This is a genomic window from Streptomyces sp. NPDC016845, assembly GCF_044332585.1.
GTDB lineage: Bacteria > Actinomycetota > Actinomycetes > Streptomycetales > Streptomycetaceae > Streptomyces.
Genome location: NZ_JBIRPI010000017.1, coordinates 95337 through 151659 on the forward strand (window position 1 = coordinate 95337; position 56323 = coordinate 151659).

57 protein-coding genes and 4 tRNA genes (1 of these 61 running past the window's edge) are annotated in these 56323 nt (G+C 69.2%); 44 read left to right on the top strand and 17 right to left on the bottom strand.

The window, feature by feature from the left end:
* The first annotated feature begins 669 nt into the window (after positions 1 to 669).
* The 11 genes from ACH4RC_RS30400 (at position 670) to ACH4RC_RS30450 (ending at position 11076) form a co-directional block, all read left to right on the top strand.
* Positions 670 to 1638, top strand: coding sequence for an NADH-quinone oxidoreductase subunit H (locus ACH4RC_RS30400; protein ID WP_398206597.1), 969 nt, complete (start codon positions 670 to 672; stop codon positions 1636 to 1638).
* Complete coding sequence (locus ACH4RC_RS30405) at positions 1638 to 2297, top strand: NuoI/complex I 23 kDa subunit family protein (protein WP_398206598.1); 660 nt, start codon at positions 1638 to 1640, stop codon at positions 2295 to 2297. Before ACH4RC_RS30400 ends, ACH4RC_RS30405 begins: the two co-directional genes overlap by 1 nt.
* Complete coding sequence (locus tag ACH4RC_RS30410; RefSeq protein ID WP_398206600.1) at positions 2294 to 2917, top strand: NADH-quinone oxidoreductase subunit J; 624 nt, start codon at positions 2294 to 2296, stop codon at positions 2915 to 2917. Before ACH4RC_RS30405 ends, ACH4RC_RS30410 begins: the two co-directional genes overlap by 4 nt.
* Positions 2917 to 3363 (top strand): NADH-quinone oxidoreductase subunit NuoK, encoded by a 447-nt coding sequence (gene nuoK / locus ACH4RC_RS30415; RefSeq protein ID WP_398206601.1) that lies wholly within the window; start codon positions 2917 to 2919, stop codon positions 3361 to 3363. The genes ACH4RC_RS30410 and nuoK overlap by 1 nt, the downstream gene beginning before the upstream one ends.
* Positions 3360 to 5378, top strand: coding sequence for an NADH-quinone oxidoreductase subunit L (locus ACH4RC_RS30420; RefSeq protein WP_398206602.1), 2019 nt, complete (start codon positions 3360 to 3362; stop codon positions 5376 to 5378). Before nuoK ends, ACH4RC_RS30420 begins: the two co-directional genes overlap by 4 nt.
* A gap of 6 nt (positions 5379 to 5384) precedes the next feature.
* Positions 5385 to 7007 carry an NADH-quinone oxidoreductase subunit M gene (locus tag ACH4RC_RS30425; RefSeq protein ID WP_398206604.1) on the top strand — a complete coding sequence of 541 codons (1623 nt, stop codon included), beginning with the start codon at positions 5385 to 5387 and terminating at the stop codon, positions 7005 to 7007.
* The gene (locus ACH4RC_RS30430; RefSeq protein WP_398206605.1) at positions 7004 to 8539 is read left to right on the top strand and encodes an NADH-quinone oxidoreductase subunit N; all 1536 of its coding nucleotides are present in this window, start codon (positions 7004 to 7006) and stop codon (positions 8537 to 8539) included. The genes ACH4RC_RS30425 and ACH4RC_RS30430 overlap by 4 nt, the downstream gene beginning before the upstream one ends.
* Positions 8540 to 8686: 147 nt before the next feature.
* Positions 8687 to 9145, top strand: a complete 459-nt coding sequence (locus tag ACH4RC_RS30435; protein WP_398206607.1) for an MscL family protein — start codon at positions 8687 to 8689, stop codon at positions 9143 to 9145.
* Between the two features lie 299 nt (positions 9146 to 9444).
* Positions 9445 to 10308, top strand: a complete 864-nt coding sequence (htpX, locus tag ACH4RC_RS30440) for a zinc metalloprotease HtpX (RefSeq protein ID WP_398206608.1) — start codon at positions 9445 to 9447, stop codon at positions 10306 to 10308.
* Entirely contained in the window at positions 10305 to 10697 is a 393-nt protein-coding gene (locus ACH4RC_RS30445; protein WP_398206610.1) for a YccF domain-containing protein, read from the top strand. The genes htpX and ACH4RC_RS30445 overlap by 4 nt, the downstream gene beginning before the upstream one ends.
* A 106-nt stretch (positions 10698 to 10803) precedes the next feature.
* Positions 10804 to 11076, top strand: a complete 273-nt coding sequence (locus tag ACH4RC_RS30450) for a GlsB/YeaQ/YmgE family stress response membrane protein (protein WP_398206612.1) — start codon at positions 10804 to 10806, stop codon at positions 11074 to 11076.
* 85 nt (positions 11077 to 11161) lie between these two features.
* On the opposite strand, the gene ACH4RC_RS30455 is transcribed toward ACH4RC_RS30450, so the two are convergent.
* The gene (locus ACH4RC_RS30455) at positions 11162 to 11650 is read right to left on the bottom strand and encodes a YajQ family cyclic di-GMP-binding protein (protein WP_398206613.1); all 489 of its coding nucleotides are present in this window, start codon (positions 11648 to 11650) and stop codon (positions 11162 to 11164) included.
* A gap of 224 nt (positions 11651 to 11874) precedes the next feature.
* Here ACH4RC_RS30455 and ACH4RC_RS30460 point away from each other — a divergent pair.
* Positions 11875 to 11956, top strand: a tRNA-Tyr gene (locus tag ACH4RC_RS30460).
* Positions 11957 to 12018: 62 nt separating this feature from the next.
* Here the strand turns inward: ACH4RC_RS30460 and ACH4RC_RS30465 are convergent.
* Positions 12019 to 12603 carry a nucleotidyltransferase domain-containing protein gene (locus tag ACH4RC_RS30465; protein ID WP_398206615.1) on the bottom strand — a complete coding sequence of 195 codons (585 nt, stop codon included), beginning with the start codon at positions 12601 to 12603 and terminating at the stop codon, positions 12019 to 12021.
* Between the two features lie 443 nt (positions 12604 to 13046).
* Between ACH4RC_RS30465 and ACH4RC_RS30470 the strand changes: the two genes are divergently transcribed.
* Complete coding sequence (locus tag ACH4RC_RS30470) at positions 13047 to 13292, top strand: hypothetical protein (RefSeq protein ID WP_398206616.1); 246 nt, start codon at positions 13047 to 13049, stop codon at positions 13290 to 13292.
* Positions 13293 to 13320: 28 nt separating this feature from the next.
* Here the strand turns inward: ACH4RC_RS30470 and ACH4RC_RS30475 are convergent, their stop codons facing one another.
* Both ACH4RC_RS30475 and ACH4RC_RS30480 read right to left on the bottom strand, forming a co-directional pair.
* Complete coding sequence (locus ACH4RC_RS30475; RefSeq protein ID WP_398206618.1) at positions 13321 to 13977, bottom strand: SDR family oxidoreductase; 657 nt, start codon at positions 13975 to 13977, stop codon at positions 13321 to 13323.
* A 531-nt stretch (positions 13978 to 14508) separates the two neighbouring features.
* Positions 14509 to 15771, bottom strand: coding sequence for an amidohydrolase family protein (locus ACH4RC_RS30480; protein WP_398206620.1), 1263 nt, complete (start codon positions 15769 to 15771; stop codon positions 14509 to 14511).
* 192 nt (positions 15772 to 15963) lie between these two features.
* Between ACH4RC_RS30480 and ACH4RC_RS30485 the strand changes: the two genes are divergently transcribed.
* The 9 genes from ACH4RC_RS30485 to ACH4RC_RS30525 all read left to right on the top strand — a co-directional run bounded on the left by ACH4RC_RS30485 (position 15964) and on the right by ACH4RC_RS30525 (position 21202).
* Positions 15964 to 16036 (top strand) — tRNA-Thr (locus tag ACH4RC_RS30485).
* A 46-nt stretch (positions 16037 to 16082) separates the two neighbouring features.
* A tRNA-Met gene (locus ACH4RC_RS30490) sits at positions 16083 to 16155 on the top strand.
* A 90-nt stretch (positions 16156 to 16245) separates the two neighbouring features.
* Positions 16246 to 16410, top strand: a complete 165-nt coding sequence (gene rpmG / locus ACH4RC_RS30495) for a 50S ribosomal protein L33 (RefSeq protein WP_003948671.1) — start codon at positions 16246 to 16248, stop codon at positions 16408 to 16410.
* A gap of 76 nt (positions 16411 to 16486) precedes the next feature.
* Positions 16487 to 16939 (top strand): MaoC family dehydratase N-terminal domain-containing protein, encoded by a 453-nt coding sequence (locus tag ACH4RC_RS30500; protein WP_398206622.1) that lies wholly within the window; start codon positions 16487 to 16489, stop codon positions 16937 to 16939.
* Positions 16940 to 16941: 2 nt separating this feature from the next.
* Complete coding sequence (locus ACH4RC_RS30505) at positions 16942 to 17370, top strand: MaoC family dehydratase (RefSeq protein WP_398206623.1); 429 nt, start codon at positions 16942 to 16944, stop codon at positions 17368 to 17370.
* Positions 17371 to 17521: 151 nt separating this feature from the next.
* Positions 17522 to 18070, top strand: coding sequence for a TetR/AcrR family transcriptional regulator (locus tag ACH4RC_RS30510; protein WP_398206625.1), 549 nt, complete (start codon positions 17522 to 17524; stop codon positions 18068 to 18070).
* A gap of 138 nt (positions 18071 to 18208) precedes the next feature.
* Positions 18209 to 19654 carry a DHA2 family efflux MFS transporter permease subunit gene (locus ACH4RC_RS30515; RefSeq protein ID WP_398206626.1) on the top strand — a complete coding sequence of 482 codons (1446 nt, stop codon included), beginning with the start codon at positions 18209 to 18211 and terminating at the stop codon, positions 19652 to 19654.
* Positions 19655 to 19681: 27 nt separating this feature from the next.
* Complete coding sequence (locus tag ACH4RC_RS30520) at positions 19682 to 20062, top strand: DUF3291 domain-containing protein (protein WP_398206628.1); 381 nt, start codon at positions 19682 to 19684, stop codon at positions 20060 to 20062.
* Positions 20063 to 20146: 84 nt separating this feature from the next.
* The gene (locus tag ACH4RC_RS30525) at positions 20147 to 21202 is read left to right on the top strand and encodes a UDP-N-acetylmuramate dehydrogenase (RefSeq protein ID WP_398206630.1); all 1056 of its coding nucleotides are present in this window, start codon (positions 20147 to 20149) and stop codon (positions 21200 to 21202) included.
* On the opposite strand, the gene ACH4RC_RS30530 is transcribed toward ACH4RC_RS30525, so the two are convergent.
* On the bottom strand, positions 21168 to 21893 hold the full coding sequence (locus tag ACH4RC_RS30530) for a hypothetical protein (RefSeq protein ID WP_398206632.1): 726 nt from the start codon (positions 21891 to 21893) through the stop codon (positions 21168 to 21170). The two genes, ACH4RC_RS30525 and ACH4RC_RS30530, sit on opposite strands and share 35 nt — an antisense overlap.
* Between ACH4RC_RS30530 and ACH4RC_RS30535 the strand changes: the two genes are divergently transcribed.
* A complete protein-coding gene (locus ACH4RC_RS30535; RefSeq protein WP_398206634.1) occupies positions 21892 to 22710 on the top strand; it encodes a hypothetical protein in 819 nt (272 codons plus the stop codon). The genes ACH4RC_RS30530 and ACH4RC_RS30535 overlap by 2 nt on opposite strands.
* Here the strand turns inward: ACH4RC_RS30535 and ACH4RC_RS30540 are convergent.
* Positions 22707 to 23345, bottom strand: a complete 639-nt coding sequence (locus tag ACH4RC_RS30540) for an NAD(P)-dependent oxidoreductase (RefSeq protein ID WP_398206635.1) — start codon at positions 23343 to 23345, stop codon at positions 22707 to 22709. The two genes, ACH4RC_RS30535 and ACH4RC_RS30540, sit on opposite strands and share 4 nt — an antisense overlap.
* Positions 23346 to 23471: 126 nt before the next feature.
* On the opposite strand from ACH4RC_RS30540, the gene ACH4RC_RS30545 reads away from it, so the two are divergent.
* Together ACH4RC_RS30545 and ACH4RC_RS30550 are read left to right on the top strand one after the other, a co-directional pair.
* A complete protein-coding gene (locus ACH4RC_RS30545) occupies positions 23472 to 24077 on the top strand; it encodes a TetR/AcrR family transcriptional regulator (protein ID WP_398206637.1) in 606 nt (201 codons plus the stop codon).
* Between the two features lie 110 nt (positions 24078 to 24187).
* Positions 24188 to 24313 carry a hypothetical protein gene (locus ACH4RC_RS30550; protein WP_398206638.1) on the top strand — a complete coding sequence of 42 codons (126 nt, stop codon included), beginning with the start codon at positions 24188 to 24190 and terminating at the stop codon, positions 24311 to 24313.
* 3 nt (positions 24314 to 24316) lie between these two features.
* Here ACH4RC_RS30550 and ACH4RC_RS30555 read toward each other — a convergent pair whose 3' ends face one another.
* Positions 24317 to 25360, bottom strand: a complete 1044-nt coding sequence (locus ACH4RC_RS30555; protein WP_398206640.1) for an adenosine deaminase — start codon at positions 25358 to 25360, stop codon at positions 24317 to 24319.
* Positions 25361 to 25536: 176 nt separating this feature from the next.
* Positions 25537 to 26784 (bottom strand): pyridoxal phosphate-dependent aminotransferase, encoded by a 1248-nt coding sequence (locus ACH4RC_RS30560; protein ID WP_398206641.1) that lies wholly within the window; start codon positions 26782 to 26784, stop codon positions 25537 to 25539.
* Positions 26785 to 26998: 214 nt separating this feature from the next.
* Here ACH4RC_RS30560 and ACH4RC_RS30565 point away from each other — a divergent pair.
* From ACH4RC_RS30565 to tuf, 16 genes are all read left to right on the top strand, one after another.
* Positions 26999 to 27071: transfer RNA gene (locus ACH4RC_RS30565), tRNA-Trp, on the top strand.
* A 107-nt stretch (positions 27072 to 27178) separates the two neighbouring features.
* Complete coding sequence (gene secE, locus ACH4RC_RS30570; protein ID WP_394433386.1) at positions 27179 to 27466, top strand: preprotein translocase subunit SecE; 288 nt, start codon at positions 27179 to 27181, stop codon at positions 27464 to 27466.
* A 77-nt stretch (positions 27467 to 27543) separates the two neighbouring features.
* A complete protein-coding gene (gene nusG, locus ACH4RC_RS30575) occupies positions 27544 to 28479 on the top strand; it encodes a transcription termination/antitermination protein NusG (protein WP_398206643.1) in 936 nt (311 codons plus the stop codon).
* 286 nt (positions 28480 to 28765) lie between these two features.
* Entirely contained in the window at positions 28766 to 29200 is a 435-nt protein-coding gene (gene rplK / locus ACH4RC_RS30580; protein WP_398206645.1) for a 50S ribosomal protein L11, read from the top strand.
* A 76-nt stretch (positions 29201 to 29276) separates the two neighbouring features.
* Positions 29277 to 30008, top strand: a complete 732-nt coding sequence (rplA, locus tag ACH4RC_RS30585) for a 50S ribosomal protein L1 (RefSeq protein WP_398206647.1) — start codon at positions 29277 to 29279, stop codon at positions 30006 to 30008.
* Between the two features lie 139 nt (positions 30009 to 30147).
* Complete coding sequence (locus ACH4RC_RS30590) at positions 30148 to 30870, top strand: hypothetical protein (protein ID WP_398206649.1); 723 nt, start codon at positions 30148 to 30150, stop codon at positions 30868 to 30870.
* 128 nt (positions 30871 to 30998) lie between these two features.
* Positions 30999 to 31934: a hypothetical protein gene (locus tag ACH4RC_RS30595; protein WP_398206650.1), complete on the top strand. Its 936-nt coding sequence runs from the start codon at positions 30999 to 31001 to the stop codon at positions 31932 to 31934.
* A gap of 284 nt (positions 31935 to 32218) precedes the next feature.
* Positions 32219 to 32749 (top strand): 50S ribosomal protein L10, encoded by a 531-nt coding sequence (gene rplJ / locus ACH4RC_RS30600; RefSeq protein WP_398206652.1) that lies wholly within the window; start codon positions 32219 to 32221, stop codon positions 32747 to 32749.
* A 114-nt stretch (positions 32750 to 32863) separates the two neighbouring features.
* Positions 32864 to 33247 (top strand): 50S ribosomal protein L7/L12, encoded by a 384-nt coding sequence (gene rplL / locus ACH4RC_RS30605; protein ID WP_398206654.1) that lies wholly within the window; start codon positions 32864 to 32866, stop codon positions 33245 to 33247.
* A 584-nt stretch (positions 33248 to 33831) separates the two neighbouring features.
* Entirely contained in the window at positions 33832 to 37317 is a 3486-nt protein-coding gene (rpoB, locus tag ACH4RC_RS30610) for a DNA-directed RNA polymerase subunit beta (protein WP_398206656.1), read from the top strand.
* Positions 37318 to 37414: 97 nt separating this feature from the next.
* Positions 37415 to 41314 carry a DNA-directed RNA polymerase subunit beta' gene (locus ACH4RC_RS30615; RefSeq protein ID WP_398206658.1) on the top strand — a complete coding sequence of 1300 codons (3900 nt, stop codon included), beginning with the start codon at positions 37415 to 37417 and terminating at the stop codon, positions 41312 to 41314.
* Between the two features lie 179 nt (positions 41315 to 41493).
* On the top strand, positions 41494 to 41976 hold the full coding sequence (locus ACH4RC_RS30620) for a DUF1707 and DUF4190 domain-containing protein (protein WP_398206717.1): 483 nt from the start codon (positions 41494 to 41496) through the stop codon (positions 41974 to 41976).
* Positions 41977 to 42271: 295 nt separating this feature from the next.
* Complete coding sequence (rpsL, locus tag ACH4RC_RS30625; protein WP_003948652.1) at positions 42272 to 42643, top strand: 30S ribosomal protein S12; 372 nt, start codon at positions 42272 to 42274, stop codon at positions 42641 to 42643.
* A gap of 2 nt (positions 42644 to 42645) precedes the next feature.
* The gene (gene rpsG, locus ACH4RC_RS30630; protein WP_119286186.1) at positions 42646 to 43116 is read left to right on the top strand and encodes a 30S ribosomal protein S7; all 471 of its coding nucleotides are present in this window, start codon (positions 42646 to 42648) and stop codon (positions 43114 to 43116) included.
* Positions 43117 to 43155: 39 nt separating this feature from the next.
* Complete coding sequence (fusA, locus tag ACH4RC_RS30635) at positions 43156 to 45282, top strand: elongation factor G (protein WP_398206659.1); 2127 nt, start codon at positions 43156 to 43158, stop codon at positions 45280 to 45282.
* 144 nt (positions 45283 to 45426) lie between these two features.
* Positions 45427 to 46620, top strand: a complete 1194-nt coding sequence (gene tuf, locus ACH4RC_RS30640) for an elongation factor Tu (protein WP_398206661.1) — start codon at positions 45427 to 45429, stop codon at positions 46618 to 46620.
* Between the two features lie 169 nt (positions 46621 to 46789).
* Here the strand turns inward: tuf and ACH4RC_RS30645 are convergent, their stop codons facing one another.
* Together ACH4RC_RS30645 and ACH4RC_RS30650 are read right to left on the bottom strand one after the other, a co-directional pair.
* Complete coding sequence (locus ACH4RC_RS30645) at positions 46790 to 47722, bottom strand: helix-turn-helix domain-containing protein (RefSeq protein ID WP_398206663.1); 933 nt, start codon at positions 47720 to 47722, stop codon at positions 46790 to 46792.
* A gap of 328 nt (positions 47723 to 48050) precedes the next feature.
* Positions 48051 to 48524 carry an ATP-binding protein gene (locus tag ACH4RC_RS30650; RefSeq protein WP_398206664.1) on the bottom strand — a complete coding sequence of 158 codons (474 nt, stop codon included), beginning with the start codon at positions 48522 to 48524 and terminating at the stop codon, positions 48051 to 48053.
* Between the two features lie 159 nt (positions 48525 to 48683).
* Here ACH4RC_RS30650 and ACH4RC_RS30655 point away from each other — a divergent pair, with 159 nt between their 5' ends.
* Genes ACH4RC_RS30655 through ACH4RC_RS30665 form a run of 3 tightly spaced genes read left to right on the top strand, consistent with a single transcriptional unit; the run spans position 48684 to position 49953 of the window.
* Positions 48684 to 49550 (top strand): helix-turn-helix domain-containing protein, encoded by an 867-nt coding sequence (locus tag ACH4RC_RS30655; protein WP_398206718.1) that lies wholly within the window; start codon positions 48684 to 48686, stop codon positions 49548 to 49550.
* Positions 49547 to 49756, top strand: a complete 210-nt coding sequence (locus ACH4RC_RS30660) for a DUF397 domain-containing protein (protein ID WP_398206666.1) — start codon at positions 49547 to 49549, stop codon at positions 49754 to 49756. The genes ACH4RC_RS30655 and ACH4RC_RS30660 overlap by 4 nt, the downstream gene beginning before the upstream one ends.
* A 2-nt stretch (positions 49757 to 49758) precedes the next feature.
* Positions 49759 to 49953, top strand: a complete 195-nt coding sequence (locus ACH4RC_RS30665) for a DUF397 domain-containing protein (protein ID WP_398206667.1) — start codon at positions 49759 to 49761, stop codon at positions 49951 to 49953.
* A 5-nt stretch (positions 49954 to 49958) separates the two neighbouring features.
* On the opposite strand, the gene ACH4RC_RS30670 is transcribed toward ACH4RC_RS30665, so the two are convergent.
* From ACH4RC_RS30670 to ACH4RC_RS30700, 7 genes are all read right to left on the bottom strand, one after another.
* Entirely contained in the window at positions 49959 to 51950 is a 1992-nt protein-coding gene (locus tag ACH4RC_RS30670) for a PIG-L family deacetylase (RefSeq protein ID WP_398206720.1), read from the bottom strand.
* Positions 51951 to 52167: 217 nt separating this feature from the next.
* On the bottom strand, positions 52168 to 52806 hold the full coding sequence (locus tag ACH4RC_RS30675) for a hypothetical protein (RefSeq protein WP_398206669.1): 639 nt from the start codon (positions 52804 to 52806) through the stop codon (positions 52168 to 52170).
* Positions 52807 to 52811: 5 nt separating this feature from the next.
* Positions 52812 to 53276 carry a hypothetical protein gene (locus tag ACH4RC_RS30680; RefSeq protein WP_398206670.1) on the bottom strand — a complete coding sequence of 155 codons (465 nt, stop codon included), beginning with the start codon at positions 53274 to 53276 and terminating at the stop codon, positions 52812 to 52814.
* Positions 53273 to 53788 carry a hypothetical protein gene (locus tag ACH4RC_RS30685; RefSeq protein WP_398206672.1) on the bottom strand — a complete coding sequence of 172 codons (516 nt, stop codon included), beginning with the start codon at positions 53786 to 53788 and terminating at the stop codon, positions 53273 to 53275. The genes ACH4RC_RS30680 and ACH4RC_RS30685 overlap by 4 nt, the downstream gene beginning before the upstream one ends.
* Positions 53785 to 55218 (bottom strand): hypothetical protein, encoded by a 1434-nt coding sequence (locus tag ACH4RC_RS30690; protein ID WP_398206674.1) that lies wholly within the window; start codon positions 55216 to 55218, stop codon positions 53785 to 53787. The genes ACH4RC_RS30685 and ACH4RC_RS30690 overlap by 4 nt, the downstream gene beginning before the upstream one ends.
* 27 nt (positions 55219 to 55245) lie before the next feature.
* Positions 55246 to 56154, bottom strand: a complete 909-nt coding sequence (locus ACH4RC_RS30695) for a hypothetical protein (protein WP_398206676.1) — start codon at positions 56152 to 56154, stop codon at positions 55246 to 55248.
* Positions 56151 to 56323: the 3' portion of a hypothetical protein gene (locus ACH4RC_RS30700; protein WP_398206678.1), read on the bottom strand. The gene runs 154 nt beyond the window's last position; the window shows 173 of its 327 coding nt (coding positions 155-327); its start codon lies beyond the right edge, outside the window; its stop codon occupies positions 56151 to 56153. Before ACH4RC_RS30700 ends, ACH4RC_RS30695 begins: the two co-directional genes overlap by 4 nt.

Sequence of the window (56323 nt, forward strand, 5' to 3'; positions counted from 1 at the left end):
AGGGTTCGGCGAGCCAGGCGCCGGGTGCGGGTGCGGTTTCTCCGGAGGAGGCGAGCGGGGCGGCTCCGGCGCGGCCTGCGCGGCGTTCGCGGAGTGTCTCTGAGGGTTCGGCGAGCCAGCGGCCGGCCACGCCGGGGAGCGAGCCGGAGACAGCTGAGGCGGCTGGACCGCCGGCCAAGCCGCGCCCGTCCGACGCCCCCTGGCACAACGCCAAACCAGCCTTCGACGAGCCCCCGCAACCGCCCCAGGCACCGAGCGCAGGTCCGAGCGCAGGTCCGGGGGCCGGGCCGAGCTCCGGTTCGGAGACCGATCCGGAGGCCCGGCCGAAAACCGAGCCGGAGACCAAGTCGAACACGGAGGCTGAGGGCGAGAACGACTCGGCGGCGTCGGACCCGGCGGCGTCGGACCCGGCGGCGTCGGACTCGGCGGCGTCGGATCCGACTGGGGCAGACCCGACCAAGCCAGCCTCGAGCAGGCCGGAGTCGCCCGCGTCGGAGTCGCCCGCGTCGGACTCAACCGAGCCGGATACGACCGCGTCGGACTCGGCCACGCCGGACTCGGCCACGCCGGACTCTGCTGGGCCGGGCACGGCCGGGGCAGACTCGGCCGAGCCGGACCCCGCTGACGCGCCGGACACGACCAAGCCCGACACAACCGCCGGAGGCACGCGTGAATGACGTGCTCGACGTAGCCCTGCGCCTCGTCGTCGTCTTCGTCGCCTTCCTGGTGCTGCCGCTGATCGTCGGCCAGACCGAGCACAAGGTGATGGCCCACATGCAGGGCCGGCTCGGCCCCATGTACGCGGGCGGCTTCCACGGCTGGGCCCAACTGGTCGCCGACGGCGTCAAGTTCGCGCAGAAGGAGGACGTGGTCCCGGCGGACGCCGACCGCCGCGTCTTCCAGCTCGCCCCGGCCGTGGCCCTGCTCCCGTACCTCCTCGTCCTCCTCGCGATCCCGGTCGGCCCCGGCGACGGCGCGGTCGGCCAGGTCATCGACGCGGGCATCTTCTTCGTGCTCGCGGTGATGGGCGTCGGCGTGCTCGGCTCGCTGATGGCGGGCTGGGCGAGCGCCAACAAGTTCTCCCTGCTCGGCGGCTTGCGCACCGCCGCCCAACTCCTCGCCTACGAACTGCCGATGCTGCTCACGGCCGCGTCGGTGGCGATGGCGGCGGGCACGGTCTCGCTGCCCGGCATCCTCGACGCGTTCGAGTGGTGGTGGCTGCCCTGGCAGATCGTCGGTGCCCTGGTCTTCTTCGTGGCGGGCCTCGCCGAACTGCAACGCCCGCCGTTCGACATGCCCGTCGCCGACTCCGAGATCATCTTCGGCGCGTACACGGAGTACACGGGCCTGCGTTTCGCGCTCTTCCTCCTCGCCGAGTACGCGGGCATCGTCGTCCTGTGCGGCCTGACCACGGTCCTCTTCCTCGGCGGCTGGCACGGCCCGTGGGGCGCCGACGGCCTCGGCTGGGTCTGGACCCTGCTCAAGACGGCGGTCCTGGCCTTCGTCGTCATCTGGCTGCGCGTGTCCTACCCGCGCCTGCGCGAGGACCAGCTCCAGAAACTCGCCTGGACCACGCTCATCCCCCTCGCCCTCGCGCAGATCGCGCTCACCGGAATCGTGAAGGTGGCGATCAACTAGTGCCCCCGATCCCCGGGTCCGGCCTGGCCAAGGGCCTCGCCGTCACCCTCCGCACGATGACGCGGAAGACCGTCACCGAGCAGTACCCCGACGCCCAGCCCGAACTCCCGCCCCGTACGCGCGGCGTGATCGGCCTGTTCGAGGAGAACTGCACGGTCTGCATGCTCTGCGCCCGCGAGTGCCCCGACTGGTGCATCTACATCGACTCCCACAAGGAGACGGTCCCGGCCGCCGTCGAGGGCGGCCGCGAACGCAGCCGCAACGTCCTCGACCGCTTCGCCATCGACTTCTCCCTCTGCATGTACTGCGGCATCTGCATCGAGGTCTGCCCCTTCGACGCGCTCTTCTGGTCCCCGGAGTTCGAGTACGCCGAGACGGACATCCGGGAGCTCACCCACGAGCGCGACAAGCTCCGCGAGTGGATGTGGACCGTCCCGTCCCCGCCCGCCCTCGACCCTGCCTCCGAGGAACCGAAGGAACTGGCGGCAGCCCGCAAAACAGCCGACAAGCTGGCGGCGGCGCAGACGACTGAGCCGGCGCAGACGACTGAGCCGGCGCAGACGACTGAGCCGGCGCAGACGACTGAGCCGGCGCAGGCAGCGGAAGCAGCCCCAGCGGCGCCCCAGGAGAGCCCCGACAACGGAGGGGAGACCGCATGAGCCCCGCCGCGCCCCCGTTCCGGGCGGCTGTCACCCTCGCCGCCGAGCAGCACGGGTTCCTCTCCCCGACCGGGGTCGAGATCGCCTTCCTCCTCGTCGGCCTGGTCACCTTCGGCGCCGCGATCGTCACCGTCACCACGAAGCAACTGGTGCACGCCGCCCTGTGGCTGGTCGTCGCGCTCGGCGGCCTCGCCGTCGAGTACCTCCTGCTCACCGCCGAGTTCATCGCCTGGGTGCAGGTGCTGATCTACGTAGGCTCCGTCGTCGTCCTCCTCCTCTTCGGGCTGATGCTGACCCGCGCCCCGATCGGCCGGTCGCCGGACGCGGACAGCCCCAACCGGTGGGCCGCCCTGGCCGTGGCCGTCGCCGCCGCGATCGCCCTGGTCTGGGTCGTCGTCGACGCCTTCCGCACCACCTGGATCGACCTGGACGTGGCCGCCCAGGGCAACACGGCAGTCACCGGTTCCGTCCTGTTCCGGCACTGGGTCCTGCCCTTCGAAGCGCTCTCGGTCCTCCTCCTCGCCGCCCTGGTCGGCGCGATCGTCCTGTCCCGCAAGAAGAACGCGGCCGAACCCGACGCCGGCCCCGCCGTCACCACCCGCCGGGAGGGCGACCGCTGATGCACCTCGCGTATCCCGCCGTCCTCGCCGCCCTCCTCTTCTGCACGGGCCTGTACGGAGTCCTGGCCCGCCGCAACGCGATCCTCGTCCTGATGTCCGTCGAGCTGATGCTCAACGCCGTCAACCTCAACCTCGTCGCCTTCGACGTCTGGCTCCGCGACGCCCTGCACGCCGGTCAGGCCCTGACGCTGTTCACCATCGCCATCGCCGCCGCCGAGATCGGCATCGGCCTGGCGATCGTCCTGGCCGTCCACCGCAACCGCGGCACCGCCGACATCGACAAGCTCCGCGACTCCGCCGAACCCCACGACCCGGACGACGACCCGGACGACGACCCGTCGGGCCCGTCAAGCCCGTCGGGCCCGCACGGCTCGTTCGGCGCCACCGCCACAGCCGCCCCCGACAACCCGGCCGGCCCGGAGAAGAAGGCCGAGGCCACCGCGTGACCACCACGACCCTCGCCGTCCTCGTCCCCCTCCTGCCGTTCCTCGGCGCCGCCGCGGGCCTCTCCCTCGGCCGTACCGCTCCCGGCTTCGTCCGCCCGCTGGCCGTGCTGCCGACCGTCGCCGCGCTGGTAATCGCCGTCACCGTCGCCGGCCGGCAGGGTGGCGGCACCGGCAACGGCACCCGGGCCCTCGACGCGCACACCCAGCTCACCCCGACCGGCTCCGTGCCGATCGAACTGGCCCTGCACATCGACGGCTTCGCCGCCCTCGTCGCCGTCCTGGTCGCCCTCGTCGCGACCTGCGTCCAGCTCTACTCGACCGGCTACCTCCGCGACGACCCGCGCTACCCCTCGTACGCCGCTCTCGTCTCCCTCTTCACCTCCGCGATGCTCCTCGTCGTCTACTCGGGCGACCTGATGGTGCTGCTCGTCGGCTGGGAAGTCATGGGCATCTGCTCCTACTTCCTCGTCGGCCACTACTGGGAGACCCCCGAGGCGCGCGCCGCCTCCCTGAAGGCCTTCCTCGTCACGAAACTCGGCGACGTCCCCTTCCTCATCGGCCTGTTCGCCCTCGCCACCGACGCGGGCTCCTTCCGCATCACGACGATCCTGGGCAAGGTCACGAGCGCGGGCGGCCTCGACCACCCCACCCTCATCGCCCTGCTCCTCCTCGCGGGCGTGGCGGGCAAGTCGGCGCAGTTCCCGCTGCACACCTGGCTGCCCGACGCGATGGCGGGCCCGACGCCCGTCTCCGCGCTGATCCACGCCGCGACGATGGTCGCCGCCGGCGTCTACTTCGTCGCCCGCCTCCTCCCGGTCTTCGCCGCCTCCCGCGCGGCCCTGATCGTGCTGGCCGTCATGGCCGCCGTGACCATGACCGGCTCGGCCCTCGCCGCCCTCGCCCAGGACGACATCAAGCGCGTCCTCGCGTACTCGACGATCGGCCAGCTCGGCTACATGACCGGCGCCCTGGCCGTCGGCGACCGCAGCGCCGCCGTCTTCCACCTCCTCACCCATGGCGCCTTCAAGGCGCTCCTCTTCCTCGCGGCCGGCGTGATCATCCACGCCGCCGGCACCAACTCCCTCGCCGCGATGGCCCGGATGGACAAGCTGCGCGACCGCGTCCCCGACGCCTTCTGGACGATGACCGTGGCGCTGCTCGCGCTCGCCGCGATCCCGCCCTTCAGCGGCTTCTTCTCCAAGGAGGCCGTCCTCGGCGCCGCCGAGCACACCGCCACCGGCCACGAGCACGCCGTCCCGGTCGCCTCGGGCTGGATCGTCCTCGTCGCGGGCCTGATCACGGCCCTGCTCACCGCCGCCTACGCGACCCGCCTGTGGCTCCTCGCCTTCAACGGCCGGGGCACACCGGCCCCGGACCACGGCAAGCAGCCGGTCACGATGAACGCCGTCCTGTGGGTCCTGGCGGTCCCCTCCCTCGCTCTGGGCCTGGCCACGGGCGTCCTGCCCGACTGGTTCGACGGCCGCTCCCTCACCCCGACCCTCACCACCTCCGTCATCGGCACCGGCTTCGCACTCGTCGGCGGACTGGTCACGTACGGGGCCTGGCGCCACACCACCGCGATGGACGCGCGCCGCACCCCGATCGGCGCCGTCGCCGTCGACAGCGACACCGGTGACGGCGGCCTGGTCGAGGCCGAGGCGATCGCCTCGCACACGGCCGCGTACGGATCCATCGCGGGCGCCGCCGACCCGGCCGACCCGGGCCGTCTGCTGCTCGGGCCCCTGCACCGGCACGCCGCCGCCGGATTCCACCTCGACGCCCTGTACACGACGGTGTTCGTCCGCCCGGTCCGGTCCGCTGCGACCCTGGTCCGCTTCCTCGACCGCACGGTCGTCGACACCTACGTACGGGCCGCCGCCGAGGCCCCCAAGGCGCTGGGCTGGGCCGTGCGCCGCGCCCAGACCGGCAACGTCCAGACCTACCTCAGCGCACTGCTCGCAGGCACCGTCGTCCTGGTGGTCGCCGTCGTCCTTGTCGCCACCGCCGGAGCGTGAGCAGCCGTGATCGATATCAGCGAATCCGTGATGCAGTTCCTTCTCGCATTGATCGTCGTCGGGCCGCTCATCGGCGCCGTCGCCGCTCTCCTGCCCGCCCCGCCCGGACTGAAGGGGAACTCCCCCGAACAGGCCGTGCTCCGCCACGGCGTGACCGTGACCGGCGTCATCCTCATCGCCGCGATCGTCCTCGCGCTCGGCTTCGACCACGACCACCCGTCAAAGATGCAGGCCACGACCGACATCAGCTGGATCCCCGCGCTCGACGTGCGGATCCACCTCGGTATCGACGGCATCTCTCTCCCCCTCCTGGTGCTCACGGCGCTGCTGACCTTCCTCTGTGCGCTGTACTCCTACTTCAAGCCGCCGAGCGGCGCGTCCCCCCAGGCCTTCGTCGCTCTGGTCCTTCTCCTGGAATCGGGCACGCTCGCCACCTTCGCCGTCCTGGACCTCCTCCTCTTCTTCCTCGCGTTCGAGATGGTCCTCATCCCGATGTACTTCCTCATCGCCCGCTGGGGCGGGGCCGAACGGACAGCGGCGGCCTGGAAGTTCATCCTCTTCACGCTGCTCGGCTCGGTCGTGATGCTGCTCGGCCTCCTCCTTATCGGTGTTAAGTCGGGCACGTTCGACATGATGGCACTCACCACTGACAACGGCCGGAACCTGACCACATCCGTGCAGGTCATCGCCGTATTGGCGATCGGGATCGGGCTCGCCGTGAAGACCCCGATGTGGCCGCTGCACAGCTGGCTGCCGGACGCGCACACCGCCGCCCCGACCGTCGGCTCGGTCCTCCTGGCCGGTGTCCTGCTGAAGATGGGTACGTACGGGTTCGTCCGGATCCTGCTGCCAATCGCGCCCGACGGGATGCGGACGTTCGCCCCGTATCTCGCCGCGTTCGCCGTCGTCGGGATCATCTACGGATCACTGGCCTGCCTGAACCTCGTCAAGCAGGGCGCGAAGGGCGACCTCAAGCGCCTCATCGCGTACAGCTCCGTCGGCCACATGGGCTTCGTCCTGCTCGGCATCGCGACGATGAGCCCGACCGGCGTGAACGGCGCGCTGTTCGCCAACATCGCCCACGGCCTCATCACCGGCCTGCTCTTCTTCCTCGTCGGCGCCCTCAAGGACCGGGCCGGCACCAGCGACCTCGACACCCTCGCCGAGCAGAGCGGCATGGCCCTCTACGGCAAGGCACCGCGCCTCGGCGGCCTCCTCGCGTTCGCCGCCGTCGCCTCGCTCGGACTGCCCGGACTCGCCGGATTCTGGGGCGAGATGCTCGCCCTGTTCGGCGCGTTCGAGCCCGCCGAGGGGCTCAGCCGCCCGGCCTTCCTCGTGTTCATGTCGATCGCCGCGCTCGGCACCCTGCTCACCGCCGCGTACATGCTCCTGGTGGTCCGCCGCGTCTGCATGGGCCCGCGCGACCACGAGGCGCCCGCGCCCGCCGACGCACGGGGCGACGGCCTCTCCGGCGTACGGAGCACCGGGTTCCCCGACGTCCAGGGCTACGAGTTCGCCGCCTGGACGCCGCTCGCCGCCCTCACCGTCGTGGCGGGTCTGTGGCCCGCCGCCCTCCTCGGCCTCACCGACCCGGCCGTGCAGAAGCTCCTCGCAGGAGGCCTCCAGTGACCGCCGTCGCCGCGCCCTCCGTGGCCTCCCTCGTCCAGTCCGTCGACTGGGTCGCGATCGCCCCGCCGACGATCGCGGCGGTCGTCGCCCTCGTCGTCCTGGTCGCCGACCTGTTCCTCGACGAGCGGCGCAAACCGGTCCTCGGCTGGATCTCCGTCGCCGGTCTGGCCGCCGCCGGGCTCACGCTGCTCCCGCTGATCGGCGACGAGCGCTCCACGTTCTGCCTGACCGGCGCGCGCGAGGCGTGCAGCTACACGGCGGACCGCTTCACGCTCGTCGTCCAGTTCCTCGTCCTTGCGGGCGCGCTGGTCACGGCGCTGCTCTCGATGAGCACCCTGAAGGACGCGAAGAACGAGGACAAGCCGCTTCCCGACGGGGAGTACTGGTTCCTCCTCCTGTCCTCCGCCGCGGGCGCCGCCCTCCTGCCCGCATCGCGCGACCTCGCCACGCTCGTCGTCGCCCTGGAGGTCGCCTCACTGCCCGCCTTCGCCCTGGTCGGCCTCAAGCGCGACGACAAGCGCTCCTCCGACGCGGCCCTGAAGTTCTTCCTGTCGTCGGTCACCGCGACCGCCGTCACCCTCCTCGGCGTCAGCTTCGTCTACGCGACCACGGGCACCCTGCACCTCACCGAGGTCGCCACCGAACTCACGCGCGTGGACAACCAGTTCCACACCCTCGCCCAGGCGGGCGTCGCCCTCACCCTCGTGGGCTTCGCCTTCAAGACGGCCGCCGTGCCGTTCCACTTCTGGGTGCCGGACACCTATGTGGGCGCGCCCCTGCCGATCGCCGCCTACCTGTCGGTCATCGGCAAGGCCGTCGGCTTCACCGGCCTCATCCTCGTCACGGTCGTCGCGTTCCCCTCGTACGCCGACGTGTGGGGCCCGGCGCTCGCCGCCCTCGCCGCCCTGACGATGACCATCGGCAATGTGGCCGCCCTGCGCCAGCAGGCCACGCGCGCGTACAGCGCCGTCCGCCTCCTCGCCTGGTCCTCGGTCGGCCAGGCCGGCTACCTGCTGGTGCCGATCGCCGCGGCCGCCTACTCCGACGACCCGCAGAAGTCGATCGGCTCCACACTCGCGTACGCCCTCATGTACGCCGCCGTGAACCTGGGCGCGTTCGCAGTGGCCGCCCTTGTCGCCCGTACGAAGCCGCTGAACCGCGTGAGCGACTACCGGGGGCTGTACGCCTCCCGTCCGCTCGCCGCGCTCGTCCTGGGCTTCTTCCTGCTGTGCCTGGCCGGTCTTCCGCCGGGCGTCATCGGCCTCTTCGCGAAGGTCACGGTCTTCTCGGCCGCCGTCGACGCGGGGCTCGGCTGGCTCGCCGTGGTCATGGCCGTGAACGTCGTCATCGCGCTCTATTACTACCTGCAGTGGACCGCGGCCCTCTTCCGCGCTCCCGAGGGCGAGCCGACCGCGTACCGGGCCTCCATGCCGCTCACCGCCGCCATCGCTGTGACGGCGGTCGTCGGCGTGGCCCTCTCCGGAGCTCCACAACTGATCCTTCACTTTGTGGACAGTGGACTGTTCTCGTAACGCGGCAGCCTCCTAAAGCCCCGGTTTGGTACGTTTCTGGGTCGCAGTACTCACGGACGACACCGGAAAACGCAGATGGCACAGCACCTACAGATGTCACAGCAACCAGGCTTTCCCCCCACCGTCACCCTTCCCAGGAGCAGCAGCGTGCTGAGCGGTTTCAAGGACTTCATACTTCGTGGAAACATCGTCGCCATGGCGGTGGGCCTCGCCGTCGGGTCGGCGTTCACGGCCCTTGTGACCGCTTTCACCGCCGCCTTCATCACGCCCCTCCTGGGGTGGGCGACCGGCTCCATCGGCAACTACTCGGACGCCTACTTCACCTTCGAGGGCGTGAAATACCCGTACGGGAAGCTCATCAACGCCGGCATCGCCTTCTTCATCACCGCCGCGGTCCTGTACTTCCTGATCATCGTGCCGATGATGAAGATCACGGCCCGCGCCGACCGCAACAAGCCGATCGACATCAAGGCCGCCCTGCGCGACTGCCCCCGCTGCTTCAGCCAGATCCCCGGCATCGCCACCCGTTGCCCGAACTGCACCAGCGAGATTGAGCCCGACCACAAGGCCCTGGAGATCGCGGGCCTGCTGCCGCAGCAGCACTGACCCGTACGGCCCACCACCCCGTACGGCGGCCCACCCACGTGGAAGGCCCACCAACCCGTACGGCCCACCGACCCGGACGGCCTCCTGATCGGTACGGCCCACCGCCCCTTACGGCCTACCGGAACCACCGCTCCTGGAGCGCGTGCACAAGGGAACTAGTCCCGCTCGTCTGGCGTTGACCAGTACGGGAGGGTCCACTAGGGACAGGCAACCGCAGCCACCCGCACCGAAGCGCGGGGCCCAGTGGAAGCAGTGAGCAAGCAGTGGGTTCCCCTGCCGCACCATCAGGAGGGCGTACCGTGCACCGCCGGCACAACGGGTTGAAGACAGCCGTACTTCTCGGGGGCCTCTCCGCCCTCATCCTCGTCATCGGCAGCTTTTTCGGCCGTATGGGGCTCGTCATCGGCCTCGTCATCGCGATCGGGACGAACGCGTACGCGTACTGGAACAGCGACAAGCTGGCCCTGCGCGCGATGCGGGCCCGCCCCGTCAGCGAGTTCGAGGCGCCCGTGCTCTACCGCATGGTCCGCGAGCTCTCCACCCAGGCCCGCCAGCCCATGCCGCGGCTGTACATCTCGCCGACGGAGGCGCCGAACGCGTTCGCGACGGGCCGCAACCCGCGCAATGCGGCCGTGTGCTGCACCGACGGCATCCTGCGCATCCTGGACGAGCGCGAGCTGCGCGGCGTCATCGGGCACGAGCTCAGCCATGTCTACAACCGAGACATCCTGATCTCCTCGGTCGCCGGAGCGCTCGCCTCAGTGATCATGTTCCTGGTCAACTTCGCGTGGCTGATCCCGATCGGCCGCTCGAACGACGACGACGGCCCCGGCATCTTCGGCATGCTGCTGATCATGCTCCTGGGCCCGCTGGCCGCCTCCCTCATCCAGCTCGCCATCAGCCGCTCGCGGGAGTACGAGGCGGACGCCTCCGGCGCCCAGCTGACCGGCGACCCGCTGGCCCTGGCGAGCGCCCTGCGCAAGCTCGACGCGGGCACGAAGCAGCTCCCGCTGCCGCCCGAGCCGCGCATCGAGACGGCCAGCCACATGATGATCGCCAACCCGTTCCGCCCCGGCCAGGGAATGTCGAAGATGTTCTCCACGCACCCGCCCATGGCGGAGCGGATCTCCCGGCTCGAGCAGATGGCAGGTCGCCGACAGTGAAGACAATCCTGAACGTCATCTGGCTCGTCCTGAGCGGCTTCTGGCTGTTCCTCGGCTACCTGCTCGCGGGCGTGCTGCTGTGCATCACCATCATCGGCATACCGTTCGGCGTGGCGTCCTTCAGGATCGGCGTCTACGCCTTGTGGCCCTTCGGGTACACGACGGTCGAGCGCGGGGACGCGGGCGCGCCCTCGTGCGTGGGCAATGTGCTCTGGCTGGTCCTGGCGGGCTGGTGGCTGGCGCTCGCGCACATCTTCACCGGCATCGCCCTGTGCGTGACGATCATCGGCATCCCGTTCGGCATCGCCAACTTCAAGCTGATCCCCGTGTCCCTGATGCCGCTGGGCCGCGAGATCGTCTCCACGGACCGCCCGTTCGCGGCCCGCTGAGTACCGGGCGCGCGCAACCGTCGCGCGCCTGTTTCTCGTCCCTCTGGGCAACAGTGCGACAGGACAACCCCGCACGACGCAGCACGACAGAGGGGCAGAACACGGCATGGGCATCATCAGCTGGATCATTCTCGGACTGCTCGCCGGTGCCGTCGCCAAACTCCTGCTCCCGGGCCGCGACCCGGGCGGCCTGGTCGGCACCACGCTCATCGGAGTGGCGGGCGCCTTCATCGGCGGCTGGATATCGTCCCGCTGGCTCGACCGCCCGATCACCAAGGACTTCTACGACACCGCCACCTGGGTCTCCGCGATCGGCGGCGCGCTCGTCCTGCTGATCGCCTACCGCATCTTCTTCGGCGACTCCCGCAGCCGCCGCTGAGCGCTCCGCGACGGACAGCGACAGCGCGAAGGGGCGGCACCCGGCCGGGTGCCGCCCCTTCGTCACGCGCGCGTGGGCGGGCGTCCTACCGGTAGTTCACGAACTGCAGCGCGAAGTCGAAGTCCTGACCCTTGAGCAGCGCCTGTACGGCCTGGAGGTCGTCCCGGCTCTTGGAGCTGACCCGCAGCTCCTCACCCTGCACCTGCGCCTTGACGCCCTTGGGGCCCTCATCACGGATGATCTTCGCCACCTTCTTGGCGTTCTCCTGGGAGATGCCCTCCTCGATGGAGGCGAAGATCTTGTACTCCTTGCCGGAGAGCTGCGGCTCACCGGCGTCCAGCGCCTTCAGCGAGATACCGCGCTTGATCAGCTTGGACTGGAAGACGTCGAGGATGGCCTTGACCCGCTCCTCGGAGTTGGCCTCCATGAGGATCTTCTCGCCGGACCAGGCGATGGAGGCGCCCACGTTCTTGAAGTCGTAGCGCTGCGAGATCTCCTTGCCGGCCTGGTTGAGGGCGTTGTCGACCTCCTGCCGCTCGACCTTCGAGACGATGTCGAAACTGGAGTCGGCCATGTCCTGTGGCTCCTTGTATCGGGGACTGATCGGATTCCGACCGGGATCCGATCGGGTTCTGGTCGGGCGCGCACCGATGCAATGCGCCGCGTGCAAAGCCTAGCCACCGCCCGGCGCGCCACTGTCGATCAATCGGGTGGCGAAGCACCCCTGTGCATCGGGTATTGTTTACGTCGTTGCCAGCGAGCACCGCCACCGAGCGGAGCACAAGGCGACGAACCCAAGGCGGTGTGCCCGAGCGGCCAAAGGGAGCAGACTGTAAATCTGCCGGCTCAGCCTTCCCAGGTTCGAATCCTGGCGCCGCCACATTTGGGGGAAGCCCCCTCCGGATTCCGGAGGGGGCTTCGTCGTGTCCGGGCCCCGGACGTTCAGTGCGGCTCCACGTAGCCCTCGCGCAGCGGCCCTCCGACGAGCTCCAGGACCTTCTCCGCCGCTGCCGCCAGCGGGCCCGGGTCGGCGTGCTCCGCGACCGTGCGGTGGCCGGAGAGCAGGGCTGCGCCCAAGGCCGGGTCCGCGGCGAGCAGGCGGCGGGGGAGCCAGCGGCCGATGCCCGTCCAGGCGTTGTGGTGCGCGGTCAGCAGGTGGGCTGCCTCACGCAACGTGGAACCGGCGGTCGCCAGCTGCTCGTACCGCTCGTTCGGCGCAGTGTCGAGCAGATCGTCCATGAAGCAGGTCAGGACGTAACGGCTGCGTTCCCGCTCGGCCAAGGTCAGTGGGGCGGGGCCCGCCGCGAGGAGCTCACGGGCGCGTTCACGGGCCGCGAGTACGTGCCCATGCGGGTCGAACAGCGGTACGCCCTGGTCGTAGATGAACAGCATCGTGCCGCGGCGCAGGCGGCGATCCCGCTCGAAGGCGGCAGGAAGGTCGCGAGGGGTGCGCAGGAACAGCTCGACCGGCCTCCCCTCGTGACGCAGCACCTCACGGCGACCGGCGTTCCCGTCGGGCAGCAGCACCGCCAGATCCAGGTCGCTGGTCGGCCGCGCGCGACCCCGCGCCGCGAGCCATCCAGCACGGCACCCAGGGCCTGTGGGAAGCGCTCGGAGAGCAGCCGCAGGGCCTGGGCGGTCGGGGTAACGTCGGGGGCCGTCTCGGACGGTCTGGGGTGCTCTGTGGGCGAGGCGTGATCATCCATGCGGTACGGGTCTACCGGCGCACACGCATCCTCGTCCACCCTGCCAACGGCCAACGGGCAAGCAGCGCTCTTATGGGACGCATGGGTGCGGGCCCAAGGCGAACCGGCCTGGTACACACGGGCGTTCGGGCCAGGGGCGCGGGGTCCGCCCGGCCTCGGCCCGGTTCGCTCTGGGACACCTCGATCCGGTGGCGGCCCCGTGCACCAGGAGGCCGCGTCGCGCTTCACCGTGTGCCCGCGGCGATCACGACGCAGACTTGACCCATGTCATCCACGTCGACCGCGTCAACAACACCCTCAGTGTCCCGCCGCCGCGCCTGCCCCGAGTGTCGTCGCGACATCGCCGTCGTCGGGGGCCGCTTCGCCCGCCACGACCCGCCGGGCGCCCGCGCCGCGGGCGAGTTGGTGTCCTGCCCCGGCTCTCGCCGCAGGGCTCAACTCGGCGCGGTGCAGGACGCGCTCGACGGGTACGAGGTGCCGTATGTTCCCGGGCAACTGCCCTTGTTCTGAACGGCTTTGGAGGCGACGCCCGCGAGCCTCAGTTTCCGGCGATCGACTTGACGGCCACCGTCACCGGTGTCGAACCGGAGACCAGTTCGAGCGTCAGCCCCGCCGTGGCGGTCGTGTCCACGAGCTCGGCGATGACCGCGGCCACGTCGTCGCGCGGCACCGAGCCGCGCCCGGTCGAGGCCTCCAGGCGGACGAGCCCGGTGCCCGCGTCGTCCGTCAGGGACCCGGGCCGCAGGATCGTCCAGTCCAGGCCGGTACGACGGCGTACGTCGTCGTCGGCCGCGCCCTTGGCCCGCAGGTAGACGTCGAACACCTCGTCGCCCTCGTGCGCGGAGTCCGCGCCCATGGACGACACGACGATGTACCGGCGCACCCCGGCCCTTTCCGCCGCGTCCGCGAACAGGACGGCGGCGCCCCGGTCCACGGTGTCCTTGCGGGGAGCACCGCTGTTCGGGCCCGCGCCCGCCGCGAAGACGGCCGCGTCCGCGCCCTGGAGATGCGCGGCGACCTCCTCCACGGACGCCGACTCCAGATCGCACAGGACCGGCTCCGCACCGGCGGCGCGCAGGTCGTCGCCCTGCTCCGCCTTGCGGATGATTCCCGCGACCTCGTCCCCGCGCGCGGCGAGCACCCGCTCAAGCCGCAACGCGATCTGACCATGACCTCCAGCAATGACAATGCGCATGCCTCCGACCGTACGCCGGGCAGCGACAGTTCACCGCGCAACCATGCGGACGCGGGCCCGGCGCGGCCCGTACTCGGGTGAGCGGGCCGTGCCTGCCGCGCCAATGGGGAGCCCACACGTACGCGCGCGTGCCCGGCACCCGGTGACGACGTCTCACCTCGCAACCACGCCCGTTCGCATGTCGCTTGGGGCCAGCCTGGGTGACGTGCCCGTGCCTGCCTGGTGACGTGCCCGTGCCTGCCTGGGTGACGTGCCCGCGCCTGACTGAGTGACGTGTTCGCACCTGGTTGGGTCGCATGCGCGCGCCTGCCTTGGTGACGTGGCCGCGCCCTGCTGGGTGACATGCACGCGCTGCCGCGCACCCGGCCCAACGAGCTCGACCCCCTGCACGCGCTGCCGCGCACCCGGCCCAACGAGCTCGACCCCATGCACGCGCTGCCGCGCACCCGGCCCAACGAGCTCGACCCCCTGCACGCGCGCGTGATCCCCCGGCCCCAAGCCGCAGCCCGCCCCCCACCCGGACCCGACCGCCTACCCCGCTCCGCCCCCGTACTTCGCCGCACGCCCCTGACGCGGGAGATCCAGCGCCACCGCCGCCGCCGAATCGCAGTACTCCCGCACCGCGCTGGTCCGGGCCACCACGCGGCCCCGGTGGACCACGATCCGGCTGTACCCGAGGGACAGCACGCCGGCCAGCCGTTCACCTCGTACCGCCAGCAACTCCGCGGGGAAGCCCGCCTCCAGGCGTACCTCCGGGAGGCCGAGCGCCGCCCTGGCCGCGGAGCTGACCGCGTCGTACGCGTCCTCGGGGCGCAGGCCGTACCGCGAGGCCAGCAAGTACGCGGCCTCCAGCGGATCGCCCCGGCCCACGGGGTTCGACAGGTCCCGCAGCGCGCCGCTGCCCGCGGCGACCCGTACGCCGGCCGCTCGCAGCAGGCGGACGGGCGCCGTGCCGCGGCCGTCGACTCCGGCGCAGCCGCCCTGCGGCAGGCACACGGCCGTCACTCCGGCGGCGGCGAGCCGGTCCACGGCGCGCCGTGCCGCTTCGGCGGGCATCCGCGCGAGCCCGCCGAGGGGGCCCACGGCGACCCCGGAGCGCAGCCCGCCCGCGGCGGCCGCGAGCCGGCCGAGCCGCGCCGAGTCCGCCCCGTCCGTGTGCAGGTCGACCGGGCAGCCGTGCTCGGCGGCGAGCTCGAGGACCGCCTCCACGTAGCCCGTCGGATCGGGGTCGAGGTCGGGGCAGCCGCCGACCACGGAGGCGCCCATCTTCACGGCGTCGCGCAGCATGGCGAGCCCGTCCGCCCCGGCGATGCCGGTCAGCAGCCGGGGCATCGCCACGGTCCGCAGGTCGGCGAGGCCCACCAGGGAGCGCCGCGCCTTGAGGGCGGCCTCCATGGAGCCGAGCCCTTCCATGTCGCCGATCCGCACATGGGAGCGCAGTGCGGTGGCCCCGTGCCCCAGTTGCAGCAGAGCGGCCTCGGTGGCGCGGCGCTGGACGTCCTCGGCCTCGTAGGAGACAGGGCCCTCCGCCTCGGCGGACAGAGCCGTGTCGCCGTGCGCGTGCGGCTCGGCGGGGGCGGGCAGCAGGAGGTAGCCGGAGAGGTCCACGCGCGCGGTGTGAGCGGCGGTGAGGCTGCCGGCCGTGCCGACCGCCTCGATCCGGCCGCCGCCGAGCCGTACGTCCACGGTCCTGCCGTCGGTGAGCCTGGCACCGCTCAGCAACAGACCGGAGCCGTCGGTCGCGTCGTCCCGGGCGCCGGGGGAGGGGGGCTGCTGAGGCGGGCTGTCGGGCATCGCGCTCCAGAGGGCTCGTCGGGGCTCGGCCCGCGGCAAGATCACGCAGGCTGGTCCGAGCCTAGGACGACGGCGGGGGAGCTTCGAGGAACCCGAAATAGTCGTACAGATGGGGTCCGTGGGGTGGGCGTGCCGTGCGCCCGAAACGGATTTGGGCGATCGGCGGGCAACCGTGTAATGTCTTCATCGCTCGCCCCAATAGCTCAGTCGGTAGAGCGTCTCCATGGTAAGGAGAAGGTCTGCGGTTCGATTCCGCATTGGGGCTCTGGTGTGAAGTTCCCTCACCTCCAGGTGAGGGGTCATCGCATCACAGCGGTGTAGCTCAGTCGGTAGAGCAAGCGGCTCATAATCGCTGTGTCACCGGTTCAAGTCCGGTCACCGCTACTGACAGTAGCCGATTGTGGGGTCGGTCCTTCGATCGGCTACTCTTTTATGCGTTAATCCTGTCCCATCCGTTCGTCAAGGAGCACTCACGTGGCTGCCACCGACGTCCGCCCGAAGATCACGCTGGCCTGCGTGGAGTGCAAGGAGCGGAACTACATCACCAAGAAGAACCGGCGTAACAACCCGGACCGACTGGAGATGAAGAAGCACTGCCCGCGTTGCAACGCGCACACCGCGCACCGCGAAACGCGATAAATCAGGCTCGTACACGAGGCCGTCCCCGACAGGGGGCGGCCTCGTGTCGTTGACACACCCAGGAGGTGCCGAGTCCATGGCGCTCGACCAGTCCTTCGTGGGGCGGAGCTACCCGCCCACCGCCCCGTACGAGGTCGGCCGGGAGAAGATCCGTGAGTTCGCCGAGGCCGTGGGGGACACCAACCCCGCCTACGTCGACCCCGCGGCCGCCCGGCAGCTCGGCCACACCGACGTGATCGCCCCGCCGACCTTCGTGTTCGCGATCACCTTCAACGCCGCGGGCGAGGTCGTGCACGACCCGGAGCTCGGGCTCGACTACAGCCGTGTCGTGCACGGTGACCAGAAGTTCGCCTATACGCGCCCGGTGCGCGCGGGCGACAGGTTGACGGTCACGTCGACGATCGAGGGCATCAAGTCCCTCGCGGGCAACGACATCATCGACGTCCGCGGCGAGGTCCACGACGAGGCCGGCGACCACGTCGTCACCGCCTGGACCAAACTCGTCTCGCGCGCCGCAGAGGGGGCCTGACCATGGCGACGACCATCAGTTACGCGGAGGTCGAGGTCGGCACCGAGCTTCCGGCGCAGACCTTCCCGGTCACCCGCGCCACTCTTGTGCAGTACGCGGGCGCCTCCGGTGACTTCAACCCGATCCACTGGAACGAGAAGTTCGCGGTCGAGGTCGGCCTCCCTGACGTCATCGCGCACGGCATGTTCACCATGGCCGAGGCGATCCGCGTCGTCACGGACTGGGCCGGTGACCCGGCCGCCGTCGTCGAGTACGGCGTGCGCTTCACCAAGCCGGTCGTGGTGCCCAATGACGACAAGGGCGCCGAGATCGCCGTCAGCGCCAAGGTCGCGGCCAAGCTCGACGACAACCGCGTACGGGTCGATCTGACGGCCATGAGCGCGGGCCAGAAGGTTCTGGGGATGGCGCGGGCGGTCGTGCAGCTCGTCTGAGCGCCGGTTTCGGTAGCTGTCAGTAAGGGGCGTCCTCCATTGAGGGCGCCCCTTACGCATGGAGGGTGCCTCTCACGTGTGTCCTTGCGCACAGACCGGACTGCGGTTGACGTGGATAGTGATTGGCCACTAACTTCGTCGCATGGTCCGGATGAGTGCTGAGGAGCGGCGCGAGAGCGTCATCCGCGCGGCGATGACCGAATTCGCGCGGGGCGGCTACAAGGGAACGTCCACCGAGGCGATCGCCAAGCGGGTGGGCGTCTCGCAGCCGTACCTCTTCCGCCTCTTCCCGGGCAAGGAGGCCATCTTCCTGGAGGCCGCCCGCCGGTGCTGCGAGCGGACCACCCAGGTGTTCAAGGAGGCGTCCGAGGGGCTCGAGGGCGAGGCGGCTCACCATGCGATGGGCGCCGCGTACCAGGCGCTCATCGCGGACGATCCCGACCTGCTGCTCATGCAGATGCAGATGTACGTCGCCGTCGCCTCCGCGGAGGCGAGCGGGGATCGGGAGTTCGGGGAGTCGGTGCGGGCCGGCTGGATGGAGATGTACGACACGGCCCGTCTCGCCCTCGGTGCGGACGTGGGCGACGCGACGCACTTCCTCGCCTACGGAATGCTGATCAATGTCCTCGTGTCCATGGGCTTCCAGCCCGATCACCGGGTCTGGACGGGCTTCTACGAGTCGGTCCAGCCGCGGCAGTGAGTGACGGCCGGCCGCAACAGTGAGTGCGGCCGGCCGCAGCAGTAACCACTGCGCGCCGAAAGGGCGCGCGTTTTTGCGCCCGTAAAAGTTAGTCATCAATAACTAACCGCACGTCGACATGGATCCTGGGGGGACCCGATGTCAGCAACAAAGCCGCAGCAAGACACAGCCACCCGCGCGGGAGCCGTCTGGGCCCTCGTCATCACCAGCGTCGCCGGATTCATGGCGGCCCTCGACAACCTCGTCGTCACCACGGCCCTGCCCTCCATCCGCGAGGATCTCGGCGGAGCCCTGGACGACCTGGAATGGACCGTCAGCGCCTACACGCTCACCTTCGCCGTGCTGCTGATGTTCGGCGCCGCGCTCGGCGACCGGTTCGGCCGCAGGCGCCTCTTCCTGGCCGGTCTGACCGTGTTCACCGGAGCCTCCGCCGCCGCGGCCATGGCCACCGGCATCGAGTCGCTGATCGCGGCCCGCGCGGTCCAGGGCGTCGGCGCGGCGATCATGATGCCGCTGACGCTGACCCTGCTCACCGCGGCGGTCCCGGCCGCCAAGCGCGGCATGGCGTACGGCATCTGGGGCGCCGTCAACGGGCTCGCCGTCGCCTCCGGGCCGCTCATCGGCGGCAGCCTCACCGAACACGTCTCCTGGCACTGGATCTTCTGGCTCAACGTCCCGCTCGGCCTGGCGCTTCTGCCGCTCGCCCGGCTGCGCCTGAAGGAGTCCCGCGGCTCCGGCGCCCCGCTCGACATCGTGGGCACCGTCCTCGCCAGCGGCGGGCTCTTCGGCATCGTGTACGGCCTGGTGCGCGCGCCCATGGACGGGTGGACCAGCCCCGTCGTCCTGCTCGGTCTCTTCGCGGGCGCCGCTCTGCTCGCCGGATTCGTCCACCACGGCATCCGCGCGAAGAACCCCATGCTTCCCATGCGCCTCTTCCGGTCCCGCGCCTTCGCCGGGATCAACGCCGCGAGCCTGCTGATGTTCCTCGGCATGTTCGGGTCGATCTTCCTGCTGAGCCAGTTCATGCAGGGCGTCCTCGGCTACTCGCCGACCGAGGCGGGCCTGCGGATGCTGCCGTGGACCGGGATGCCGATGCTGATCGCACCCGTCGCCGGCTATCTGTCCGACCGGATCGGCGGCCGCCCGGTCGTCGCCACCGGTCTGTTCCTGCAGGCCGTCGGGCTCGCGTACTACGCCATGACGGTCGCGGTCGACGTCTCCTACGCCGCCCAGCTGCCCGCGCTGATCATCAGCGGCGTGGGGATGTCCCTCTACTTCGCCCCCGCGTCCAACCTCGTCATGTCCAGCGTCCGGACGCACGAGCAGGGCATCGCCTCCGGCTCCAACAACGCCCTGCGCGAGGTCGGCGGAGCACTCGGCATCGCGATCATGGCGTCGATCTTCTCGGCGAACGGCGGCTACGACTCGGCCCCGCACTTCGTGAGCGGCATCGAGCCCGCCTTGTGGGTGGGTTCCGCGGCCGTGGCCGTGGCCGGTGTCGCCACCTTGTTCATCCCGGGGCGACGCCCCACGACAGGTGTAGGGCCGGAAGCCCAGCCCGCCCCCGTCCTGGAAAACGCCTGACGCCGGCCCGCCGGAAGGGACACCGCAATGCCGACCCTGCCCTGGACCGCCCGGAACACCCCGCCCACGCGCGCGGAGGCCATCGTCTTCGCCTCGCGCTTCGAGACCCGCACCCTGTGGGGCGCGCTGAAGTTCCTGCTCCGTACGCCCACTGTCTGGCGCCAGGTGAGCCGGGCCCCCGGCGGCTACGGAGCCACGCTGAAGGCGGCACCCCTCAAGCGCACCTTCTGGACCCTGTCCGCCTGGGAGTCCGCCGACGCGCTCAAAACCTTCGCGGCCTCGACGCCGCACGGGCCGGTCGCGGACGGACTGCGCACGCAGATGCTGTCCTTCGCCCACCGCACCTGGCGGACGACCACGGACGAGCTGCCCGTCGACTGGAAGGACGCCATGCGGCGCTTCGAATGAGCCGGTCGCCCCGGCACAGCACCGCGCCTGCTACGAGAACGGCCCCGCCCAGGACGGCGGGGCCGTTCTCGTACCCTGGAGCGCGTGCAGGAACTCCACGACGCGCCCCTCGCCCCCCTGACCACCTTCCGGCTCGGCGGCCCCGCCACCCGGCTCCTCACCGCGACGACCGACCTCGAGGTCGTCGACGCGGTGCGCGAGGCCGACGCCGCGGGCACCCCGCTGCTGATCATCGGCGGCGGCAGCAACCTCGTCATCGGCGACAAGGGCTTCGCGGGCACCGCCCTGCGCATCGCCACCAAGGGCTTCGCGCTCGACGGCACGAAGCTGGAGCTGGCGGCGGGCGAGGTGTGGACCGACGCCGTCGAGCGCACCGTCGAGGCGGGGCTCGCGGGCATCGAGTGCCTCGCCGGCATCCCCGGCTCCGCGGGCGCGACGCCGATCCAGAACGTGGGCGCGTACGGCCAGGAGGTCTCCGCCACGATCACCGAGGTGGTCGCCTACGACCGCACGCTGGGCGAGACCGTCACCGTCCCGAACGCCGAATGCGCCTTCTCCTACCGCCACAGCCGCTTCAAGGCCGAACCCGACCGCTACGTGGTGCTCCGGGTCCGCTTCGGTCTTGAGGACGCGGGCGGGCTCAGCGCGCCGCTCAAGTACCCCGAGACCGCCCGCGCCCTCGGCGTCGAGGCGGGCGACCGGGTGCCCGCCGCCACCGCGCGCGAGACCGTCCTGAAGCTGCGCGCAGGGAAGGGCATGGTGCTCGACCCGGAGGACCACGACACCTGGTCGGCCGGGTCGTTCTTCACCAACCCGATCCTCACCGAGGAGGAGTTCGCCGCCTTCCACGCGCGCGTGGCCGAACGGCTGGGCGCAGATGTGAAGGCGCCCGCGTTCCCCGCGGGGGAGGGGCTCACCAAGACCTCGGCCGCCTGGCTCATCGACAAGGCGGGCTTCACCAAGGGCTACGGCACCGGACCGGCCCGCATCTCCACCAAGCACACCCTCGCCCTCACCAACCGCGGCGCGGCCACCACCGAGGACCTCCTCGCCCTGGCCCGGGAGGTCGTGGCGGGCGTCCGCGAGGCGCTCGGGGTCACGCTGGTCAATGAGCCGGTGACCATCGGCGTACGTCTCTGAGCTGCGCTTCTTCGTTGACCTGAGCGGTCATCGCCCCTGATAGTGGCGGCGTCGAGACGATCGACACGCACATCAGGGGTGGGGACCACACATGCAGGAGAACGACGGGCAGTCCGTGCTGCCCGCCTACGAGCGCGCCCAGTCGCTGCTGCGCGCGGGGGAGCTGTCGCAGGCACGCGCCGAGGCACGGCGGGCTCTCGACGAGCACGGGCCGCACGCGGGGCTCTACGCGGTCCTCGGGCGGGCTCACGCGGCCGAGGAGGAGGACGACCACGACACCGAGGCGGAGCGCGCCTACCGGGCCGGTCTCGACGCCTTCCCGGACGATCTCGACCTGCTCGCCGGGTACGCCGAGTTCGGGCTCGCCGGGGACGTCATGGAGCAGCCGGGGCGCAGGGCGCGCGGGCAGCGGGCGGCGGACCGGCTGACTGAGCTGGCCCCCGGCTCCCCGCAGGCGCTGCGGGTCGCGGAGGTGTCCGGGCACGGCGGCGGGTTCCGGCCGCCGTCCCTCGCGTACGTCCAGCGCCACGACGCGAGGGCGGCGCTGAACAGGCGTCGCCCTCGATGTCCTGGCGCTGCAGGCCCAGGAGGCCGCCCACGCCTGGCCGTACGACCGGCGCCTCGCCGTCCGCGCCGAGACGCTGGCCGCGCTGGCCGCTCCGTACGGGAACCGGGGCATCGTCGCGACCATGCTCGGTTCCCCGTACCGGAGTGCGCTCGTGCTGTGCGGGGTGCTCTCAGCCTGGCTGCTCGCCGTGCCCGCGCTCGGCCTGTCCTGGCAGTACTGCCTGCTCGGCCTGGTCGTGGCCGTCCCCGTCCGGATGGAGCGGTCCCTGCTGAGGCGGGCCCGCCGCGAGGCCGAGCGACGCCTGCCCGCCGGGTACGCGGCGCCCGCGCCCGGCGCCCCCGACATCCCGCTCCCCACACGCCGTGAACGGGCCTCCATGGCGCTGGCGCTCGTGGTCACGGCAGGGGCGGTGCTCGGGTCCGTGGGATGGCAGTACACGCGCGCGACGGAGTACCCGCGTTACGTGGCTGTGGTGCCGCAGTCGTTCCACGGGGTTCCGCTGTCCCCGGCCATGGACACCGTCTTCGACGGCTTCTTCGAGGACACGCCGTTGCCGTCCGGCGCGCGGACGTTCTCGGGCTACTACAAGGACGAGGAGACCGGTGTCGCGATCATCCTCGTGGGAGCCACGGGTGACCTGCACGCCGAGGACCCCGACGCCTTGTTCGGGAGTATGCGGGAGGGCGACAGCGCGCTCGGCGGCGGAGCGCAGGACACCTGGAGCGCCGACCCGGGGAGGCTCGGTGGCCGTATGGAATGTGTGACGTACCGCACCGCTGTCGACGGTGGACTGGGCGCCTGCACCTGGATCGACAAGGGCAGCATCGGCATGGTGATGACCGGCCCCGCCCGCACCAGCGACCATGCCGTGCCGGCCCGGATCGCCCGGGAACTGCGACAGGCGACCCTGTCGCCGCCCGCGGACGACGGCGCCGTCTAGTACGCCACCCCCACCCCCTGCTTGACCGTCGCCCGGTCGTCCATCATGGCCAGCATCGCGTGTGCCACGTCCGCGCGGCCGATGAAGCGGCCCGCGCGCGGGGAGCCGCCCACGACCTTGCGGTACGTGCCCGTCAGCGGCTTGTCCTGGAGGCGCGGGGGGCGCACCGAGGTCCAGTCCGTCGCGCTGAGCGCCAACTCGGCCTCCATGGCGGCCAGATCGGCGTAGACGTCCTTGAGTATCGAGCCGATCACCTTCAGCATCGCGCGGTCGGCCAGAGGCGAGTCGGCGGGGTGCGGGCCGACCGGGGCGGCGCTGACCACAAGGAGCCGGCGCGTGCCCTCCGCGTCCATGGCCCTCAGCACCGAACGCGTCAGCTCCGCCGCGATCCCCGTCCGCGCGTCCGCGCGCTTGCGGGGGCCGAGGCCGGACAGCACGGCGTCGCGGCCCGCTACCGCCGGGCGCAGCGAGCCGGGGTCGCCCAGGTCGCCCCGGACCACCTCCAGGCGCTCACCCGTGGCGGTGAAACGCGCGGGGTCCCGTACGACCGCCGTGACCTCGTGACCGGCGCCGAGGGCCTGCCGGACGATCTCCTGCCCGATGCCTCCATTGGCGCCGAAAACCGTGAGCTTCATGACGTACCTCCAAGTGAGGACCGCAGAGCAGGGCGAGTGAACGGAGGTTGGTGAGCATTCACTCACCCCCGTCTCCCTTAGGGTGAGTGAGTACTCACCCTCACGTCAAGCTTGGTTGGAGCCGCCATGGACCAGAAACCGGCCCGGGTCCGCATCGTCGACGCGGCCCACGACCTCATGCGGGACATCGGCCTCGCCCGCACCACGACCAAGCAGATCGCCAAAGCGGCAGGGTGCTCCGAAGCCGCGCTCTACAAGTACTTCGCGAACAAGGAGGAGCTGTTCGTGACAGTCCTCAACGAGCGTCTCCCGAAGCTCGGCTCCCTCCTCGGCCGGCTGCTCAGCGAGGGCGGCCAGTACCCCGACCGCACGATCGAGGAGAACCTCACCGACATCGCCAGGGAAGCGGCCCTCTTCTACGAGCAGACGTTCCCGATGGCCGCGTCCCTGTACGCGGAACCCCAGCTCAAGCGCCGTCATGAAGAGGTCATGCGTGAGCTGGGCACAGGCCCGCACCGCCCGATCCAGGGCCTCGACGCCTACCTGAGAGCCGAACAGAGAGCGGGCCGCATCAGCGCCGGGGCCGACACCTACGCCGCCGCGTCCCTCCTCCTGGGCGCCTGCGCCCAGCGCGCCTTCGCCTACGACATGTCCCCGGACCGCAAGCCTCCGCAGCCGGTGGACGAGTTCGCGGCCCAAATTGCGCACACCCTGCTCACAGGAATCGCATAAAGCCCTCCCGTCTCAGGGGGGATCATTCATGCGTGCGGTGGCACGCCGTGCCGCCGTGTCCGCGGTGAGCATGGTGCTGGTGGGGACAGTCGCGACGACAGGATGCGGCCGTGCCGCCCATGCCGGGGACGGCAGCGGGGGAGGACCTGCGCGGGGCCATGTTCGAGGAGGACCTGCTCCCCATGGCCGTCACCATGCCGGCCTCGGGCATCACCCCGCCCCCGCAGGGACTGTGACGCTCAGTCGGCCAGCCACTCCTCCACCCCGCTGAGCAGCGTTTTCTTGATGTCCTCGGGCGCCGCCGAGCCGCGTACCGACTGGCGTGCCAGCTCGGCCAGTTCGACGTCGGAGAAGGCGTGGTGGCGGCGGGCGATGTCGTACTGGGCGGCCAGGCGCGAGCCGAAGAGAAGGGGGTCGTCGGCGCCGAGCGCCATCGGCACCCCGGCCTCGAAGAGGGTGCGCAGGGGCACGTCCTCGGGCTTCTCGTAGACGCCGAGGGCGACGTTCGAGGCCGGGCACACCTCGCAGGTCACCTGACGGTCCGCGAGCCGCTTCAGAAGCCGCGGGTCCTCGGCGGCCCGCACCCCGTGCCCGATGCGGGTGGCGTCGAGGTCGTCGAGGCAGTCCCGGACGGACGCGGGGCCGGTCAGTTCGCCGCCGTGCGGCGCGGACAGCAGGCCGCCCTCGCGCGCGATGTGGAAGGCCCGGTCGAAATCGCGCGCCATGCCGCGCCGCTCGTCGTTGGAGAGCCCGAACCCGACGATGCCCCGGTCCGCGTAGCGCACCGCCAGACGCGCCAGCGTGCGGGCGTCCAGCGGGTGCTTCATGCGGTTGGCCGCGACCAGGACGCGCATCCCGAGCCCGGTCTCGCGCGAGGCGCTGTCCACCGCGTCGAGGATGACCTCCATCGCCGCGATGAGGCCGCCGAGCCGGGGCGCGTACGACGTCGGGTCGACCTGGATCTCCAGCCACCCGGACCCGTCCGCGATGTCCTCCTCCGCGGCCTCCCGCACCAGGCGCTGGATGTCCTCGGGGGCCCGCAGGCAGGAGCGCGCCGCGTCGTAGAGCCGCTGGAAGCGGAACCAGCCGCGCTCGTCCGTGGCCCGCAGTTTCGGCGGTTCCCCGCTGGTCAGCGCCTCGGGCAGCCGCACGCCGTACTTGTCGGCCAGCTCCAGCAGGGTCGTGGGCCGCATCGACCCGGTGAAATGCAGATGCAGATGGGCCTTCGGCAACTGACGTACATCACGTCCGTCACGTCGCCCGTCACCTCGTACACGCTCCATCCCAAGATCCTGCCGTACACATCCGTCGGACCGGTAGCGCCTTCCTCTTTCGGGCCCCTCCCCGAACGAAGAAACGGACCGGAGCGAGGCGACGGACCCGAACGAAAAAGCGGGCCGCCCCTAGGGGAACGGCCCGCCCACGCGCGCGTGCAAAGACTTCGGAAACTCCGAAGAAGTCAGTCCCGCGCCTCGGCCAGCAGCTTCTGTACGCGGGAGACGCCCTCGACGAGGTCCTCGTCGCCCAGCGCGTACGAGAGCCGCAGGTAACCCGGCGTGCCGAACGCCTCGCCCGGCACCACCGCGACCTCGGCCTCCTCCAGGATGAGCGCGGCCAGCTCCACGGAGTCCTGCGGGCGCTTGCCGCGGATCTCCTTGCCGAGCAGCCCCTTCACGGACGGGTACGCGTAGAAGGCGCCCTCGGGCTCCGGGCAGACCACGCCGTCGATCTCGTTGAGCATCCGCACGATCGTCTTGCGGCGCCGGTCGAAGGCCTCGCGCATCTGCTCCACGGCGGTCAGGTCACCGGAGACGGCGGCGAGCGCGGCCGCCTGCGCCACGTTGGAGACGTTCGACGTGGCGTGCGACTGGAGGTTGGTGGCGGCCTTCACGACGTCCTTGGGGCCGATGACCCAGCCCACGCGCCAGCCGGTCATCGCGTACGTCTTCGCGACCCCGTTGACCACGATGCACTTGTCGCGCAGCTCGGGCAGGATCGCCGGCAGCGATGTGAACTTCGCGTCCCCGTAGACGAGGTGCTCGTAGATCTCGTCCGTCATGACCCACAGGCCGTGCTCGACGGCCCACCGGCCGATGGCCTCGGCGTCGGCCTCGCTGTACACGGCGCCCGTCGGGTTCGACGGGGAGACGAAGAGCACGACCTTCGTGCGCTCGGTGCGCGCGGCCTCCAGCTGCTCGACGGAGACGCGGTACCCGGTCGTCTCGTCGGCCACGACCTCCACCGGCACACCGCCCGCGAGCCGGATCGACTCCGGGTACGTCGTCCAGTACGGGGCAGGCACGATGACCTCGTCGCCCGGGTCGAGGATCGCGGCGAACGCCTGGTAGATGGCCTGCTTGCCGCCGTTGGTCACCAGGATCTGGGAGGCGTCGACCTCGTAGCCGGAGTCGCGCAGCGTCTTCGCGGCGATCGCGGCCTTCAGCTCGGGCAGGCCGCCGGCCGGCGTGTAGCGGTGGAACTTCGGGTTCTTGCACGCCTCGATGGCGGCCTCGACCACGTAGTCCGGCGTCGGGAAGTCGGGCTCACCGGCGCCGAAACCGATCACCGGGCGCCCGGCGGCCTTGAGGGCCTTGGCCTTGGCGTCGACGGCGAGGGTCGCGGACTCGGAGATGGAGCCGACACGGGCGGAGACCCGGCGCTCGGTAGGAGAGGAACCTGCGGACGAGGAAGGAGTTGCAGCGCTCATGCGGCCCATCGTTCCAGACCCGAAACCCGCCGGGCACACGGGTTTCCAAGACGGTCCGGCCCACTTCTCGTCCGCTCTTGATCCACTGACCCTCCCCATCTGTTCGACGGAGCGCCGCGGAGCACGTACACTCACTGCTCGTTGGCCTTCACCGGCCGCACCTTCCAAGCGCACTCCGTGCTTCTGGGCGGATGCGGTACGTTGGGGGAAACAAAGGGTCGTAGCTCAATTGGTAGAGCACTGGTCTCCAAAACCAGCGGTTGGGGGTTCAAGTCCCTCCGGCCCTGCTCACACTCCTTCGCCAGGATGTGTGCGGATTGTACGTACTGCATTGCACCGCCGTGCGGCTCAACCGGGCGCGGCACGGCCACGACCCGGAATCAGGTGAGGACGAGTGACGGACGCCGTGGGCTCCATCGACATGCCTGATGCCCAGGATGAGGCGCCGGAGTCCAAGAAGAAGGCCCGCAAGGGCGGCAAGCGCGGCAAGAAGGGCCCCTTCGGCCGCCTCGCTCTCTTCTACCGCCAGATCGTCGCGGAGCTCCGCAAGGTCGTCTGGCCGACTCGCAACCAGCTCACCACGTACACCACCGTGGTGATTGTGTTCGTCGTCATCATGATCGGCCTGGTGACCGTGATTGACTATGGGTTCAGCCATCTCGTCAAGTACGTCTTCGGCTGAGCCGACAGCGGAGGGCGCCGGGACCGGCGCCCCTTTCGCATGTTCCACCCCTATGTATCCAGGAAGAAGCAGCCACCGTGTCTGACCCGAACCTGAACGAGGCGACCGAGCCCGTCGAGTCCGCTGAGGACGAGCGCGACATCGTCGAGGCGGCGGACGCCGCGGAGCCGGACCAGGCCGAGGCTGCCGACATCGCCGCCGGTGAGCCCGCCGAGGAAGCGGCCGTCACCGAGGACGACGCTGTCGACGCCGTCGAGACCGACACCGAGGACGACGCTGTCGACGCCGTCGAGGCCGACGCCGATGTCGAGGACGAAGCCGTCGAGGACGAAGCCGTCGAGGACGAAGCCGATGTCGAGGACGACGCGGAGGAGGCGGCCGAGCCCGCCGAGCCGGTCGACCCCGTCGCCGCCCTCCGTGACGAGCTGCGCGGCCTGCCCGGCGAGTGGTACGTGATCCACACCTACGCGGGCTACGAGAAGCGCGTGAAGGCCAACCTCGAGCAGCGTGCCGTCTCGCTGAACGTCGAGGAGTTCATCTACCAGGCCGAGGTCCCCGAAGAGGAGATCGTCCAGATCAAGAACGGCGAGCGCAAGAACGTCCGGCAGAACAAGCTGCCCGGTTACGTTCTCGTCCGCATGGATCTGACGAACGAGTCCTGGGGCGTCGTCCGCAACACCCCCGGCGTCACCGGCTTCGTGGGCAACGCCTACGACCCGTACCCGCTGACCCTGGACGAGATCGTCAAGATGCTCGCCCCGGAGGCCGAGGAGAAGGCCGCCCGCGAGGCCGCCGAGGCCGAGGGCAAGCCGGCTCCGGCCCGCAAGGTCGAGGTCCAGGTGCTCGACTTCGAGGTCGGCGACTCGGTCACCGTCACCGACGGCCCGTTCGCCACGCTCCAGGCCACGATCAACGAGATCAACGCCGACTCGAAGAAGGTCAAGGGTCTCGTCGAGATCTTCGGCCGTGAGACCCCGGTCGAGCTCAGCTTCGACCAGATCCAGAAGAACTAGCAGAACTAGCACCAACCGGTTCCGGCAGGTTCCTTCCGGCACCTACTGGTTCCTTCCGGTTCCTTCCGGTTCCTTCCGGTTCCTTCCGGTTCCTTCCGGTTCCTTCTGGACACACCGCTTCCGAACAGGTCAGACGGGCTCGCAAAAGCCTGTCTGACCTGCTCGGTTTTTAGCCGCGCATCAATACCCGTTATCGTTGTGCGGTATGCCTCCATCCGGATGATCCGGACGATCATTCGCAAGGGTGGCGGCTGAACACTCTCACTAAGACCCGGAGAGAGAGCACATGCCTCCCAAGAAGAAGAAGGTCACGGGGCTCATCAAGCTCCAGATCCAGGCCGGCGCCGCCAACCCGGCTCCGCCGGTCGGCCCCGCGCTGGGCCAGCACGGCGTGAACATCATGGAGTTCTGCAAGGCCTACAACGCCGCGACCGAGTCGCAGCGCGGCTGGGTCATCCCGGTGGAGATCACGGTCTACGAGGACCGCTCCTTCACCTTCATCACCAAGACCCCGCCGGCCGCGAAGATGATCCTCAAGGCCGCTGGTGTCGAGAAGGGCTCCGGCGAGCCGCACAAGACCAAGGTCGCGAAGATCACCGACGCGCAGGTCCGCGAGATCGCCACCACCAAGATGGCCGACCTCAACGCCAACGACCTGGACGCCGCCGCGAAGATCATCGCCGGTACCGCCCGTTCCATGGGCATCACGGTCGAGGGCTGACCTCACCCCGTAGGCACCACCGTGGAAGGGCCTGCTCGGCCCGGACCACGACTCCTCTAGAACTCAGGAGCAGTAAGTGAGCAAGCGCAGCAAGTCTCTCCGCGCTGCGGACGCCAAGATCGACGCGGACAAGCTCTACGCCCCGCTCGAGGCCGTCCGTCTCGCCAAGGAGACCTCCACGTCGAAGTTCGACGGCACCGTCGAGGTCGCCTTCCGCCTGGGCGTTGACCCGCGCAAGGCCGACCAGATGGTCCGTGGCACCGTGAACCTGCCGCACGGCACCGGCAAGACCGCCCGGGTCCTGGTCTTCGCGACCGGTGACCGTGCTGCGGCCGCGGAGGCCGCCGGCGCCGACATCGTCGGCTCCGACGAGCTCATCGACGAGATCTCCAAGGGCAACCGCCTGAACGAGTTCGACGCCGTCGTCGCCACGCCGGACCTCATGGGCAAGGTCGGCCGCCTCGGCCGCGTGCTCGGTCCCCGTGGCCTCATGCCGAACCCGAAGACCGGCACCGTGACCCCGGACGTGGCCAAGGCCGTGAACGAGATCAAGGGTGGCAAGATCGAGTTCCGCGTCGACAAGCACTCGAACCTGCACTTCATCATCGGCAAGGCGTCCTTCGACGACACCAAGCTGGTGGAGAACTACGGCGCCGCGCTGGAGGAGATCCTCCGTCTGAAGCCGTCCGCCGCCAAGGGTCGCTACATCAAGAAGGCCGCGATCAGCACCACGATCGGCCCCGGCGTTCCGGTCGACCCGAACCGCACCCGCAACCTCCTCACCGAGGAGGACCCGGCAGCGGTCTGAGCTGCAACGCTCAACTGAAGTCGGCAACGGGCCCCGCACCTCTCCAGGTGCGGGGCCCGTTCCTCTTTTCCGCCCCACGCGCGCGTGGCACTGCGCTAGCGTCGCGGTGACCGTACGGGCCGGGGGAGCGGAGACAGAGATGTCGTACCTACGGGTTCTACGAGTTCCCCGGGTTCTACGAGTTCCACGGTTTCTGCTCGCCACCACCGCGGCCTGCGGGCTGCTCGCGGGCTGCGACGGCGGGCACGCGCCCGACCGGGGCGCCGTGGACGCGCTGCGGACGGCTCAGCAGAAGGTCGCCGCGGCGGGCTCGGCCCGCGTCGAGGCGACGATGGACACCGGCGACCGGCTCGCCTCGCACAGCGCGGGCACGCTCAGCTGGTCCGACGGCGTACGCGGCACGCTCACCGTCCGCGTCACCGGCGGCGACATGGCCGCCTCCACGCGCGCGTTGGGCGGTGACCCGTCCCAGACGCGCTTCCTGCCGGACGCGTACTACACGCGGATGACCGACACGTTCGCCGACTCCCAGAGCGGCCGGCACTGGATCCGGCACCCGTACGACGCCGGGAGCGACCTCAGCCCCGCCGACGCGCTCAGAACGCTCGTCGCCGCGAAGGACGTCCGCCGCGTCGGGGAGGAGACCGTACGGGGCACTCGTACGGGCCACTACCGGGGCACGTCCGGCGGGCAGCACATCGACGTCTGGGTCGACGCCCGCCACCTCCTCGTGCGGCGCACCCAGCGCTCGGGCGACTTCACGAGCACGGTCCACTACCGCGACTACGGCGCCTCCGCGGCCGCCGAGCGCCCGCCCCTGCGGGACACCGTCGACTTCGAGGACGTGGCGCGCGACGGGTGATGACCGGGGCGGTGGCCGGGGTGATGACCGGGGGAGGGCCGGGGCGATGAAACCGCCCCGATGTCCGAGGCGTCAGTTACTGTGCGATGAGTGTGTTAATTACACGTGTTCCTAGGGGTGGGATCGAGATGATTGCTGTACGACGTACGGTCGGTGCCGCAGCCGTTACCGCGCTGCTCTGTACCGGCGCTGTGGCCTGCGGAAACGACTCGGGCAAGAGCGGTGACAAGGCCTCCGAGGTGTCGCAGTCGCACGCGGAGGTGACGCAGGCGCTGACGGCGGCGTACAAGAAGACCGTCGACGCCAAGTCCGCCAAGGTCGAGATGGTGATGAAGACGCCGGCCGCGCTCGGCGCCGGCGGCGGCACCATGAAGATGAGCGGCACCATGGGCTGGGACCCGACCGTCATGGATATGACGATGTCGGGCTCGGCGTTCACCGCGGGCGATGCGGACATGCCCAAGAGCATCCGCATGGTCTGGCAGGACAACGTCATGTACATGGACATGGGGGCCAAGGCCGCCGCGGACATGGACGGCAAGCGCTGGATGAAGATGGACCTCGGCGCCGTGGCGGACTCCGCCGGCGACGAGGCGCTCAGCCGCCAGATGACCGGCAGCCTGGAGAGCGCGAACCAGGACCCGGCCCAGCAGATCGCGGTCCTCCTCGACTCGCCGAACCTCAAGCACCTCGGCTCCGCGCAGATCGACGGCGTCAAGACGCAGCACTACAAGGGCAAGCTGACCGTCGACGAGATGATGGCGAAGAACGACTCGCTGAAGCTCCTCGACAAGGCCGACCGGGACGAGCTGCTGAAGAACGTCAAGAAGGCCGGCATCAAGGACTACGACACCGAGCTGTGGGTCAACGAGGACGACCTGCCGGTCCGGCTCGACGTCACCATGGACAGCGCCCAGGGCGCCGTCGAGATCTCCGAGAAGTTCTCGGACTACGGGGCGGCCGTCAAGGTCCAGACCCCGCCCGCGAACCAGACCTACGACCTCATGAAGATGCTGAAGGAGCTCGGCGCCGCCGCGAGCGGGAGCGCGGACACCGGCGTTTGAGCGGAGTCTGAGCGGACCCCACAGCGGATTTGCCTGCCGCTCGCCCCTTGACGTAATCTTCTACAGAAGCCAAAGACCGCTGGTCGTTGCCGTGCGCTCGTAAGAGGGTTCGGTGGCCGAAGGATCCGTTGTTATTGCGGACGACCCGCGCAGGTGACTGTGGAAGTACTCCCGGATTCTGTGGGATCCGGTCGAGTTCACGCCCCGTGCGCCTGCGCCGGGGCGTTTCGTTTTCCCAGCCTCCTTTTGAGCGGTCCTCATCACCCGGAAGGAGGCCGACGCTTATGCCGACGCCCGACAAGGCTGCCGCGGTAGCCGAGCTCACGGACAAGTTCCGCAGCTCGAACGCCGCCGTGCTGACCGAGTACCGGGGTCTCACCGTGGCCCAGCTCAAGCAGCTGCGCCGCTCCCTCGGTGAGAACTCCGAGTACGCCGTGGTGAAGAACACGCTGACCAAGATCGCGGCCAACGAGGCCGGGATCGACACGCTGGACGACCTTTTCACGGGTCCGACGGCGGTTGCCTTCGTCACCGGTGACCCGGTGGAGTCGGCGAAGGGTCTTCGTGACTTCGCCAAGGACAACCCCAACCTCGTCATCAAGGGCGGTGTCCTTGACGGCAAGGCGCTGTCCGCCGACGAGATCAAGAAGCTCGCGGACCTCGAGTCCCGCGAGGTTCTGCTCAGCAAGCTGGCCGGTGCCTTCAAGGGCAAGCAGACGCAGACTGCTCAGCTCTTCCAGGCGCTGCCCTCGAAGTTCGTCCGCACCGCGGAGGCGCTTCGTGCCAAGCAGGCCGAGCAGGGCGGTGCCGAGTAATTCGGCTCGCGTCATGACCTCCGCCGCATAGGCGAGAGGTCGTAGCGGGCCGAACGTACGCCCGCCTCACATGTACATCCGGCACCAGCCGAATTAGTGGAAGGATCGCCCATCATGGCGAAGCTCAGCCAGGAAGACCTGCTCGCCCAGTTCGAGGAGATGACCCTCATCGAGCTCTCCGAGTTCGTGAAGGCCTTCGAGGAGAAGTTCGACGTCACCGCCGCCGCGGCCGTCGCCGTCGCCGGCCCCGCGGGCCCGGGCGCCCCGGCCGAGGCCGCTGAGGAGCAGGACGAGTTCGACGTCATCCTCACGGGCGCCGGCGAGAAGAAGATCCAGGTCATCAAGGTCGTGCGTGAGCTGACCTCGCTGGGTCTGAAGGAGGCCAAGGACCTCGTCGACGGCACCCCGAAGCCGGTCCTCGAGAAGGTCGCCAAGGAGGCCGCCGAGAAGGCTGCCGAGTCCCTCAAGGCTGCCGGCGCCTCCGTCGAGGTCAAGTGACCTCGCGAGTCTGCTGACTCCTCTTCCGCGGAACTGCCCCTGAGCGGGCTGTAACGCTGACGTACCGAAGGGCGATCACCCAACTGGGTGGTCGCCCTTCGGCGTCTCTGGCTCGCCCGTCGACGGTGCGTTGCACAGCCGTTCGCGCGGAGTATGGTGATCTTCGTCGTGCCTGGGGCCATGCTCTTCGGCCAGGAGGGGGCCTTGACGAACCGCACGCAGCGCGCAATTCTCAGGACGCGTCGTCACATCCGATCCGGTTCCGAGGCATGGATCGGCGACGTAGAGGGCAGTAAGGATGTGCGCTCAGCGCACAAGGCATGCCGCAGACAGTGAACGGTTGAGAACAACGAGGGTGTCAAAAAACCCGCACTGGACATCAGTGGGCCTTCTGGCTACACTGTCCCTTTGCGCTGCCTGTTAGCTGCTCCCTGCCCGTCACCAGGGGCATGCCCTCGCTTGAGCACAGTGGACTGAACCAGCCCTGACCTGGCCTTTTGGCCGAGGCAGGGAGGATCGGTCGCACAGCCCGGCTTGGGACCGGTACGCGCGTAGTGAGTCCGAGCCCTCGGAAGGACCCCCTCTTGGCCGCCTCGCGCAACGCCTCGACCGCGAATACGAACAACGGCGCCAGCACCGCCCCGCTGCGCATCTCCTTTGCAAAGATCAAGGAGCCCCTCGAGGTTCCGAACCTTCTTGCGCTGCAGACCGAAAGCTTTGACTGGCTGCTCGGCAACGACGCGTGGAAGGCTCGTGTCGAGGCGGCTCTCGAAAGCGGACAGAACGTCCCCACGAAGTCGGGTCTGGAGGAGATCTTCGAGGAGATCTCTCCGATCGAGGACTTCTCCGGGTCGATGTCTCTGACCTTCCGCGACCACCGCTTCGAGCCTCCCAAGAACTCGATCGACGAGTGCAAGGAGCGCGACTTCACGTTCGCCGCCCCGCTCTTCGTCACCGCCGAGTTCACCAACAACGAGACCGGCGAGATCAAGTCCCAGACGGTCTTCATGGGCGACTTCCCGCTCATGACCAACAAGGGCACCTTCGTCATCAACGGCACCGAGCGTGTCGTCGTGTCGCAGCTGGTCCGTTCGCCGGGTGTCTACTTCGACTCCTCCATCGACAAGACGTCCGACAAGGACATCTTCTCCGCCAAGGTCATCCCCTCGCGTGGTGCCTGGCTCGAGATGGAGATCGACAAGCGCGACATGGTCGGTGTCCGCATCGACCGCAAGCGCAAGCAGTCCGTCACCGTCCTGCTCAAGGCGCTCGGTTGGACGACCGAGCAGATCCTCGAGGAGTTCGGCGAGTACGAGTCCATGCGCGCCACCCTGGAGAAGGACCACACCCAGGGCCAGGACGACGCGCTGCTCGACATCTACCGCAAGCTCCGCCCGGGCGAGCCGCCCACGCGCGAGGCCGCTCAGACGCTGCTCGAGAACCTCTACTTCAACCCGAAGCGCTACGACCTCGCGAAGGTCGGCCGCTACAAGGTGAACAAGAAGCTCGGCGCCGACGAGCCCCTCGACGCGGGTGTGCTCACCACCGACGACATCATCGCCACGATCAAGTACCTGGTGAAGCTGCACGCCGGTGAGGTGGAGACGATCGGCGAGTCCGGTCGTTCGATCATCGTCGAGACCGACGACATCGACCACTTCGGCAACCGCCGTATCCGTAACGTCGGTGAGCTCATCCAGAACCAGGTCCGTACGGGTCTCGCCCGTATGGAGCGCGTCGTGCGCGAGCGCATGACCACCCAGGACGTCGAGGCGATCACGCCGCAGACTCTGATCAACATTCGCCCGGTCGTGGCGTCGATCAAGGAGTTCTTCGGTACGTCGCAGCTGTCCCAGTTCATGGACCAGAACAACCCGCTCTCGGGCCTGACGCACAAGCGTCGTCTCAACGCCCTGGGCCCGGGTGGTCTCTCCCGTGAGCGGGCCGGCTTCGAGGTCCGAGACGTGCACCCGTCGCACTACGGCCGCATGTGCCCGATCGAGACGCCCGAAGGACCGAACATCGGTCTGATCGGCTCGCTCGCCTCGTACGGCCGGATCAACGCGTTCGGCTTCATCGAGACCCCGTACCGCAAGGTCACCGAAGGCGTCGTCGGCGACGACGTCGACTACCTGACCGCGGACGAGGAGGACCGGTTCGTCATCGCGCAGGCCAACGCGCCGCTGACGGACGAGTTCCGCTTCGAGGAGTCCCGCGTCCTGGTCCGCCGTCGTGGCGGCGAGGTCGACTACGTCCCCGGTGACGACGTCGACTACATGGACGTCTCGCCGCGCCAGATGGTGTCGGTCGCGACCGCCATGATCCCGTTCCTCGAGCACGACGACGCCAACCGTGCCCTCATGGGCGCGAACATGATGCGTCAGGCCGTCCCGCTCATCAAGAGCGAGGCGCCGCTCGTCGGCACCGGCATGGAGTACCGCTGCGCCACCGACGCCGGCGACGTGCTCAAGGCCGAGAAGGACGGTGTGGTCCAGGAGGTCTCCGCGGACTACATCACCATCACCAACGACGACGGCACGTACACCACGTACCGCCTGCACAAGTTCTCCCGCTCGAACCAGGGCACCTCGGTCAACCAGAAGGTTGTCGTGGACGAGGGCGCCCGCGTGATCGAGGGCCAGGTCCTGGCCGACGGTCCCGCCACCGAGAACGGCGAGATGGCGCTCGGCAAGAACCTGCTGGTCGCGTTCATGCCGTGGGAGGGTCACAACTACGAGGACGCGATCATCCTGTCGCAGCGCCTCGTGCAGGACGACGTCCTCTCCTCGATCCACATCGAGGAGCACGAGGTCGACGCCCGTGACACCAAGCTCGGCCCGGAGGAGATCACCCGGGACATCCCGAACGTCTCCGAGGAGGTCCTCGCCGACCTCGACGAGCGCGGCATCATCCGGATCGGTGCCGAGGTCGTCGCCGGCGACATCCTCGTCGGCAAGGTCACGCCCAAGGGTGAGACCGAGCTGACGCCGGAGGAGCGCCTGCTCCGCGCGATCTTCGGTGAGAAGGCGCGCGAGGTGCGCGACACCTCGCTGAAGGTGCCGCACGGTGAGATCGGCAAGGTCATCGGCGTCCGCGTCTTCGACCGTGAAGAGGGCGACGAGTTGCCGCCGGGCGTGAACCAGCTGGTTCGTGTCTACGTGGCGCAGAAGCGCAAGATCACGGACGGTGACAAGCTCGCCGGCCGCCACGGCAACAAGGGTGTCATCTCGAAGATCCTTCCGATCGAGGACATGCCGTTCCTCGAGGACGGGACTCCGGTCGACATCATCCTGAACCCGCTGGGTGTGCCGTCCCGAATGAACCCGGGACAGGTTCTGGAGATCCACCTCGGCTGGCTCGCCAGCCGCGGCTGGGACGTCTCCGGGCTCGGCGAGGAGTGGGCGCAGCGCCTCCAGGTCATCGGCGCCGACCAGGTCGACCCCGGTACCAACGTCGCCACCCCCGTCTTCGACGGCGCGCGTGAGGACGAGCTGGCGGGTCTGCTCCAGCACACGATCCCGAACCGCGACGGCGAGCGCATGGTGCAGCCGACCGGTAAGGCGAGGCTGTTCGACGGCCGCTCCGGTGAGCCGTTCCCGGACCCGATCTCCATCGGGTACATGTACATCCTCAAGCTCCACCACCTGGTCGACGACAAGCTGCACGCCCGGTCGACCGGTCCGTACTCGATGATCACCCAGCAGCCGCTGGGTGGTAAGGCCCAGTTCGGTGGCCAGCGCTTCGGTGAGATGGAGGTGTGGGCGCTGGAGGCGTACGGCGCCGCTTACGCCCTCCAGGAGCTGCTGACGATCAAGTCCGACGACGTGACCGGCCGCGTGAAGGTCTACGAGGCCATCGTCAAGGGCGAGAACATCCCCGAGCCCGGCATTCCTGAGTCCTTCAAGGTCCTCATCAAGGAAATGCAGTCCCTGTGCCTCAACGTGGAGGTGCTGTCCTCGGACGGCATGTCCATCGAGATGCGCGACACCGACGAGGACGTCTTCCGCGCTGCGGAAGAGCTCGGCATCGACCTGTCCCGGCGCGAGCCGAGCAGCGTCGAAGAGGTCTGACGGGAGTCCGGCGGGGGGCTCTCCACGAGCCCCCCGCCGACCCCGCGACCCCCGTTTCAGACCACAGACTTACAACCCTGAGAGGGATTGACGCATAGTGCTCGACGTCAACTTCTTCGATGAGCTCCGGATCGGTCTGGCCACCGCTGACGACATCCGTCAGTGGAGCCACGGCGAGGTCAAGAAGCCCGAGACCATCAACTACCGCACCCTCAAGCCGGAAAAGGACGGGCTCTTCTGCGAGAAGATCTTCGGCCCCACCCGGGACTGGGAGTGCTACTGCGGCAAGTACAAGCGTGTCCGCTTCAAGGGCATCATCTGCGAGCGCTGTGGCGTCGAGGTCACCCGCGCCAAGGTGCGCCGTGAGCGGATGGGCCACATCGAGCTCGCCGCTCCCGTCACGCACATCTGGTACTTCAAGGGCGTTCCGTCGCGTCTGGGCTACCTGCTCGACCTCGCCCCGAAGGACCTCGAGAAGGTCATCTACTTCGCCGCGTACATGATCACGTACGTGGACGAGGAGCGCCGTACCCGCGACCTGCCCTCCCTTGAGGCGCACGTCCAGGTCGAGCGTCAGCAGGTCGAGAACCGCCGCGACTCCGACCTGGAGGCCCGCGCCAAGAAGCTCGAGACCGACCTGGCCGAGCTCGAGGCCGAGGGTGCCAAGGCCGATGTGCGCCGCAAGGTGCGCGAGGGTGCCGAGCGCGAGATGAAGCAGCTGCGCGACCGTGCGCAGCGCGAGATCGACCGTCTGGACGAGGTCTGGTCGCGCTTCAAGAACCTCAAGGTCCAGGACCTTGAGGGCGACGAGCTGCTCTACCGCGAGCTGCGTGACCGTTTCGGCACGTACTTCGACGGTTCGATGGGTGCCGCGGCGCTGCAGAAGCGCCTGGAGTCCTTCGACCTCGACGAGGAGGCCGAGCGCCTCCGCGAGATCATCCGTACCGGCAAGGGCCAGAAGAAGACCCGTGCGCTCAAGCGCCTCAAGGTCGTCTCCGCGTTCCTGCAGACCAGCAACAGCCCCAAGGGCATGGTGCTCGACTGCGTGCCGGTCATCCCGCCGGACCTGCGTCCGATGGTGCAGCTGGACGGTGGCCGCTTCGCGACCTCCGACCTGAACGACCTGTACCGCCGCGTGATCAACCGCAACAACCGCCTGAAGCGGCTTCTCGACCTCGGCGCGCCCGAGATCATCGTGAACAACGAGAAGCGCATGCTCCAGGAGGCCGTCGACGCGCTCTTCGACAACGGCCGTCGTGGTCGCCCGGTCACGGGCCCCGGCAACCGTCCGTTGAAGTCGCTCTCCGACATGCTCAAGGGCAAGCAGGGTCGCTTCCGTCAGAACCTGCTCGGCAAGCGTGTGGACTACTCCGCGCGTTCCGTGATCGTCGTCGGTCCGCAGCTGAAGCTGCACCAGTGTGGTCTCCCGAAGGCCATGGCGCTGGAGCTCTTCAAGCCGTTCGTGATGAAGCGCCTGGTCGACCTGAACCACGCGCAGAACATCAAGAGCGCCAAGCGCATGGTCGAGCGCGGCCGCACGGTCGTGTACGACGTCCTGGAAGAGGTCATCGCCGAGCACCCGGTTCTGCTGAACCGTGCGCCGACGCTGCACCGCCTCGGCATCCAGGCCTTCGAGCCGCAGCTGGTCGAGGGCAAGGCCATCCAGATCCACCCGCTCGTCTGCACCGCGTTCAACGCGGACTTCGACGGTGACCAGATGGCCGTCCACCTGCCGCTCTCCGCGGAGGCGCAGGCCGAGGCGCGCATCCTGATGCTCTCCTCGAACAACATCCTCAAGCCGGCCGACGGCCGCCCGGTGACGATGCCGACCCAGGACATGGTCCTCGGTCTGTTCTTCCTCACCACCGACGGCGAGCTGCGTGACACCAAGGGCGAGGGCCGTTCGTTCGGCTCCACGGCCGAGGCGATCATGGCGTTCGACGCCGGTGAGCTCGCGCTGCAGTCGCAGGTCGACATCCGCTTCCCGGTCGGCACCATGCCGCCGCGTGGCTGGACCCCGCCGGCCGTCGAGGAGGGTGAGCCCGAGTACCAGCCGGGCGACAGCTTCCGGCTCCGTACGTCCCTGGGCCGCGCGCTCTTCAACGAGCTGCTGCCCGAGGACTACCCGTTCGTCGACTACTCGGTGGGCAAGAAGCAGCTCTCCGAGATCGTCAACGACCTGGCCGAGCGCTACCCCAAGGTCATCGTGGCGGCGACGCTCGACAACCTGAAGGCGTCCGGCTTCTTCTGGGCGACCCGTTCCGGCGTCACCGTGGCCATCTCCGACATCGTCGTCCCTGAGGCGAAGGTCGAGATCGTCAAGGGGTACGAGGCCCAGGACGAGAAGGTCCAGAAGCAGTACGAGCGCGGTCTCATCACGAAGGAAGAGCGCACTCAGGAGCTCATCGCGATCTGGACCAAGGCGACCAACGAGGTTGCCGAGGCGATGAACGCGAACTTCCCGAAGACCAACCCCATCTTCATGATGGTCGACTCGGGTGCCCGAGGAAACATGATGCAGATGCGTCAGATCGCCGGTATGCGTGGTCTGGTGTCGAACGCCAAGAACGAGACGATCCCGCGCCCGATCAAGGCTTCGTTCCGCGAGGGCCTGTCGGTGCTCGAGTACTTCATCTCGACCCACGGTGCTCGTAAGGGTCTGGCGGACACCGCTCTGCGTACGGCCGACTCGGGTTACCTCACCCGTCGTCTGGTCGACGTCTCGCAGGACGTCATCATTCGCGAGGAGGACTGCGGCACCGACCGTGGCCTCAAGCTCGCGATCGCCGAGCGCGGCGCCGACGGCGTCCTGCGCAAGACGGACGACGTCGAGACCAGCGTCTACGCCCGCATGCTCGCCGAGGACATCGTCGTCGACGGCAAGGTCATCGCGCCGGCCAACGTCGACCTGGGTGACGTGCTCATCGACCAGCTGGTCGCGCACGGTGTCGAGGTCGTCAAGACCCGCTCGGTGCTCACCTGCGAGTCGGCGGTCGGCACCTGTGCCTACTGCTACGGCCGCTCGCTGGCCACCGGCAAGCTGGTCGACATCGGTGAGGCGGTCGGCATCATCGCCGCCCAGTCCATCGGTGAGCCCGGTACCCAGCTGACGATGCGTACCTTCCACACCGGTGGTGTGGCCGGTGACGACATCACCCAGGGTCTGCCCCGTGTCGTCGAGCTCTTCGAGGCTCGTACGCCGAAGGGTGTCGCCCCGATCTCCGAGTCCGCGGGCCGTGTCCGCATCGAGGAGACCGAGAAGACCAAGAAGCTCGTCGTCACCCCCGACGACGGCAGCGACGAGATCCCGTTCCCGATCTCGAAGCGTGCCCGTCTGCTCGTGGGCGAGGGCGACCACGTCGAGGTGGGCCAGAAGCTCACCGTGGGTGCCACCAACCCGCACGACGTGCTGCGCATTCTGGGCCAGCGTGCCGTCCAGGTCCACCTGGTCGGCGAGGTCCAGAAGGTCTACAACTCGCAGGGTGTGTCGATCCACGACAAGCACATCGAGATCATCATCCGGCAGATGCTGCGCCGTGTGACGATCATCGAGTCCGGCGACGCGGAGCTGCTGCCGGGCGAGCTCGTCGAGCGTTCGAAGTTCGAGACCGAGAACCGTCGGGTCGTGACGGAGGGTGGCCACCCGGCCTCCGGCCGTCCGCAGCTGATGGGTATCACCAAGGCCTCGCTGGCGACGGAATCCTGGCTGTCGGCCGCCTCCTTCCAGGAGACGACCCGAGTCCTGACGGACGCGGCGATCAACGCCAAGTCCGACAGCCTCATCGGCCTCAAGGAGAACGTCATCATCGGTAAGCTCATCCCGGCCGGTACGGGTCTGTCCCGCTACCGCAACATCCGGGTGGAGCCCACCGAGGAGGCCAAGGCCGCGATGTACTCGGCCGTCGGCTACGACGACATCGACTACTCGCCGTTCGGCACCGGCTCCGGCCAGGCCGTTCCGCTGGAGGACTACGACTACGGTCCGTACAACCAGTAAGCGGGCAGTCGCCTGAACCAACCGCAGGGCGGTCACCTACGAATTTCGTGGGTGGCCGCCCTGCGGCGTGTTGGCGCATGATGGGGGGCACGTAAGTGTCCGGGTCCCGGGGGAGTGGTCTCGTGTCGAATTCTTCGTGGCAGCCGGCGCCCTGGCCGCAGCAGGGGCAGCAGCCGTCGATGCTCGCGGCGCACGCGGACAGGGAGCGGGCCGTCGATGTGCTGCGCGCCGGGTTCGCCGAGGGGCGGATGCCGCAGGGGGAGTACGAGAAGCGGGTCGAGCGGGCCTATCAGGCGCGGACCGTGGGCGAGCTGCAGGTGCTGGTCGCGGATCTGCCGCAGGGGCCCGTACCGCAGCAGCAGCTGATGCAGACGATGGCGCCCGTGCCGCGGACGTTCCTGCCGGCGCCGCCGCTGCCCGTGCCGACCAACGGGAAGGCGATCGGGGCGCTTGTGTGCGGCGTGTCGACGTTCTTCTCGGCGGGGCTCACCGGGATTCCCGCGGTGATCCTGGGCCACATGGCGCGGGGAGAGATCAAGCGGACCGGGGAGCAGGGTGACGGCATGGCCGTGGCCGGGCTGGTGCTCGGGTGGCTGACGGTCGCCTTCTGGGTGTTCTTCCTCACGGTCGTCATCGCCGCCGCGGGCTCCGGAGGCGCCTGAGCTGCCCCGGCGTGTCCTGGCTGTGGGGTATTTGTTTTGACCACAGCCTATGAGGTAGGTACGCTCAGACCTTGTGCCTGGGGTGTGCCTGGGCTCGTGTGCGTGTCTTCAGCCGCATGACGAGTCCGGATCGATACCGGTCTGGTTCAGATCAACGGTTTTGATCAAGGTCACCGCAATCTGCCGCTCTCCCGCCCAGTCGCGGGGTTCTGCAGTATTCGACACACCCGACCGCGTGGGTCGGAGGGCGTTCCAGGTTAGCTTTACTATTCGGCACACAGAAACCGGAGAAGTAGTGCCTACGATCCAGCAGCTGGTCCGTAAGGGCCGGCAGGACAAGGTCGAGAAGAACAAGACGCCCGCGCTCGAGGGTTCGCCCCAGCGCCGTGGCGTCTGCACGCGTGTGTTCACGACCACCCCGAAGAAGCCGAACTCGGCCCTCCGTAAGGTCGCGCGTGTGCGTCTGACCTCGGGCATCGAGGTCACGGCCTACATTCCGGGTGAGGGACACAACCTGCAGGAGCACTCCATCGTGCTCGTGCGTGGCGGCCGTGTGAAGGACCTGCCTGGTGTTCGTTACAAGATCATCCGCGGCTCTCTCGACACCCAGGGTGTCAAGAACCGCAAGCAGGCCCGCAGCCGCTACGGCGCCAAGAAGGAGAAGTAAGAATGCCTCGTAAGGGCCCCGCCCCGAAGCGCCCGGTCATCATCGACCCGGTCTACGGTTCTCCTCTGGTGACCTCCCTCATCAACAAGGTGCTGCTGAACGGCAAGCGCTCCACCGCCGAGCGCATCGTGTACGGCGCCATGGAGGGTCTGCGTGAGAAGTCGGGCAACGACCCGGTCATCACGCTGAAGCGCGCGCTGGAGAACATCAAGCCGACCCTCGAGGTCAAGTCCCGCCGTGTCGGTGGCGCCACCTACCAGGTGCCGATCGAGGTCAAGCCCGGTCGCGCCAACACGCTCGCGCTCCGCTGGCTCGTCGGCTACTCCCGCGCCCGTCGCGAGAAGACGATGACCGAGCGTCTGACGAACGAGCTGCTCGACGCCTCGAACGGCCTCGGTGCGGCCGTCAAGAAGCGCGAGGACACGCACAAGATGGCCGAGTCCAACAAGGCCTTCGCGCACTACCGCTGGTAGTCGCTACCCACATCGAGACCGAGAGAAGACTGAAGCCTTATGGCTACCACTTCACTTGACCTGGCCAAGGTCCGCAACATCGGGATCATGGCCCACATCGACGCGGGCAAGACGACGACGACCGAGCGGATCCTGTTCTACACCGGTGTCTCGTACAAGATCGGTGAGGTCCACGACGGCGCTGCCACGATGGACTGGATGGAGCAGGAGCAGGAGCGTGGCATCACGATCACCTCTGCTGCCACCACCTGTCACTGGCCGCTCGAGAACGACGACTACACGATCAACATCATCGACACCCCCGGGCACGTCGACTTCACCGTCGAGGTGGAGCGCTCCCTGCGTGTCCTCGATGGTGCCGTGACGGTGTTCGACGGTGTCGCCGGCGTTGAGCCGCAGTCCGAGACGGTGTGGCGTCAGGCCGACCGTTACGGCGTGCCGCGCATCTGCTTCGTCAACAAGCTGGACCGTACGGGCGCCGAGTTCCACCGCTGCGTCGACATGATCGTCGACCGCCTCGGTGCGACCCCGCTCGTCATGCAGCTGCCCATCGGTGCCGAGGCCGACTTCCAGGGTGTCGTCGACCTCGTCACGATGAAGGCGTTCGTCTGGTCGGCCGAGGCCGCCAAGGGCGAGGCCTACGACATCGTCGACATCCCCGCCACGCACACCGAGGCTGCCGAGGAGTACCGCGGCAAGCTGCTCGAGGCCGTCGCGGAGAACGACGAGGAGATGATGGAGCTGTTCCTGGAGGGCACCGAGCCCACCGTGGAGCAGCTGCACGCCGCCGTGCGTCGCATCACCATCGCCTCCGGCAAGGGCGGCGACACCACCGTCACCCCCGTGTTCTGTGGCACCGCGTTCAAGAACAAGGGCGTTCAGCCCCTGCTCGACGCCGTCGTGCGCTACCTGCCGACCCCGCTCGACGTCGAGGCCATCGAGGGCCACGACGTGAAGGACCCCGAGCTGGTCGTCAAGCGCAAGCCGTCGGACGACGAGCCGCTGGCCGCTCTTGCCTTCAAGATCATGAGCGACCCGCACCTCGGCAAGCTCACCTTCGTCCGGGTCTACTCGGGCCGCCTGGAGTCCGGCACCGCGGTGCTGAACCCCGTCAAGGGCAAGAAGGAGCGCATCGGCAAGATCTACCGCATGCACGCGAACAAGCGTGAGGAGATCGAGTCGGTGGGCGCCGGTGACATCGTCGCCGTCATGGGTCTGAAGCAGACCACCACGGGCGAGACGCTCTGTGACGACAAGCAGCAGGTCATCCTGGAGTCCATGGACTTCCCGGCGCCTGTCATCCAGGTCGCCATCGAGCCGAAGTCCAAGGGTGACCAGGAGAAGCTGGGTGTCGCCATCCAGCGTCTCTCGGAGGAGGACCCCTCCTTCCAGGTTCACTCGGACGAGGAGACCGGCCAGACCATCATCGGTGGTATGGGCGAGCTTCACCTCGAGGTGCTCGTCGACCGCATGAAGCGCGAGTTCCGCGTCGAGGCGAACGTCGGCAAGCCGCAGGTCGCGTACCGCGAGACGATCCGTCGGGCCGTCGAGCGCGTGGACTTCACCCACAAGAAGCAGACCGGTGGTACCGGTCAGTTCGCCAAGGTGCAGATCGCGATCGAGCCCATCGAGGGCGGCGAGGCGTCGTACGAGTTCGTCAACAAGGTCACCGGTGGCCGCATCCCCCGGGAGTACATCCCGTCGGTGGACGCGGGTGCGCAGGAAGCCATGCAGTTCGGCATCCTCGCCGGCTACGAGATGACGGGCGTCCGCGTCACGCTTCTCGACGGTGCCTACCACGAGGTCGACTCCTCCGAGCTGGCCTTCAAGATCGCCGGTTCGCAGGCCTTCAAGGAGGCCGCGCGTCAGGCGAAGCCCGTGCTGCTCGAGCCGATGATGGCCGTAGAGGTCACCACGCCCGAGGACTACATGGGTGACGTCATCGGCGACATCAACTCCCGCCGTGGCCAGATCCAGGCCATGGAGGAGCGCAGCGGCGCTCGCGTCGTGAAGGGCCTCGTGCCCCTCTCGGAGATGTTCGGCTACGTCGGAGACCTCCGCAGCAAGACGTCGGGTCGCGCAAGCTACTCAATGCAGTTCGACTCCTACGCCGAGGTTCCGCGGAACGTCGCCGAGGAGATCATCGCGAAGGCCAAGGGCGAGTAACTCACTCGAGTTCACGCTTTAGGCTTGACACCATCCGCCGGGGTTCGACCCCACAAGGCAAGATCCCCGGCGGTTGGCTTCCCAGCAAAGATCACCTGGCGCCGATGAAGCAAGGCGTACAGAACCACTCCACAGGAGGACCCAGTGGCGAAGGCGAAGTTCGAGCGGACTAAGCCGCACGTCAACATCGGCACCATCGGTCACATCGACCACGGTAAGACGACCCTCACGGCCGCCATTACCAAGGTGCTGCACGACGCGTACCCGGACCTGAACGAGGCCTCGGCCTTCGACCAGATCGACAAGGCTCCTGAGGAGCGCCAGCGCGGTATCACCATCTCGATCGCGCACGTCGAGTACCAGACGGAGACGCGTCACTACGCGCACGTCGACTGCCCCGGTCACGCGGACTACATCAAGAACATGATCACGGGTGCCGCGCAGATGGACGGCGCCATCCTCGTGGTCGCCGCTACCGACGGCCCGATGCCGCAGACCAAGGAGCACGTGCTCCTGGCCCGCCAGGTCGGCGTTCCGTACATCGTCGTCGCCCTGAACAAGGCCGACATGGTGGACGACGAGGAGATCCTGGAGCTCGTCGAGCTCGAGGTGCGTGAGCTCCTCTCCGAGTACGAGTTCCCGGGCGACGACCTGCCGGTCGTCAAGGTCTCCGCTCTGAAGGCCCTCGAGGGCGACAAGGAGTGGGGCAACTCGGTCCTCGAGCTCATGAAGGCCGTGGACGAGAACATCCCGCAGCCCGAGCGCGACGTCGACAAGCCGTTCCTCATGCCGATCGAGGACGTCTTCACGATCACCGGTCGCGGTACGGTCGTCACCGGCCGTATCGAGCGTGGTGTCCTCAAGGTCAACGAGACCGTTGACATCGTGGGCATCAAGCAGGAGAAGACCACCACCACGGTCACCGGCATCGAGATGTTCCGCAAGCTGCTCGACGAGGGCCAGGCCGGTGAGAACGTCGGTCTGCTCCTCCGTGGCATCAAGCGCGAGGACGTCGAGCGCGGCCAGGTCATCATCAAGCCCGGTTCGGTCACGCCGCACACCGAGTTCGAGGCCCAGGCCTACATCCTGTCGAAGGACGAGGGTGGCCGTCACACCCCGTTCTTCAACAACTACCGCCCGCAGTTCTACTTCCGTACCACGGACGTGACCGGCGTCGTGACCCTCCCCGAGGGCACCGAGATGGTCATGCCGGGTGACAACACTGAGATGACCGTTGAGCTCATCCAGCCCGTCGCCATGGAAGAGGGCCTGAAGTTCGCCATCCGTGAGGGTGGCCGGACCGTCGGCGCCGGCCAGGTCACCAAGATCAACAAGTAAGTCCGCTTACTTGCTGGGTCTTGTCGATCCCCCTCGGGGTGCCTCCTTCGGGGGGCCTCCGTCGGGGGCTTGACGCCTGGTAGCTCCTGCGAGCTTTGAGAGGGCCCGTACGACTTCGGTCGTGCGGGCCCTTTTGCGTGCCCGCGTTCCTGGTCGGCGGCTGGCTCGCTCACGCGGCGTGGTCGGCGATGTCTGCGGCGCCGGCGACGTCGGCACGGCAGTCACGGCAGTACGCGCCCGGCGCGGGGCTGCGAATCGCGCGCTCGCAGCCTTCGCAGCTGTGGAGCGGGGGGCGTGGGGGCGGAACTTCTGCGGTGCCGGAGTGCGTGTGGGGTCCGCGCGTCGGTGCTGGTGGCGGCAGGAGGGCTGTGAGGCGGTGGGCGAGCAGGCCCGCCGGGTTGCGGAGCCGTTCGCGTGGCAGGTTCGCGGTCAGGGCGTGGCGTACGGCTTCGGGTCTCACATCACGCTCCAGCCAGGCGGCCACTGCGGGGGTTAGGTGCTGGACGGCGTGTTCGGGGAGGAGCAGGCGGGGGTCCTGGTGGTGGAGGGAGATGAGGAGGGTGGCGGCGGTGCGGTGGTGAGTTGGGTCGGAGGTAGATGGTTCGGGCAGCGGGGGAGTAGGCGCAGGTGGGGGAGTGACCGGTTGTTCCGGCGGCTCCGGCTCCTCCGGCCTCTCGGCCTCTGCGGGGTCCTTCGGTTCTTCCGGCGGCTCTGGCTCCACCGGTTCGGGCGACTGAACGGGTGCCCTCGGTGTGTGTACGTCGATGGGGGCGACGGGGGCGTTGAACGACACCGTGTGCGTGACGACCCGGCCGCTCGGGAGGCGTTTCCGGATGCGGGAGAGGTAGCCGTGGGTCTCCAGCTCGCGCAGGGCGGCGGCGATACGTGTCTCGCCCTCCGGGAAGCGGGCCGCGAGCGTCTTGATGTCGGCGCGGGCGCCCGGCGGCAGCGACTGGATGTGCACGGCCAGGCCGATGGCGAGGCCGGAGAGGTCGCGGTGCTGGGCGAGGTGGTTGCCGACGACGGTGAAGCGGCTCGTCTGGGGCGTGTTGACGTGGGTGATGCCGCGTGGATTCAGCGACACGTCCGGTGCGGCGGGCATGGGCCCATTAAGCTTCTGCGTATCCATCGGGAAGGGGCTCGCCTTCTTGGTGGTCAGGCCCTCGCATTTGGGATTGCAGTCCCGGCGGGGGCCGACACATGTCTGGGTCTGTGGTTGGTGCGTTGCTGTGAGTAATCGCGGCGAGCATATGGCATGTGACTGCGGCTGTTTGCAGTTGAGTTGGGGGCTGCCACTCGTCTGGGTGACGGGCGCACGCGGGCGCGCGGGGTGGTGCGCGTTCAGGCGGTGGGGCGAGGTGGGGTTGGGCCGGTCATTTCCGCCGGTTGTGCGTGTAGGTCTTTGATCGCGCCCGGCGCCGGGTGGTGGTTCACCGGGACGGGGATTGCCGCGATCCGGTGATTCGGGGGTCGGGCGGGGTGCAGGTGATGTCGATCTCCGCCCAGACGGTCTTGCGTGGGGGCCGGCGTTCCATGACGCCCCAGCAGTCCGCGAGTGCTTCTACGAGGATCAGGCCCCGGCCCGATTCGGCGTCGGCGGAGGCGGCCTGCGGCGCGGGCAGGCGGTCGGGGCAGGTGTCGGTGATCTCGATGCGCAGGGTAACCGGTGAGATGTGGAGGTCCATGCGGAAGTCCCGGTCGGGGAGGCGGGCGTGGGTGACCGCGTTGGTGGCGAGTTCCGCGAGGGTGTGGGCGGCCCGTTCGATGGTGGCGGGTGGCAGGTCCCAGGCCCGGAGCTGTTCTGTACCGAGAAGGCGTGCGAGGCGGGCTCCGCGTGGCGTGGGGGACAGTTGTACGCCGTAGCGGCGGGTGGGGCTGGAAAGGCGGACCAGTTCATCGTTCACGTCACCCAGCGTGGCCGTGTGTGCTTACCGTTACTGGTTACTTGGCGTGTGTGCCCGGTGACTGTCCGGGGCTTGTCCGGTGCTGTCCGGGCTGTCCGGCGGGGGATCGGGTAGGGCGGCCCTTGCGTGATCGGCGGGGAACAGTGCGGAACGGTGGAGGTGGCCCGGGTGGACAGCACGGCGGAGAGTACGGACGAGCCCGGCTGGGATGTCGATCCTGATGATGAGCAAGGTGCCGCGATCATCGCCATGGTCGGGCAGCAGATCCGGATGCGGCGTGAGCAACTCGGGATGCGGGCCGGTCAGTTGGGCGGGGCCATCGGCTACAGCGAGGATCAGATCTACAAGGTCGAGTCCGGGAAGCGGATCCCGAAGCCGGAGTTCTTGGACGGCGTGGACCAGGCGCTGGACGCGGGTGGGCTGATCTCGGCGACCAAGGAGCGGGTGGCTGAGGTTCGGTATCCGAAGAAGCTGCGGGATCTGGCGAAGATGGAGTCCAAGGCCTCCGAGCTTCAGTGGTACGGCGCCCACGACATTCATGGTCTGTTGCAGACCGAGCAGTACATGTTGGCGCTGTTCGAGATGCGGCAGCCCGCATACGAGGAAGCGCTGATCAAGAAGGGCGTTGCCGGTCGGTTGGCCCGACAGGTCATTTTCGGCCGGTGTCCGGCACCCGCGCTCAGTTTTGTGTTGGAGGAGGTGGCGTTGCAGCGCCCGTACGGAGGCACAATGGTGCTGCGCGGTCAGCTCGAACGCCTCGTAGAACTGGGGCAGTTGCGCAACGTGTCCATCCAGGTGATGCCGACCGGCAGGGAGGAACACGCTGGGGCGGACGGCAGTATCGAGATGCTGAAGTTCCCGGACGGAACCGCGGTGGGCCGTTCACCAGGAGTCGCTGGAGGGCGACCGGTGGATGAGCCCAAGCACCTTCGAATCCTGGAATTGCGGTATGGCATGATCCGGGCCCAGGCTCTCACCCCGAGGGAGTCCTTGGGCTTCATCGAGCAACGGCTGGGAGAGACATGAATCGCACGGTCTCCGCAGGAAGCGACGCCGTACTGGAATGGCGCAAGAGCAGCTACAGCAGCAACGGAAGCGAAATCGAGTGTGTCGAGGTTGCCCACGCTCCCGGCACGGTTCACGTCCGTGACTCCAAGAAGGCACAGGGCCCTCGGTTCTCCGTGGGCGGCTCTGCGTGGGCAGAGTTCGTGGCCTACGCCTCCGGGAGCTAGTCATGGCCTGCTCTGAGCACCGACTGGAATGGCGCAAGAGCAGCTACAGCAGTGACGGCAATGAAGGGGACTGTGTCGAGGTCGCTCTCGCCCCCGGCGCTGTCCACGTCCGGGACTCCAAGCGCACGCGCGGCCTTCAACTCTCTGTGGGCGGCTCCGCGTGGGCGGAATTCGTGGCCTACGCGTCCGGGAGCTGAGCCCCTTACGCCGGGGTCTGCGTCGGGCGCCAGAGCCAAGGGCGGGCGTCCGGGGAGAAGCCCGCGATCGTCGGGCCCCGGCGGCCGACGGTGAGGGACGGGCCGTTCAGGGTGACCGGGGCGGTGGCCGGATGGCTGATGCGGCCCTCGTGGTGCATCTGGATGCGGCCCGCCAGGTCGGTGCCGACGAGGTAGGGGCCGGCGGCGACGACAGGACCGTAGCCGGGGAAGTGCACGGCGGGGCCGCCCGGGGAGAGCAGGCGGTCGGAGGCCGGAGGCCGGTAGTAGAGGCGGTCACCCGCCGCGGCTATCGCGTCCGCCGGGGTCGGCAGGCCGGTGAGCGGGTCGGGGCCCTCCGGTGTCCAGTGGTGGACGGTGTAGTGGCCGGGGGCGTAGACGTGCACCTGCCGGTCCGGGCCGATGACGGCGGTCAGGCCGTCCTGGACGGGGCCGCCGCCGAGATCGCGCCAGGCGGTCCAGGTGCCGTTCGTGGCGCGGACGCGTGTGCTGATGCCCTGGTCGGCGTTGCGGACGAAGAGGTGGACGCGGCCGTCGGGGGCGGTGACCGTCACCGGGACGCCGATGCGGCGGCCGCGGTCGGGGTCGGCCTCCGGGTTGCCGAGGCCGGTCCAGGAGCCGTACTTGCGCGGGCCGCGCTGTTCGAGGACGACGATCTCGCGGACGTTCGAGCCGTTGCGGCCCTCGACGGCGGCGAGGCGCAGGCCGAAGACCAGGTGGCGGCCGTCGGGGAGCGCGGCGCTGCTGAGCACCGGGGCGAGCGGGCCGCCGCCGAGGTCGACGGGGGCGCCGAACGCGCCGTCCTTCTCGTCGTAGCGGACCGCGCGCAGGCCGAGGACGCCGTACGCGGTGACGGCGCCGTCAGGGTTCTGCTGGAGGGCCAGGCGCGGGCCCGGGTAGCGGTAGTGGGTGGCGCGGACCCAGCCCTTGCGGTTGGTGAGCGGGCGGTCGCCGCCGACGTTGTAGTCGCCGCAGCCCGAGGGGTTGCCGCAGTCCCAGTCGGGCGCGGCGCCGTACGGGACCAGGTGCGCGGCCTTCTCCGTGAGGACCTTCGGCGGGAGGTTCTTGGGCCAGTGGTTGTTGTAGTAGCCGCGGAAGGCGGTGGTCGCGAACGCGGGCGGTCCGCCCTTGCTCCGCTCCGTCCAGCGGATCAGCGCCGCCCAGGTGAAGGACGCCACGGCGGTGTGGTCGGCGTGGTCGGAGTAGCCGATCTGCTCGCTGTCGCGGATCGCGGTGATCCGGTCGCTGAGCTGGATGTCCGGGTCCGGGTCCAGTGTGTGTACGAGGGTGGGGCGGTACCGCTCGAAGAGGGCTACGAGGGTGTCGACCAGGGAGTCGTAGTCGTACGTCTGGACGGTGCGCAGCGGGGAACCGGCGGGGACGAGGGTGCGCAGGAGCAGGCCGCGCTCGCGCCACAGGGCGGGTACGCCCATGTGTCCGAACGGCGTGTGCATCGACAGGTCGAGGTGGATCAGCTCGACGCGGCGGCCCTGGTGTTCGAGGGTGCTGACCTCGGCCTGGAAGCCGTTGGGCAGGCGCAGGACGCCGTTGTCCCAGCGAGTGAAGACGGGGAGGCCGAGCTGGGTCGCGTAGGACTGGCGCAGGCCCTGGTGGCGGGCCGAGGAGTAGGCGGCCTTGTCGGGACGGGGGTTGCGGTCGGACGGCGACTTGTTCTGGCCGTGGGCCTCGCCGGCCGTGACGTAGACGCAGACGAGCGGGGTGCCGGCGGCGAGCGAGTGCTGCGTGTCCGGGTTCATGAAGTACAGGTCGTCGTCCGGGTGGGCGAGGACCTGCATCTGCAGCGCGCGCTCCGCCTGGGCGGCGGGGCGGCCGGTCGCGGGGGAGGGGGCGGTGGTGTGCGGCGGGGTGGAGGGGGTGACGCGGGAGCAGGCGCTGAGGGCTCCGGCTCCGGCGAGGGCGGCGCCGACGGTGAGGATCCCGCGCCGGGAGAGGTCCGGGCGACCTCCAGCCCGGGATATAGCTCCCCTAACGGGCTTTTCGGACCCAAATATCGCAGGTCGCTTCCGCACGGTGACGCTCACTCCGTCCGCTGGTGAGGCAGCGGTCGGTAGTGCGCTCGCCTCTGTTCAGGTGGTGTGGTGCTTGGGGATTTCTGTGTTTCACCTGAGTAGAGGGGGGAACGAAGATTCGGGTTCCATGCGCGTACATCTTGTGTTCACCGGGGGTGCCCGGCGCTCACGTGCGGCTCCAGTTGTGGAGGACAGCGAGTGAGTAGGCGATACGGATGTCGATGTGCCGGGGGTCGACGCGGTAGGCCTTGCTGAGGCCCCGGTAGTCGAGGACCGTACGGAGACCACGCCCGCGCCATCTGACGCGGGTCGGAGGCCTCCAGGCGGAGTCGGTCGTGTCGCCCTCGATGAGGGCGTACACGACGGAGAACACCGCGGCGATCAGCCACACCGGGTACGTCACCACGTACCCCAGCCACGCGTACCAGGTCCCGGCCCGGCCGGTGAACCCGGCGGCTGACCACCGGGTGCGCCGCGGCCAGGGCACGAAGCGGCCGTGCCGGTACGTGATCCGGGTCAGCGGGGCGCCGTCCGCACCGTGCACATCGAAGGCGTCGGAGTCCGCGGGGCGGACGGAACACAGCAGCTCACCGCTGCTGCCCTGCACCCAGAACGGCACCGGCGCCGACAGGGACAGCGGCGCGTTGGTCCGCGGCACGCAGATCCGGGCCAACGGCGGGGTCTGGGGGCCCGCGCCCGACAGCCGCAGCGTCGCCGCCATCTCCGTACCGGGCGGAAACCCGGTCGCCTCGCCCACCGGGACGGGATTGTTCGACGTGACCGTGAACGCCGTCCGATCACTCACGTTGCTCATGCGGTTCGGTACCGGAACACCAGCCACTTCGGTGCGTCCCGTACATCGGCCTCGTAGCCGTGCTCCTGGGCGATCTGCACGGCGCGGGCCACGCCGAGCTGCCGGTAGTAGCTGTCGTCGACCTCGATGCGGCCGTCGCGGTGGCGCCATGTCGTGCCGCTGCTCCGGCGGCCTTCGAGAACCGGCGACCGGTTGTCGAACAGGGTTCGCAGCCCGTCCTCCAGCCAGGGCAGGTCGGTGGAGCACTCCCAGCGCATCCGCTTGCGGTTCAGCCACATGCGGCGGCGCGTCCGCAACCGGCGGCCGGAGCCGGGGAACCCCGGCAGGTCGAGGTCCCACAGGAAGGTGAAGGGAAGGAAGACGAAGTACAGGAAGACCAGGACCAGCCAGGGCACCAGCCACAGGACCCAGAGCGGCGGGAACCAGAGCCATTGCAGCGCGTAGCGGGCGCGCGGTCTCACCCGCGCGGACACCGCAGATCCAACCAGCCAGGGAGCTTCGCGTCCGCGCCGTCGGCCAGTTCCCAGCCGAACTCGTGGTGCGCGATCTCCCAGGCGCGACGGGCGCCGAGCAACCGGTAATAACTGTCGTCGACACCGAGCCGGTGAACGCCGCCCCCGCACGGCAGCGGAACGGGGGCGCCAGCGCGTGGGGGGACGCAGTTGAGCCGGTGATCCTGCAGGAGCACACGCAGCTCCCGCTCCTGTTCACCCGGATCGGCGATGCGGTCCAGGCGCAGCCGGTCCCGGTCGATCCAGAGCCGCCGCCGCCAGCGGGGCTTCCGCATACGGCCGTGACCCGACTGCTGTACCTCCACTTCGAGGAGGGCCAGCACGAGCAAGGGGATGCGGGCGAGCAACCACAGCACCGGCCCCCACACCCACTGGAGGCAATAGCGGCTCCAGACCCGCAGCGCCGATTTGGGTGGCCGGGGAGCCCAGGCGCGGCTCGTGGCCGACGTCGTCGCTGTCATCCGAGTGCTCCAAGCCCGTGGTGGATCGCGTCCTTGTACTTCTCGTACTTCCCGTGCACCTCGTCGGAGAAGGCGGTCTCGGCCGACTCGACCACTTTGTAACCGCGGTAAGCGGTCTCAGTGCCACGGGAGACCCAAGAAGTGGGATCGATGAACGTCTTGCCGTTCTCACCGAGCTTCACCGCGTCCGCAAGGCCGGGGATCTTGTTGAGCGGGGTGCTGTCGATGATCTTCGGGAAAACGTGTTCGTCCAGGTAACGAGCGGGGCTGGTCAGCGGCCGCTCGTACCGTACCGCGTCGTTGAAGACCCGCTCGGTGGCCATGGCGATGCGGTCCTTGAAGTCGCCGGTGGCGCGGTAGACGGCCTTGCCGTCGCCGAACATGCCCAGGAACTTCTTGGAGTCCAGGAAGACCTCGGCGTTCTTCGCCTTTCCCGCGATCTCGGCGATGCGCTCCGTGGCTTTGAAGGCGTCCGCCGAGATCTCCACCCCCTTGAAGGCCTGAACGGCGACCTTGCCACCCTTCAGGAGGTCTCCGAAGGGAACGAATCCGGCGATGTCGAGACCGATGTCGAGCCAGGACCCCTTCTTGGCGCCGGCCGCCCAGCCGACCGCGTGGAAGCCGAGAGCGCCTGTGTTCAAAACGCGGGCGAGGGCTTCGAAGACCACCGCGCCGACGACCGTCTCGGAGAAGACGATGGCCAGAGCGTCGCAGGCGGCAGCCGCGAGGCCGAGCCAGTCGCCGATCTTGTAGATCGTGTCCGCGTGCTCCTGGATCCACTTCCAGAGGTCACCGGCGATCTCCTTGATCTTGTTGCCGATGTCCTTGAGCGTGTCCACGAGCTTGTCGAGCAGGCTCTCGTCCGGTGCGTTGGCGGCGGCCTTGCGCAGGAGGCGGGCCGCGGCCCGGGCCGCCTCGTCGTGGTGCTCCAGGAGGGACTGGGCCTTCTTGACGATGGCGTCGAGGTCGCCCTGCGCCTCATTCACCCGCTGGACCGCATGGTCCAGGCGACGCTGCGCCTCGTGCAGGGCGGCATCGGTATCGAACGTCTTGCCCGCCAGTTTGAGGTCAGGGCTGCCTTGCGCGCTGGTGAGGGTGCGCCGAGCCGCCTCGGCCTCGCGCTCGTAGCGGCCCGCGAGGGTCTGGAACTCCGCAAGGCGGGTGTGCCACGTGTTCAGCGCGTGCGCGGCGTCCGACACCGAGCTGTGGCCGTCCGCCAGGTACTTGGGCAGACTGCCCAGCTTCTTGGTGAAGGCCTCGGCGGCCAGCCCCTCCCAGGCGGCGTTCGCCTTCCCCAGTCTGGTCAGCGTCCCGTGCGCGTCGCCGAGCCGCTTGCCCGCCGCCTCAAGGGAGGTGACCAGCTTCTGTACGGAAGCGGGCACCCCCGGGGCGGGGTCGAAGCCGAGTGCGTCGTAGGTCTGCGTGGTCATGGAGTCTCCTCGACTGGCTCGGCGCGGTCAGTACGCGGCGAGGGGGGAGGCGGCGGGCACCGATTCGGCGTCGTCGGGCACCGGTACCTGCTCCCCGAAGGCGATCGTGTCGGCGATGTCCGCGAGGACGGCCTGGTAGTGGAAGAGGTCCTGGGTGTCCGGCGTGCTCAGGCACAGGAGCAGCAGCCGGTCCTCGTCGGGGAAGGGCAGCCACACTTCGATGCGTACGAAGAAGCGCTCCTGCTCCGCGGGGCTGGGGGAACCGGCGGGCCCGGCAGTAACGGCGGTGCCAGCAGTGCTAGCGATTCCAGCGGGACCGGCAGCATCGGCAGGGCCCGCAGCGCTCGCGGCATCGGCAGGGCCCGCAGTGTCGGCTGAGTCGGCGGCACCGGTGGTACCGACCGGGCTCACAGAGGTGGCAGGGCCGGTGGCGGCGTCCGGCTCCGCGGGCTGCGCCGGGAGGTCCCATACCGCGCGCGTGCCCGCGATGTGCACCACCGCCGGGCCGACGGGCAGGACGATCGGCTGGACCTCGCCGCTCTCGGCGGACTTGTCCAGGAGCTCGGCGATCCCGGCCGCGCTGATGTACGGATCCGGGTTCGCCAGCTCCCGCACGCTGACGGTGAGCGTCGCACGGCTGTAGCGCTCGGGCGGTTCCACCCCGTCCGCGGTGCCGCCGATCGGGAAGATGCCCAGAGCCTGGTAGACCCCGCCGCCCGCCGTGAGGTCCTCCGCCGTGACGCCGTAGAGGACGGCCATCATCCTGCGTAGCGGCTCCAGCTCCTCGGCCTCGCCCCAGTAGTCACGGGCGAACTGCCGCAGCTGCTCGTCGTGGGCCGCCGTGTCGGCGCCGAGGCCGAGCGGGATCTCGTGGAACTCGGGCTGCACCTGGAAGCGGAAGGCCGGGGCGGGGCCGGGCTCGGGTGCTGTGGTCACCGGTGTGCACCGCTGCCAGCGGGGCTCTTGACCTCGACGGCCCCGACCTTGGCCCGCACCAGGTCCTCCACGTGCTGGAACTCCTTGCCCGCCTTGGCCACCTTCTCGGTGACCCCGCCGGTGGCGTCGGCGATCAGCTTGATCCCGTAGCCCCACTTGTCCTGGAAGT

Coding starts and splice junctions, on each gene's coding strand:
- ACH4RC_RS30470 (WP_398206616.1), top strand. CDS start 13,047: ATGTCATCCACGTCGACCGCGTCAACAACACCCTCAGTGTCCCGCCGC.
- ACH4RC_RS30500 (WP_398206622.1), top strand. CDS start 16,487: ATGGCGCTCGACCAGTCCTTCGTGGGGCGGAGCTACCCGCCCACCGCC.
- ACH4RC_RS30665 (WP_398206667.1), top strand. CDS start 49,759: ATGGCCTGCTCTGAGCACCGACTGGAATGGCGCAAGAGCAGCTACAGC.
- rpsG (WP_119286186.1), top strand. CDS start 42,646: ATGCCTCGTAAGGGCCCCGCCCCGAAGCGCCCGGTCATCATCGACCCG.
- rplJ (WP_398206652.1), top strand. CDS start 32,219: ATGCCGACGCCCGACAAGGCTGCCGCGGTAGCCGAGCTCACGGACAAG.
- ACH4RC_RS30555 (WP_398206640.1), bottom strand. CDS start 25,360: ATGGAGCGTGTACGAGGTGACGGGCGACGTGACGGACGTGATGTACGT.
- rplK (WP_398206645.1), top strand. CDS start 28,766: ATGCCTCCCAAGAAGAAGAAGGTCACGGGGCTCATCAAGCTCCAGATC.
- ACH4RC_RS30450 (WP_398206612.1), top strand. CDS start 10,804: ATGGGCATCATCAGCTGGATCATTCTCGGACTGCTCGCCGGTGCCGTC.
- rplL (WP_398206654.1), top strand. CDS start 32,864: ATGGCGAAGCTCAGCCAGGAAGACCTGCTCGCCCAGTTCGAGGAGATG.
- ACH4RC_RS30590 (WP_398206649.1), top strand. CDS start 30,148: ATGTCGTACCTACGGGTTCTACGAGTTCCCCGGGTTCTACGAGTTCCA.
- ACH4RC_RS30535 (WP_398206634.1), top strand. CDS start 21,892: ATGCTCGGTTCCCCGTACCGGAGTGCGCTCGTGCTGTGCGGGGTGCTC.
- ACH4RC_RS30530 (WP_398206632.1), bottom strand. CDS start 21,893: ATGGTCGCGACGATGCCCCGGTTCCCGTACGGAGCGGCCAGCGCGGCC.
- ACH4RC_RS30545 (WP_398206637.1), top strand. CDS start 23,472: ATGGACCAGAAACCGGCCCGGGTCCGCATCGTCGACGCGGCCCACGAC.
- ACH4RC_RS30480 (WP_398206620.1), bottom strand. CDS start 15,771: ATGCCCGACAGCCCGCCTCAGCAGCCCCCCTCCCCCGGCGCCCGGGAC.
- ACH4RC_RS30410 (WP_398206600.1), top strand. CDS start 2,294: ATGAGCCCCGCCGCGCCCCCGTTCCGGGCGGCTGTCACCCTCGCCGCC.
- ACH4RC_RS30690 (WP_398206674.1), bottom strand. CDS start 55,218: ATGACCACGCAGACCTACGACGCACTCGGCTTCGACCCCGCCCCGGGG.
- ACH4RC_RS30645 (WP_398206663.1), bottom strand. CDS start 47,722: ATGCCCGCCGCACCGGACGTGTCGCTGAATCCACGCGGCATCACCCAC.
- ACH4RC_RS30520 (WP_398206628.1), top strand. CDS start 19,682: ATGCCGACCCTGCCCTGGACCGCCCGGAACACCCCGCCCACGCGCGCG.
- ACH4RC_RS30475 (WP_398206618.1), bottom strand. CDS start 13,977: ATGCGCATTGTCATTGCTGGAGGTCATGGTCAGATCGCGTTGCGGCTT.
- nuoK (WP_398206601.1), top strand. CDS start 2,917: ATGCACCTCGCGTATCCCGCCGTCCTCGCCGCCCTCCTCTTCTGCACG.
- ACH4RC_RS30505 (WP_398206623.1), top strand. CDS start 16,942: ATGGCGACGACCATCAGTTACGCGGAGGTCGAGGTCGGCACCGAGCTT.
- ACH4RC_RS30560 (WP_398206641.1), bottom strand. CDS start 26,784: ATGAGCGCTGCAACTCCTTCCTCGTCCGCAGGTTCCTCTCCTACCGAG.
- ACH4RC_RS30620 (WP_398206717.1), top strand. CDS start 41,494: ATGCTCGCGGCGCACGCGGACAGGGAGCGGGCCGTCGATGTGCTGCGC.
- ACH4RC_RS30685 (WP_398206672.1), bottom strand. CDS start 53,788: ATGACAGCGACGACGTCGGCCACGAGCCGCGCCTGGGCTCCCCGGCCA.
- ACH4RC_RS30510 (WP_398206625.1), top strand. CDS start 17,522: ATGAGTGCTGAGGAGCGGCGCGAGAGCGTCATCCGCGCGGCGATGACC.
- ACH4RC_RS30540 (WP_398206635.1), bottom strand. CDS start 23,345: ATGAAGCTCACGGTTTTCGGCGCCAATGGAGGCATCGGGCAGGAGATC.
- fusA (WP_398206659.1), top strand. CDS start 43,156: ATGGCTACCACTTCACTTGACCTGGCCAAGGTCCGCAACATCGGGATC.
- ACH4RC_RS30455 (WP_398206613.1), bottom strand. CDS start 11,650: ATGGCCGACTCCAGTTTCGACATCGTCTCGAAGGTCGAGCGGCAGGAG.
- ACH4RC_RS30515 (WP_398206626.1), top strand. CDS start 18,209: ATGTCAGCAACAAAGCCGCAGCAAGACACAGCCACCCGCGCGGGAGCC.
- ACH4RC_RS30595 (WP_398206650.1), top strand. CDS start 30,999: ATGATTGCTGTACGACGTACGGTCGGTGCCGCAGCCGTTACCGCGCTG.
- ACH4RC_RS30660 (WP_398206666.1), top strand. CDS start 49,547: ATGAATCGCACGGTCTCCGCAGGAAGCGACGCCGTACTGGAATGGCGC.